44 protein-coding genes, 1 tRNA gene and 2 pseudogenes (1 of these 47 cut by a window edge) are annotated in these 57,671 nt (G+C 71.6%); 17 read left to right on the top strand and 30 right to left on the bottom strand.

The genetic code is table 11. The features are described 5' to 3' along the window. Window positions 1-2,347, top strand: partial view of a serine/threonine-protein kinase gene (locus AC07FT_RS14890; protein ID WP_479176568.1) — the 3' portion only. The gene continues 185 nt to the left of window position 1, outside the view; the window shows 2,347 of its 2,532 coding nt (coding positions 186-2,532); its start codon lies beyond the left edge, outside the window; its stop codon occupies window positions 2,345-2,347. 51 nt (window positions 2,348-2,398) lie between these two features. Next, window positions 2,399-4,255, top strand: coding sequence for a protein kinase domain-containing protein (locus tag AC07FT_RS14885; protein ID WP_479176567.1), 1,857 nt, complete (start codon window positions 2,399-2,401; stop codon window positions 4,253-4,255). 101 nt (window positions 4,256-4,356) lie between these two features. On the opposite strand, the gene AC07FT_RS14880 is transcribed toward AC07FT_RS14885, so the two are convergent. Continuing rightward, window positions 4,357-5,640 (bottom strand): adenylosuccinate synthase, encoded by a 1,284-nt coding sequence (locus AC07FT_RS14880; protein ID WP_479176566.1) that lies wholly within the window; start codon window positions 5,638-5,640, stop codon window positions 4,357-4,359. A gap of 155 nt (window positions 5,641-5,795) precedes the next feature. Between AC07FT_RS14880 and AC07FT_RS14875 the strand changes: the two genes are divergently transcribed. Further along, window positions 5,796-6,845, top strand: a complete 1,050-nt coding sequence (locus AC07FT_RS14875) for a diacylglycerol kinase family protein (protein WP_479176565.1) — start codon at window positions 5,796-5,798, stop codon at window positions 6,843-6,845. A gap of 333 nt (window positions 6,846-7,178) precedes the next feature. Here AC07FT_RS14875 and AC07FT_RS14870 read toward each other — a convergent pair whose 3' ends face one another. Further along, window positions 7,179-7,700 (bottom strand): GbsR/MarR family transcriptional regulator, encoded by a 522-nt coding sequence (locus AC07FT_RS14870; protein ID WP_479176564.1) that lies wholly within the window; start codon window positions 7,698-7,700, stop codon window positions 7,179-7,181. 92 nt (window positions 7,701-7,792) lie between these two features. Between AC07FT_RS14870 and AC07FT_RS14865 the strand changes: the two genes are divergently transcribed. Together AC07FT_RS14865 and AC07FT_RS14860 are read left to right on the top strand one after the other, a co-directional pair. Continuing rightward, a complete protein-coding gene (locus AC07FT_RS14865) occupies window positions 7,793-8,710 on the top strand; it encodes an ABC transporter ATP-binding protein (RefSeq protein ID WP_471192476.1) in 918 nt (305 codons plus the stop codon). Next, entirely contained in the window at window positions 8,707-10,356 is a 1,650-nt protein-coding gene (locus tag AC07FT_RS14860; protein ID WP_479176563.1) for an ABC transporter permease, read from the top strand. The genes AC07FT_RS14865 and AC07FT_RS14860 overlap by 4 nt, the downstream gene beginning before the upstream one ends. A 206-nt stretch (window positions 10,357-10,562) precedes the next feature. Here AC07FT_RS14860 and AC07FT_RS14855 read toward each other — a convergent pair whose 3' ends face one another. The 12 genes from AC07FT_RS14855 to AC07FT_RS14800 form a co-directional block, all read right to left on the bottom strand. Next, on the bottom strand, window positions 10,563-11,786 hold the full coding sequence (locus tag AC07FT_RS14855) for a cytochrome P450 (protein ID WP_479176562.1): 1,224 nt from the start codon (window positions 11,784-11,786) through the stop codon (window positions 10,563-10,565). Between the two features lie 70 nt (window positions 11,787-11,856). Then, window positions 11,857-12,777, bottom strand: coding sequence for an alpha/beta hydrolase family protein (locus tag AC07FT_RS14850; RefSeq protein WP_479176561.1), 921 nt, complete (start codon window positions 12,775-12,777; stop codon window positions 11,857-11,859). Beyond that, a complete protein-coding gene (gene kynU, locus AC07FT_RS14845) occupies window positions 12,774-14,021 on the bottom strand; it encodes a kynureninase (protein ID WP_479176560.1) in 1,248 nt (415 codons plus the stop codon). Before kynU ends, AC07FT_RS14850 begins: the two co-directional genes overlap by 4 nt. Next, a complete protein-coding gene (locus AC07FT_RS14840; protein ID WP_471192464.1) occupies window positions 14,014-14,907 on the bottom strand; it encodes a tryptophan 2,3-dioxygenase family protein in 894 nt (297 codons plus the stop codon). Before AC07FT_RS14840 ends, kynU begins: the two co-directional genes overlap by 8 nt. Window positions 14,908-15,145: 238 nt before the next feature. After that, on the bottom strand, window positions 15,146-15,559 hold the full coding sequence (locus AC07FT_RS14835) for a DUF3151 domain-containing protein (RefSeq protein WP_254744733.1): 414 nt from the start codon (window positions 15,557-15,559) through the stop codon (window positions 15,146-15,148). A gap of 189 nt (window positions 15,560-15,748) precedes the next feature. Then, window positions 15,749-17,365: an MFS transporter gene (locus AC07FT_RS14830; protein ID WP_479176559.1), complete on the bottom strand. Its 1,617-nt coding sequence runs from the start codon at window positions 17,363-17,365 to the stop codon at window positions 15,749-15,751. Between the two features lie 180 nt (window positions 17,366-17,545). Then, window positions 17,546-18,571 carry a class II fructose-bisphosphate aldolase gene (gene fbaA / locus AC07FT_RS14825; RefSeq protein ID WP_479176558.1) on the bottom strand — a complete coding sequence of 342 codons (1,026 nt, stop codon included), beginning with the start codon at window positions 18,569-18,571 and terminating at the stop codon, window positions 17,546-17,548. A 193-nt stretch (window positions 18,572-18,764) separates the two neighbouring features. After that, window positions 18,765-19,304, bottom strand: coding sequence for an orotate phosphoribosyltransferase (gene pyrE, locus AC07FT_RS14820; RefSeq protein WP_431772133.1), 540 nt, complete (start codon window positions 19,302-19,304; stop codon window positions 18,765-18,767). Between the two features lie 56 nt (window positions 19,305-19,360). Then, a complete protein-coding gene (locus tag AC07FT_RS14815; RefSeq protein ID WP_479176557.1) occupies window positions 19,361-20,173 on the bottom strand; it encodes an aldose epimerase family protein in 813 nt (270 codons plus the stop codon). A gap of 67 nt (window positions 20,174-20,240) precedes the next feature. Next, window positions 20,241-21,161 carry an SRPBCC family protein gene (locus AC07FT_RS14810; protein WP_479176556.1) on the bottom strand — a complete coding sequence of 307 codons (921 nt, stop codon included), beginning with the start codon at window positions 21,159-21,161 and terminating at the stop codon, window positions 20,241-20,243. 118 nt (window positions 21,162-21,279) lie between these two features. Then, window positions 21,280-22,878 (bottom strand): polyamine aminopropyltransferase, encoded by a 1,599-nt coding sequence (locus AC07FT_RS14805; RefSeq protein ID WP_471192452.1) that lies wholly within the window; start codon window positions 22,876-22,878, stop codon window positions 21,280-21,282. 107 nt (window positions 22,879-22,985) lie between these two features. Further along, window positions 22,986-23,576 (bottom strand): DUF2617 family protein, encoded by a 591-nt coding sequence (locus AC07FT_RS14800; RefSeq protein ID WP_479176555.1) that lies wholly within the window; start codon window positions 23,574-23,576, stop codon window positions 22,986-22,988. Between the two features lie 749 nt (window positions 23,577-24,325). On the opposite strand from AC07FT_RS14800, the gene AC07FT_RS14795 reads away from it, so the two are divergent. Next, window positions 24,326-25,495: a pyridoxal phosphate-dependent aminotransferase gene (locus tag AC07FT_RS14795; RefSeq protein WP_471192446.1), complete on the top strand. Its 1,170-nt coding sequence runs from the start codon at window positions 24,326-24,328 to the stop codon at window positions 25,493-25,495. 136 nt (window positions 25,496-25,631) lie between these two features. Here AC07FT_RS14795 and AC07FT_RS14790 read toward each other — a convergent pair whose 3' ends face one another. After that, on the bottom strand, window positions 25,632-26,162 hold the full coding sequence (locus tag AC07FT_RS14790; RefSeq protein WP_254744719.1) for a YbjN domain-containing protein: 531 nt from the start codon (window positions 26,160-26,162) through the stop codon (window positions 25,632-25,634). Between the two features lie 105 nt (window positions 26,163-26,267). Beyond that, window positions 26,268-28,865, bottom strand: a complete 2,598-nt coding sequence (clpB, locus tag AC07FT_RS14785; protein WP_479176554.1) for an ATP-dependent chaperone ClpB — start codon at window positions 28,863-28,865, stop codon at window positions 26,268-26,270. 134 nt (window positions 28,866-28,999) lie between these two features. Here clpB and AC07FT_RS14780 point away from each other — a divergent pair, with 134 nt between their 5' ends. After that, entirely contained in the window at window positions 29,000-29,404 is a 405-nt protein-coding gene (locus tag AC07FT_RS14780; RefSeq protein WP_479176553.1) for a pyridoxamine 5'-phosphate oxidase family protein, read from the top strand. Window positions 29,405-29,420: 16 nt separating this feature from the next. Here the strand turns inward: AC07FT_RS14780 and proP are convergent, their stop codons facing one another. From proP to dnaK, 7 genes are all read right to left on the bottom strand, one after another. Continuing rightward, the gene (gene proP / locus AC07FT_RS14775; protein WP_479176629.1) at window positions 29,421-30,944 is read right to left on the bottom strand and encodes a glycine betaine/L-proline transporter ProP; all 1,524 of its coding nucleotides are present in this window, start codon (window positions 30,942-30,944) and stop codon (window positions 29,421-29,423) included. Between the two features lie 133 nt (window positions 30,945-31,077). Then, entirely contained in the window at window positions 31,078-31,476 is a 399-nt protein-coding gene (locus AC07FT_RS14770) for a cupin domain-containing protein (RefSeq protein WP_479176552.1), read from the bottom strand. A gap of 90 nt (window positions 31,477-31,566) precedes the next feature. Next, window positions 31,567-32,118 carry a hypothetical protein gene (locus tag AC07FT_RS14765; protein WP_479176551.1) on the bottom strand — a complete coding sequence of 184 codons (552 nt, stop codon included), beginning with the start codon at window positions 32,116-32,118 and terminating at the stop codon, window positions 31,567-31,569. Between the two features lie 108 nt (window positions 32,119-32,226). Next, complete coding sequence (locus AC07FT_RS14760) at window positions 32,227-32,706, bottom strand: heat shock protein transcriptional repressor HspR (RefSeq protein WP_479176550.1); 480 nt, start codon at window positions 32,704-32,706, stop codon at window positions 32,227-32,229. Window positions 32,707-32,711: 5 nt separating this feature from the next. Continuing rightward, on the bottom strand, window positions 32,712-33,887 hold the full coding sequence (gene dnaJ, locus AC07FT_RS14755; protein ID WP_479176549.1) for a molecular chaperone DnaJ: 1,176 nt from the start codon (window positions 33,885-33,887) through the stop codon (window positions 32,712-32,714). Between the two features lie 45 nt (window positions 33,888-33,932). Then, the gene (grpE, locus tag AC07FT_RS14750; RefSeq protein WP_254744709.1) at window positions 33,933-34,589 is read right to left on the bottom strand and encodes a nucleotide exchange factor GrpE; all 657 of its coding nucleotides are present in this window, start codon (window positions 34,587-34,589) and stop codon (window positions 33,933-33,935) included. After that, the gene (dnaK, locus tag AC07FT_RS14745) at window positions 34,586-36,448 is read right to left on the bottom strand and encodes a molecular chaperone DnaK (protein WP_432038437.1); all 1,863 of its coding nucleotides are present in this window, start codon (window positions 36,446-36,448) and stop codon (window positions 34,586-34,588) included. Before dnaK ends, grpE begins: the two co-directional genes overlap by 4 nt. Window positions 36,449-36,775: 327 nt before the next feature. Between dnaK and AC07FT_RS14740 the strand changes: the two genes are divergently transcribed. Beyond that, a complete protein-coding gene (locus AC07FT_RS14740; RefSeq protein WP_479176548.1) occupies window positions 36,776-39,055 on the top strand; it encodes a (Fe-S)-binding protein in 2,280 nt (759 codons plus the stop codon). Window positions 39,056-39,151: 96 nt separating this feature from the next. Here AC07FT_RS14740 and AC07FT_RS14735 read toward each other — a convergent pair whose 3' ends face one another. Beyond that, window positions 39,152-42,157 (bottom strand): SpoIIE family protein phosphatase, encoded by a 3,006-nt coding sequence (locus tag AC07FT_RS14735; protein WP_479176547.1) that lies wholly within the window; start codon window positions 42,155-42,157, stop codon window positions 39,152-39,154. 1,012 nt (window positions 42,158-43,169) lie between these two features. Between AC07FT_RS14735 and AC07FT_RS14730 the strand changes: the two genes are divergently transcribed. The 3 genes from AC07FT_RS14730 (at window position 43,170) to AC07FT_RS14720 (ending at window position 47,982) form a co-directional block, all read left to right on the top strand. Continuing rightward, a complete protein-coding gene (locus AC07FT_RS14730) occupies window positions 43,170-44,696 on the top strand; it encodes an FG-GAP repeat protein (protein WP_479176546.1) in 1,527 nt (508 codons plus the stop codon). 656 nt (window positions 44,697-45,352) lie between these two features. Further along, window positions 45,353-46,861: an FG-GAP repeat protein gene (locus AC07FT_RS14725; RefSeq protein WP_479176545.1), complete on the top strand. Its 1,509-nt coding sequence runs from the start codon at window positions 45,353-45,355 to the stop codon at window positions 46,859-46,861. Between the two features lie 149 nt (window positions 46,862-47,010). After that, a complete protein-coding gene (locus AC07FT_RS14720) occupies window positions 47,011-47,982 on the top strand; it encodes a Yip1 family protein (RefSeq protein ID WP_479176544.1) in 972 nt (323 codons plus the stop codon). Window positions 47,983-48,068: 86 nt separating this feature from the next. On the opposite strand, the gene AC07FT_RS14715 is transcribed toward AC07FT_RS14720, so the two are convergent. Both AC07FT_RS14715 and dcd read right to left on the bottom strand, forming a co-directional pair. Continuing rightward, window positions 48,069-48,566: a phosphoribosyltransferase gene (locus AC07FT_RS14715; RefSeq protein ID WP_479176628.1), complete on the bottom strand. Its 498-nt coding sequence runs from the start codon at window positions 48,564-48,566 to the stop codon at window positions 48,069-48,071. A 17-nt stretch (window positions 48,567-48,583) separates the two neighbouring features. Next, on the bottom strand, window positions 48,584-49,159 hold the full coding sequence (gene dcd, locus AC07FT_RS14710; RefSeq protein WP_471192407.1) for a dCTP deaminase: 576 nt from the start codon (window positions 49,157-49,159) through the stop codon (window positions 48,584-48,586). Between the two features lie 554 nt (window positions 49,160-49,713). Here dcd and AC07FT_RS14705 point away from each other — a divergent pair. Continuing rightward, window positions 49,714-49,787, top strand: a tRNA-Gly gene (locus tag AC07FT_RS14705). A 184-nt stretch (window positions 49,788-49,971) separates the two neighbouring features. Here AC07FT_RS14705 and AC07FT_RS14700 read toward each other — a convergent pair. Further along, a pseudogene (locus AC07FT_RS14700) lies at window positions 49,972-50,193 on the bottom strand (tyrosine-type recombinase/integrase); the annotation flags it as partial. Between the two features lie 538 nt (window positions 50,194-50,731). Here AC07FT_RS14700 and AC07FT_RS14695 point away from each other — a divergent pair. Both AC07FT_RS14695 and AC07FT_RS14690 read left to right on the top strand, forming a co-directional pair. Further along, window positions 50,732-51,055, top strand: a complete 324-nt coding sequence (locus tag AC07FT_RS14695) for a hypothetical protein (protein WP_471192363.1) — start codon at window positions 50,732-50,734, stop codon at window positions 51,053-51,055. An 811-nt stretch (window positions 51,056-51,866) separates the two neighbouring features. Beyond that, entirely contained in the window at window positions 51,867-52,220 is a 354-nt protein-coding gene (locus tag AC07FT_RS14690; protein ID WP_479176543.1) for a hypothetical protein, read from the top strand. Window positions 52,221-52,528: 308 nt separating this feature from the next. Here AC07FT_RS14690 and AC07FT_RS14685 read toward each other — a convergent pair. Continuing rightward, window positions 52,529-53,062 (bottom strand): annotated as a pseudogene (locus AC07FT_RS14685) (flavoprotein). A gap of 122 nt (window positions 53,063-53,184) precedes the next feature. Continuing rightward, window positions 53,185-53,844, bottom strand: coding sequence for a TetR/AcrR family transcriptional regulator (locus AC07FT_RS14680; RefSeq protein WP_479176542.1), 660 nt, complete (start codon window positions 53,842-53,844; stop codon window positions 53,185-53,187). Window positions 53,845-54,008: 164 nt separating this feature from the next. Between AC07FT_RS14680 and AC07FT_RS14675 the strand changes: the two genes are divergently transcribed. The 3 genes from AC07FT_RS14675 (at window position 54,009) to AC07FT_RS14665 (ending at window position 56,510) form a co-directional block, all read left to right on the top strand. Further along, window positions 54,009-55,127: a serine hydrolase domain-containing protein gene (locus tag AC07FT_RS14675; RefSeq protein WP_479176541.1), complete on the top strand. Its 1,119-nt coding sequence runs from the start codon at window positions 54,009-54,011 to the stop codon at window positions 55,125-55,127. 289 nt (window positions 55,128-55,416) lie between these two features. Beyond that, on the top strand, window positions 55,417-56,166 hold the full coding sequence (locus tag AC07FT_RS14670; protein WP_479176540.1) for an FG-GAP repeat domain-containing protein: 750 nt from the start codon (window positions 55,417-55,419) through the stop codon (window positions 56,164-56,166). A gap of 167 nt (window positions 56,167-56,333) precedes the next feature. Next, a complete protein-coding gene (locus tag AC07FT_RS14665) occupies window positions 56,334-56,510 on the top strand; it encodes a hypothetical protein (RefSeq protein WP_479176539.1) in 177 nt (58 codons plus the stop codon). A gap of 15 nt (window positions 56,511-56,525) precedes the next feature. On the opposite strand, the gene AC07FT_RS14660 is transcribed toward AC07FT_RS14665, so the two are convergent. Continuing rightward, window positions 56,526-57,647, bottom strand: a complete 1,122-nt coding sequence (locus AC07FT_RS14660; protein ID WP_479176538.1) for a PP2C family protein-serine/threonine phosphatase — start codon at window positions 57,645-57,647, stop codon at window positions 56,526-56,528. Between the last annotated feature and the right edge of the window lie 24 nt (window positions 57,648-57,671).

Genomic DNA, 57,671 nt, shown 5'->3' with positions numbered 1-57,671 from the left:
GGTGCGGGCCGCCCAGCGGGTCGGCGGGGAGTGGACCGCGCCGGTCCTCGACGCCGACACCGAGGCCGCCACTCCCTGGGTCGCCACCGGCTATATCGCCGGACCCTCGCTGCACACGATCGTCGCCGAATCGGGGTCCCTGCCCGAACGGACGGTGCGTGTCCTCGGCAACGGACTCACCCGGGCGCTGCATGACATCCACACCGCCGGTCTGGTCCACCGCGATCTGAAGCCCTCCAACATCCTGGTCACCATCGATGGTCCGCGGGTCATCGACTTCGGTATCGCGCGGGCCCTGGAGACCGTGACGGACGGTCTGCTCACCCGCAGCGGCGCCGTGGTGGGCTCACCCGGCTTCATGTCGCCCGAGCAGGTGCGCGGTGAGCGGGTCACCCCGGCGAGCGATGTGTTCTGCCTGGGCTCGGTGCTGGCCTTCGCGGCCACCGGGCGCCAGCCGTTCGGCACCTCCGACAGCGGTGTGCACGCGGTGATGTACCGGATCGCGCAGGAGGAGCCGGACCTCGGTGGTCTGCCCGAGAACCTGCGCGAGCTGGTCACCGACTGTCTGAAGAAGACCCCGGAGGACCGGCCCGGCCTGGACGCCCTGCTGGAACGCACCGGCGGGGACGCGCCGGACGTGGACGAGGACGGCACCGGGGCCGGTGAACCCTGGCTGCCCGGCGCTCTCGTGGCACAGCTGGGCCGGCACGCGGTGCAGTTGCTCGAGGTCGAGACGCCCGCCGCGCCGCTGACCCCGGGGATGCCCGCCCCGCCGTCGGCGCCGCCGGTCGCCGGACCGGCGCGGCCCCCGCTCCCGGCACCGCCGTCGACCCCGCCGCCGCCCACCGCACCGCCGTCGGCCACCTCCTTCCCGCTGGCACCGGCGGAGCCGCCGAAGCCTCCGCAGCCCGCCACGCCACCCGTGCCCCCGGCCCCGGCCACTCCGCCGAAGCCCGCACCGGCACCGGCACCGGAGAGCGACGCTCAGAACGCCGAGACGCCGGACGCGGCGGTACCGAGCCCGGACGCACAAGCCACCGACGCCCGGAACGCCGACGCCCAGGACACCCCCGGCACCCCGGCCGCCGGCACACCGCCGGCTCAGCGATCCGTCCCGCGGGCCACCGACCCGCGCCGCCAGGACGGCGCCCCCGCGTCCGCCCCGGACGCACCGGACGCCCAGCGGGCGGAGCAGCCCGCGCCACGGCCGGAGGCGGCGGCCGCGCCCACTCCGCCGCAGGCCTTCGGGCCCCCGGCGGTCACCTCGTTCGGAACCGCGCCGCGGGGCGGCGGCTCCGGCGCCCCGCACCTCCACGGCTCCACCGGCTTCGGCCCCGGCGGTCCGGCGGGTCCGGGCGGGCCCCAGGGCCCGGGTGGCCCCGGCGGTCCGGCCGCGCCCCAGCCGCCCAAGCGCCGCCGCCGCAAGGCGCTCATCATCACCTCGGCCGCCGTGGCCACCGTGCTGATAGCCGGGGTGGCCGCCGTCGCCGTCCTCAAGGGCAACGACGGCAAGGACGACAAGGCCGGGCCCGACCGCGACAAGGCGACGCACACCGCCCCCGCCGATCCCGGGGGCGCCGACACCGGCGGTGAGCCCGGCGGTTCGGGCTCCCCCGGCCCGTCCTCCACCAAGCTGGGCTCCACCGGCGACGTGCCCAAGGAGTACCTGGGCGCCTGGGAGGGGGAGATCACGGAGAGCGGTGAGACCACCGGCAAGATCCGCCGGATCGTGCTCTCCCAGGGTCAGGTGGGCGCACCCGTCGCCGACACCCTGACCTCGACCGAGGACATGTTCTGCCAGACCTCGGCCACCCTGAAGTCCGCCGACAGCCTGCTGCTGATCGAGGACGAGGAGGTGGACACCAGCGTTCCCGACGACGCGTGCAGCGCGGTCGGCGAGCAGACCCTGCGGCTGGGCAACGACGGCTCGATCGCCTGGAGCACCACCGACGGTTCGTCCGAGGCCACGCTGCGCCCCGCGAAGTCCGGCGGCAAGCCCGTCCCGGCCACCTACGAGGGCACCTGGCTGGCCAAGAGCGCGTTCGGGAAGGACGACGCCACCCTCAAGATCACCATCCGCCAGGGCGCGGTCGGCACCGCGGTGGCCGAGGAGGTCGGCGACAGCAAGAAGTACCACTGCGAGGGCAAGCGGATGCTGGCCTCGGTCTCCAAGGGAGTGGTGCTCAGCCCGGCCAGGATCACCGACGGCAACCCCAAGGATCTGTGCACACCGGGCGATTCGCTGACATTCACCGCCTCCGGCAAGGACAAACTCCGAGTGGAGTACGACGACCCGGATGACTACAGCGATGAGACGATGACCCAGACATTCACCCGACTCAACTGATCGGCCGATCGGCAGACGGACCGTCGGCACACGGACAGGAGCCACACCGCGATGGAGAACCTCGGGGCCCAGGACCCGCGGTGGATCGGCGAGTACCGGCTGCTCGGCAAGCTGGGCGAGGGCGGGATGGGCAAGGTCTTCCTCGCCCGTTCCGCCCGCGGCCGTACCGTCGCCGTCAAACTGGTACAGGCCGAACTCGCCCGCCAGGCCGACTTCCGCGGCCGCTTCCAGCGGGAGGTGGAGGCGGCGAGACGGGTCGGCGGGCAGTGGACCGCGCCCGTCCTGGACGCCGACACCGACGCCGAGGTGCCGTGGGTGGCCACCGGCTACATCGGCGGGCCCTCGCTGCACGACGTGGTGGCCGAGGGCTTCGGGGCACTGCCCGAGCGTTCGGTGCGGGTGCTGGCCCATGGACTGTCCCTGGCGCTGCGCGACATCCACGGCGCCGGGCTGGTCCACCGGGACCTCAAACCGTCCAACATCCTCATCACCATCGACGGCCCGCGGGTCATCGACTTCGGGATCGCCCGCGCCCTGGACGCGGTGGACAGCACGGTGGGGGGCGGCAATCTGACGATGACCGGCGCGGTCGTCGGCTCCCCCGGTTTCATGTCGCCCGAGCAGGTGCGCGGCGAAGTGGTCACCGCGGCCAGCGATGTGTTCTGTCTGGGCTCGGTGCTGGCCTTCGCGGCCACCGGGCGCCAGCCGTTCGGCAGTGTGGCCAGCGGTATCCACGCCCTGATGTACCGGATAGCCCAGGAGGAGCCCGATCTGACCGGGCTGCCCGAGGGGCTGCACGGCATCGTCTCCGCCTGTCTCAACAAGGACGCGGCGCTGCGGCCCTCGGTCGCGGACCTCGTGGCGTACACCGAGCGGACCGGTCCGGAGTCCGAGACCTGGCTGCCCGGTGAACTGCTCGCACGGCTCGGCCGGGACGCGCTCCAACTGCTGGAGGTGGAGACGGAGAACGCCCAGCAGGGCCCGGTGGGCCCGCACGCCACCGCCTACGCCCACCCGGCCGCCCCCTCGACACCCACCCCTCCCACGCCCCACACCGGACACGCGCCCCACTCGGGGTACGCCACGCCCTCCGCCTACGGCTCACCCCCGCACGCCGGATCGCCCGGTTATCCGGTGACCGGGGTGGGCGCGCCCGCGCCGCAGTACGGTCAGCCCTGGCAGGGCGGCCATCAGACGCCGTTCCCGTACCAGGGGCGGACGGCCGCGGTGCTGCGGTCGGCGCGGGGGCTGTGCACCGGGGTGCTGACGGTGTTCGGCATCTGGATCGTGCTGACCGTCATCCACCTGTATCTGAACCTGTCGCTGTTCGGTGCCTACCGCGATCTGCTCGACGGCACCGGCACCAGGGCGGCGGTCGACCACCGCAGGGACGCGGTGGAACCGATGGACATGTTCCTGTTGTTCAGCGCGGTGGCGGTGATGGTGGTGTGGCTGGTCTGGTTCCGCCGCGCCTACCTCAACGCCACGGTGCTGACGCCGGGACGGCAGCGGTTCAGCAGCGGCTACGCCGTCGGCTCCTGGTTCATCCCGGTCGCCCAGCTGTGGCAGCCCAAGCAGATCGCCAATGACATCTGGAACTCCAGCGTGCCCCCGGGCCCCGGACGGGTCTCCCGGGCGGTGCTGCACTGGTGGTGGACGCTGTTCGTGGCGATGTTCTGGATCGAGCCGATCACCGGACTCGTCGAGCTCGGGAGCGACACCGACAAGGAGCGGCAGGTCGCCGCCGGCTTCCTCATCGTGGACGACATCGTCTCGCTGCTGTGCGCGGTGCTGGCGCTCACCGTGGTGGTGCGGATCACCAGGATGCAGGAGCAGCGGGTCCCGGGGCCGGCCGCGCGGCAGCCCGCGCCGCCCGCCGGGATGTTCGGCCCGCCCGCCGGGCACTGACCCGGGCGGTCATAGGCGAAGTCCCCGGCCGTATCGGCGATACGGCCGGGGACCTCGTCGTCCCGGGGACCCCGTGCGGAGAACCCTGGGCTCACGCCGGATCAGAGGAACGAGTTGATCTGGATCGTCTCGTCGCGGCCCGGGCCGACACCGATCGCCGAGATCGGCGCGCCCGACATGTCCTCCAGCGCCTGGACATAACGCTGCGCGTTCTTCGGGAGGTCGTCGAAGGTCTTCGCCTTGCTGATGTCCTCCGTCCACCCCGGCAGCGTCTCGTAGATCGGCTTGGCGTGGTGGAAGTCGGTCTGGCTGTACGGCAGCTCCTCGACCCGCTTGCCGTCGATCTCGTACGCCACGCAGACCGGGATCCGCTCCCAGCCGGTGAGCACGTCCAGCTTGGTCAGGAAGAAGTCGGTGAGCCCGTTGACCCGGGTCGCGTAGCGCGCGATCACCGCGTCGAACCAGCCGCAGCGGCGGTCACGGCCGGTGGTCACACCGCGCTCACCGCCGATGGTGCGCAGCTTCTCGCCGTCCTCGTCGAACAGCTCCGTCGGGAACGGACCCGCGCCGACGCGCGTGGTGTACGCCTTCAGGATGCCGATCACGCGGTTGATCTTCGTCGGGCCGACCCCCGCGCCGGTGCAGGCACCGCCGGCGGTCGGGTTGGAGGAGGTGACGAAGGGGTACGTGCCGTGGTCCACGTCGAGCAGGGTGCCCTGGCCGCCCTCGAAGAGCACGACCTTGCCCTCGTCGATGGCGTCGTTGAGCACCAGGGTGGTGTCCGCGACGAAGCCCCGGAGCTCGTCCGCGTAGCCGAGCAGCTCCTCGACCACCTGGTCGACGGAGATGGCGCGCCGGTTGTAGAGCTTGGCGAGGACCTGGTTCTTCATGTCCAGGGCGGCTTCGACCTTCTGCCGCAGGATGGACTCGTCGAAGATGTCCTGCACCCGGATGCCCACGCGGTTGATCTTGTCCGCGTAGGACGGTCCGATGCCCCGGCCGGTGGTGCCGATCTTGCGCTTCCCCAGGAAGCGCTCGGTCACCTTGTCGAGGGTGGTGTGGTACGGCGTGATCAGATGCGCGTTACCGCTGATCATCAGCTTGGACGTGTCGACGCCGCGTTCGTTCAGCCCGCTCAGCTCGGAGAGCAGGACCGCGGGGTCCACGACGACGCCGTTGCCGATGACCGGGGTGCATCCGGGCGAGAGGATGCCGGACGGGAGAAGGTGCAGCGCGTACTTCTGGTCGCCGACGACGACCGTGTGGCCTGCGTTGTTGCCGCCCTGGTAGCGCACCACATAATCAACCGAGCCGCCGAGCAGGTCGGTGGCCTTTCCCTTGCCCTCGTCACCCCACTGAGCACCGAGCAGCACAAGTGCGGGCACAGGCGTACACCCCTTCCGGGCGGGGCATGTCCAACGTGCGTGGGTGGCGCGCGCCACCACCAGAGCCGTCGAACCGGTGCCCCGGATAGACGAAGCCCCTGGCGCAACAGCGACAGGGGCTCTTGCACCGAGAGATTACCTGAGGAAGGACCGAGGTGTCGGCTCCAGACCCCTGGCACTCTCCGCCGGACACCGTCCGGGAGCGCCCCCTGCTTGTGGTCATCGACCCCGCTGCCCGGCGAACGGACGGGGAGTCGGTGCGCATCGCGAAGGATGTGCTGTGCGCGGGCGCACAGACGAAAATCTGTCTGCCGGACGGTCCGGACGAAGTCGAGCGGGCCCTCGCCCGCCGCGGCGCCCGCCGTCCGGTGGTGGTCGGTGACGACCGCGCGCTGCTGCGCGTGGTCGAGGTGCTCCACCGCCGCCGGGAGCTGGCGGACGCCACGCTGTCGGTGGTCCCGGTCGGCGGACCGGCCACGGTCGCCCTGGCCCGGTCGCTGGGGGTGCCGACCGATCCGGTCGCGGCCGCCCGTACCGTCCTCGACGGTGTCGCGCACCCGCGTGACCTGCTGGTGGACGACAGCGGCGGGGTGGTGCTCGGCGGACTGCGGATCCCGTCCGGACCGCGGACCGACCCGGCGGTGCGGCCCGCGGGCCAGGAGCCGTACGACGCGGACGGGGCGGCGCCGGGCCCGGCGTCCGAGCCCGGCCCACCGGCGGGACACGCATCCGGCGCGGACCGGCCAGGCGGCCACCGGAACCACCGCGAGAGCCCGGGCACGGGCCCGCCGGGCGGTGGCTCCCCGCCGTGGTGGACCCCGGCGGCGCGCACCGCGCGCACAGCGCTGACGCTGCTGTCGCTCCCGGTCATCGGCCTGACCGGGGGCACCCGCCGCCGTGTCCACCCGCCGCCCCCGCACCGACTGCGGGTCGAGGCGGACGGGGTACTGCTGACCGATCTGGACCGGCCGGTCACCCGGGTCTCGGTGGCCACCGCGGCCGGACCGGGCGCCGGCGGACTGGCCGAGGTCGTGGTCCATCCGCACGCGGCCGGTGGTCCGGTGCGCGCGCTGGCGCGCGCGGTGACCGTCTCCGGCCAGGACTTCCGCTACCGCGCGGACGCCCTGGTCCGCGGTCCGGTCCGCAGCCGCACCTGGACCGTCCTGACCGAGGCCTGGACCCTGATCCTCCCGCACCGCACCTGACCGGCACCGGAGCCCCGCTCGACCCCACCGGGCGGGTACTCCCGCGCGGCCCGGTACCGCGTCAGCCGGGGGTTCGCCCGGTAGCGAGGCGTCCTGGCGCGCACCTCCCGGCGGCAGTTGGGGCGCGGGCCCGGAGGGAGGGGGCCCAGTGCCCCATCAGCCAGGGTCTGCCCCGCTCGCCGCCCTGGCACGGCCGCCTCCGGCTACCGCTGGGAGGTGCCCCCTGCGGCGTGCCGAACCGGCCGAGCAGGCCCACTACGAGGCCGATCCGGCGCCTTGCAGCCGACCGCACCAGGACACCTCGCTACCGGGCGAACCTTGGCTGACGCGGCACTAGAGGCCGGCGGACTCCCGGCGGGCGGCCTGGTGGGCCCGCCAGCGGTCGAGCATCTTGGGCAGTTCCTTCTGCATGAAGTCGAAGAAGTCGGCGGTCTCGGTGACCCGCAGCCCGGCCGGGGTGTCGGGGCCGAGCACCTCCGCGCCGTCCCGCATGGTGCCCTCCCAGCGGGCGAGGAGCTGGTCGCGGCGGGTGAGCGTCTCGTACCAGACCTCGTTGTACAGCCGGTAGCGGTCGCGGCGTGAGCCGGGCTCCCGCTCCCGCGCGACCATGTCCACCTGGGTGAGGTAGCGCACCGCCCCCGAGACCGCGGCCGGGCTGATCTGGAGCCGCTCCGCGAGCTCCGCGGAGGTGAGCTGTCCGGAGTCGGAGACGAGCAGGGCCGCGAACACCCGGGCGCCCATCCGCTGCATCCCGGCCTCGGCCAGATCCGCCGCGAACCGCTCGACGAACCGCGACACCGCCTCTTGGTCCCGCGAGATGTCCGTCGCGCGCTCCGGTTGCGTCGTCTCCCTCACCAGCTCATCATCTCCTCTCTCCGTCACATCATCATAAGTTTATACGGTTCCTTAACTTCACAAATTTCTGAAACTAGCGTAGCTTCGGAAACATGAAGACGGCAATCTCCGCGTCCGGCCTGCACAAGTCGTTCGGCCGGACCCACGCGTTGGACGGCCTCGATCTCGAAGTCGAGGCAGGTGAGGTCCATGGCTTCCTCGGGCCGAACGGTGCCGGGAAGTCCACCACCATCCGGGTCCTGCTGGGGCTGCTGCGGGCCGATGCCGGTGCGGTCCAGCTGCTCGGCAAGGACCCCTGGCACGACGCGGTCGACCTCCATCGGCACATCGCGTACGTCCCCGGAGACGTGACCCTGTGGCGCAACCTCAGCGGTGGCGAGGTCATCGACCTGTACGGGCGGCTGCGCGGCGGACTGGACGCGGCTCGGCGCGCCGAGCTCCTGGACCGCTTCGAGCTCGACCCCACCAAGAAGGGGCGCACCTACTCCAAGGGCAACCGCCAGAAGGTCGCCCTGGTCGCCGCGTTCTCCTCGGATGTCGAGCTGCTGATCCTGGACGAGCCCACCTCCGGGCTCGACCCGCTGATGGAGGAGGTCTTCCGGGAGTGCGTGGCCGAGGAGCGCGACCGCGGCCGCACGGTGCTGCTCTCCAGCCACATCCTCAGCGAGGTCGAGGCGCTGTGTGACCGCGTCAGCATCATCCGCAAGGGCGCGCGGGTGGAGTCGGGTTCGCTCGCCCAGCTCCGCCATCTGACCCGTACCTCGGTCACGGCCGAGCTGGCCGGGCCGGTGAACGGTCTGTCAGAGCTCCCCGGCGTGCACAACCTGGACGTCCAGGACCGCCGGGTCAAGCTCCAGGTCGACAGCGACCATCTGGACGGGGTGCTGCGCCAGCTCACCCAGTCCGGGGTGCGCAGCCTCATCTCGACCCCGCCGACGCTGGAGGAGCTCTTCCTGCGGCACTACCAGGACGACGCGTCCCGCGCCGACGAAGGGGCGGTCGCCCGATGACCGCCGTCGCCGACGCGCGGGTCCCGGCCCGCACCCGCGGCTCGTCCAAGGACCTGGCCGGCACCGGCACCCTGCTGCGGCTCGCGCTGCGCCGCGACCGGATCATGATGCCGGTCTGGGTGCTGTGCCTGGGGCTGACCGCGAGCAGCACCGTGGGCCGTCTCAAGGGCGCGTACGACACCCCCGAGGCCCGCTCCGATCTCGTCGCCGACATGAATGGGAACGGCTCGACCCGGGCCCTGTTCGGTGCCGCCTTCGACGATTCGCTCGGGGCGCTCACCGTGTGGCGGGTGGGCGCGTTCCTCTCCGTGTTCGCCGCGATCATGAGCCTGCTCATCGTGATCCGGCACACCCGCGAGGAGGAGGAGACCGGCCGTCAGGAGGCGCTGTCCGCCTGTATGGTCGGCCGCCGCGCGGGGCTGACCTCGGCCCTGCTGGCCGTGGGCATCGCCAACGCCGCGGTCACCGTTCTGATCGCGGGCAGTCTCGCGGGCCAGGGCGGCACCGGCGCGCTCGCGCTGGGGCTGGCCGTCGGCCTGTCCGGGATGGCCTTCGGCGGGCTGGCCGCCGTCGCCGCCCAGCTCACCGAGAACGCACGGCTGGCCCGCGGGCTGACCTCCGCGGCCGTCGGTGTCGCCTTCGTGCTGCGGATGGCGGGCGACGCCGCCGAGGACGGTTCGCGGGGCTCCGGCCATGTGCTGGTGTGGCTCTCCCCGCTGGGCTGGGCCGAGTACGCCCGGCCGTTCGCGGACGAGCGCTGGTGGCCGCTGCTGCTGATCGCCGTGCTCGCCGCCGCCTCCATCGCCCTGGCCTACTCGCTGGCGGGCCGCCGCGACGTGGGCGCCAGCTTCTACGCCACCCGCCCCGGCCCCCCGGCCGCCGGACCGTCCCTCAACGGGGTCTATGGACTGGGCTGGCGGCTGCACCGCGGCGCGCTGCTCGGCTGGAGCGCGGGCTTCGTCTTCGCCGGTCTCATCTTCGGCGCCATCTCCGACGGGGCCGACGACTTCCTCGGCGACAGCGACCAGACCCGCGAGATCATCCAGCGGATGGGCGGCGCCCAGGGACTGAACGACGCCTTCCTCGCCTCCATGGTCGGCATCCTCGGCACCATCCTCACCGTCTACACGGCGAGCGCGGTGCTGCGGCTGCGCAGTGAGGAGACCGACCAGCGCGCCGAGCCCCTGCTGTCCAACGCGGTCAGCAGGCTGCGCTGGGCCGGGAGCCATCTGGTCATCGCCTATCTCGGCCCGGTCGTGGTGCTCGCCATCGGCGGACTCGCGCTGGGCGTGGGCTACGGCGTGGCCGCCGACGACATGGGCGGGATCCCGCGCGCCGTGGGCGCCACCCTCGCCCAGGCCCCCGCGCTCTGGGTGGTCACCAGCGCCGCCGTCTTCCTGGTCGGTGTGGTGCCGAAGTACACCTCCGCGGCCTGGGCCGTGGTCGGCTGGGTGGTGGCCCTGGGCTGGATGGGCCCGGCGCTGAAGGTGTCCCAGTCGGTGATGAACACCTCGCCGTTCAGCCATCTGCCGAAGCTGCCCGGTGACGATGTCACAGCCGCGCCCTTCCTGTGGTCGCTGCTGCTCTCTGTCGTTCTGACCGCCGGAGGTCTGGTGGGACTGCGCCGTCGCGACATCGGCGGCTGACCCCCGTCAGCCCACCGCCCCCGGCCCCTCGGCGCCGGCCCCGCGCTCCCCGCGGCGGTCGGCGCCGGGTGGCGTCCGGGGGCGTTCCGCCGCGTCAGATCATGTACGCGGGCTCGTTTCCGCCGGGACGTCTCCTCCGGTGCGCTATTCGCCGGGGGTTTTCGCCGGGGCTATCCACATGCTGTGGACGGAGACCGGGCGGCCGCTCAGACCTCGGCCAACAGCTCGGTGAGCCCCCGGATCACAAAGCCCGGCCGCCACCGCGGCTCCTTCACCAGCCGCAGCCGGGGCGCCTTGCGGAGCAGCGCGCCGAACGACGCCTGGAGTTCCAGCCGGGCCAGCGGGCCGCCCAGGCAGTAGTGGATGCCCGCGCCGAAGCTCAGATGCGGATTGTCCGTCCGCGCGAGGTCCAGGGTGTCGGGGTGGTCGAAGCGCGCCGGGTCGCGGTTGGCCGAGCCGAAGAGGATGGCCACCTCGCTGCCGCGCGGGATCACCGTGCCGTCCACCTCGATATCGTCCAGCACCCAGCGCTCGAAGAGCTGCAACGGGGTGTCGAACCGCAGCAGTTCGTCCACCGCTGTGGGCAGCAGCGCCTCCGGATCGGCCCGCAGCGCCGCCAGCTGGCCGGGGTGGCGGAAGAGGGTCCACCAGCCGTTGCCGGTGGAGTTGACCGTCGCCTCGTGGCCCGCGTTGAGCAGCAGCACACAGGTGGAGATCATCTCCTGCTCGGAGAGCCGGTCGCCCTCGTCATACGCCGCGATCAGCGCGCTGATCAGGTCCTCACCGGGATCCTTGCGACGGGCGGCGATCAACTCCCGAAGATAGGCGGAGAACTCCCGCGAGGCGCGCACCGCCCGGTCCGCGGTCTCCTCGTCCGGGTTGAGCTCGTACATCCCGCAGATGTCCGCCGACCACGGGCGCAGCGAGGACCTGTCGGCGGGCGGGATGCCGAGCATCTCCGCGATCACGGCCACCGGCAGCGGTTCGGCGACCGAGGCGATGAGGTCGCCGCCGCCCGCGGCGACGAAGGAGTCGACCAGCCCGTCCGCCAGCCGCCGGATCGTCGGGACGAGCGCCTCGACCGTCCGCGGGGTGAACGCCTTGGAGACCAGCCGCCGGATCCGGGTGTGGTCCGGTGCCTCCAGATCGAGCATCCCGTGGTCGTTGAGGGTGTGGAACGGCTCGTGCTCGGGCGGCGGCGCGGTACGCCCGAACTCCTCGTGGCTGAACCGGTGCAGATAGGTACGGCCGAGCCTGCGGTCGGCCAGCAGCGCGCGGGCGTCGTCGAAGTGCGGGATCAGCCACTGCCGGGACGGTGCGAACCAGTGCGCCCGCCCGCTCTCGCGCAGCTCGGCGTAGGCCGGGTACGGATCGGCGACGAACGAGGGCCGCCACGGGTCGAAGGCGGCGGGCGGCACGGTACTGGTCATGCCGGGACGCTACCCCTCGGCGGGCCCGGCCTCCAGGGGTCGTCGTCCGGCCCCGGGCGGGTTCATGCGGTCAGGCGGGGTCCCCGGACGCGACGCGGGCGATCTCGGCGACGACCGTGCGTACGGCCGCGGCCGTGGGGTCGATCAGCGGGAAGTGCCCGGCCGCGGCGGCGCGTACGGTGCGCACCGGCTGCCCGGCGGCGGCTGCGGCCGCCGCGAAGGAGTCCGCGACCTGCGGCGGGACATCGACGTCGGTACCGCCCTGGACGACCGTGGTGCGGACATCGGTGGGCAGCAGCGCGGCGGGATCGGCGCACGGCAGCCGGGCGGCCCCCTCGTCACCGGTGCCGAGCAGCTGGTCCACCGCGTCGGAACAGACGCGCAGCGCACGGGCGGTGGTGAGGTCCGCGATCGGGGCGAGGGCCACCACCCCGTGGACGCGGGGCGGCGCGGACAGCCGCCAGGGCGCGCCCGGCGGCAGCCGGTGGCGCGCCGCCGCCCAGAGCGCGGCGTGTCCGCCCGCGGAGTGCCCGGCGAGCACCAGCCGTCCGGTGTCGACGCGGCCACCGTGCCGCGACTCCCCCACGAGCCGGGGCACGGCGTCCATGACGGCGGCGATGTCGTCGAACGTCTCCGGCCACCGTCCCGCCAGGTGCCGCGCCCCTGGCGGGTGTTCCCGGTGAGCCTCACCGCCGGGCTCGGCGCCGCGGCGGTATTCGGCCGAGGCCACCGCGAAGCCCCGGGTCGCCAGGTGGGCGGCGAACGGGGACAGATGCTGCCGGTCGTGGGGGGCGCGCCAGGCGCCGCCGTGGAAGAGCAGCACCAGCGGGGCGGCACCACCCACCACCCCTCCGGGCGGCAGGTGGAAGTCCACGACCTGGTCCGGGTGTTCGCCGTACGCGACGGTGGCGTCCGGCGCCACCGGGGCGAGACCGAGGAGGGACGCCTCCTCGGCCGCCGCCACCCCGGCGGGGTCGCGGGGGCCGGTCACCCGGTCACGCCGCCCTCGCCCGGCTCCCCGGCCAGGACATCGGCCAGCACCCGCGCCGCGCGCTCCACGTCCGCGAACCCGGTGTACAACGGGGTGAAGCCGAAGCGCAGCACATCGGGGCGGCGGAAGTCACCGACCACACCGCGCCGCACCAGCTCCGCCATCACCGCGCCCGCGTCCGCGCAGCGCAGCGCGACCTGGCTGCCGCGCCGCCCGTGCTCGGCCGGGGTGATCGACTCGACCCGGCCCGCCGGGACGTACGCCCCCACGCAGCGCAGGAAGAAGTCGGTGAGGGCCAGGCTCTTGGTCCGCACCGCCTCGACCGTGACGTCGTCCCACACCTCCAGCGCGGTCTCCAGCGCCAGCATGGAGAGGATGTCCGGGGTGCCGACCCGGCCGCGGGCCACGCCGTCGGCCGGGGCGTAGGCGGGGTCCATGGCGAACGGGTCGGCGTGCGAGTTCCAGCCCGGGAGCGGGGAGTCGAACCGGGGCTGGTGCTCGTTCGCGACGTACAGATACGCGGGCGAACCCGGCCCGCCGTTGAGGTACTTGTACGTACAGCCCACGGCGAGGTCGACACCGTGCGCGTCCAGTCCGACCGGCAGCGCGCCCGCGCTGTGGCACAGGTCCCAGACGACCAGCGCGCCCGCGGAGTGCGCGGCGGCGGTGGTCCCGGGCAGGTCATGGAGCCGGCCGGTCCGGTAGTCGACATGGTTGACCAGCGCCACGGCGGTGCGCGGCCCGACCGCGGTGGGGACGTCGCCCGCCGCCACCGGCCGCAGGGTGCAGCCGGTCATCCGGGCGGCGGACTCGGCGATGTAGCCGTCGGTCGGGAAGGTGGACTCGTCGACGAGGATCTGGTCGCGGTGGGCACCGCGTTCCTGGGCGATCCGCACCGCGCCGACGACCGCCTTGAAGACGTTCACACTCGTCGAGTCGCCGACGACCACCTGGCCGGGGGCCGCCCCGATCAGCCGTCCCACCCGGTCGCCGATCCGCTCCGGCGCGGTCCACCAACCGCTCTCCCCCCAGGAGCGGATGCGCAGCGCGCCCCATTCCCGGTTGATGACGTCGGCCAGCCGCTCGGGGACGGCGGCCGGCAGCGCGCCCAGTGAATTGCCGTCGAGGTAGACGGCATCGTCCAGGGCGAAGGCGGCGCGCTTGGCGCGGAGTTCATCGGCCGCGTCGAGCCGCCCGGCCTCGTCGGCCAGTGCCCGCGCACCGGAGAGCGTGGTGTCAGACATGGCTGCGCGCCGTCCACAGCTCGGGGAAGACGTTCTTCGTGGCGCGCTTCTCCAGCCAGGCGACCCCGGCGGAACCGCCGGTGCCGGTCTTGGCACCCATCGCCCGCCGGGTGGCCACGAGATGGTCGTTGCGCCAGCGCCACACCAGCTCGGCGACCTCGGTGAGGGCTTCGCCGAGCCGGGTCAGCTCGTCCTCCCGCGGCACGGGGCCGGAGTAGATCTCCTGCCACACCCGCTCCACCTCCGGGTCCGGTGCGTAGCGCTGGGCGGGGTCGCGCTCCAGGACGGCGGCCGGGACGGCGAAGCCGCGGCGGGCCAGGAAGCGCAGCACCTCGTCGTAGAGGCTCGGTTCGGTGAGCGCCTTCTCCAGCTCGGCGTGGACGCGCGGCGCGCCCCGGTGCGGAACCAGCATCGACGCGGACTTCTCACCGAGCAGGAACTCCATCCGCCGGTACATCGCGGACTGGAAGCCGGAGCCGTCGCCGAGCGCGGAGCGGTAGGCGTTGAACTGGCCCGGGGTGAGATGGGCGAGCGGCTTCCAGGAGCTGTTCAGCGACTCCAGCTCGTAGGTGGAGCGCTTCAGCGCCGCCATCGCGGTGGGCAGGTCGTCCTCGCGCAGCGCCTGGGCCGCGGTGTGCCACTCATGGACGATGACGGTGAACCACAGCTCCATGACCTGGGTGGTGACCAGGAAGACCATCTCGCCGGGATCATCGGAGAGGGGGTGCTGGAGGTGGGTGAGGACCGACGCCTGGACGTAGTCCTCGTACGGAGTGGTGCCCTGGAAGTCGAGGTGGGGCGCCTCGGGCTCGGCGTCCGGGGTCACGGACTCCGGCGGCTGGCTTTCCTTCGGGGCGGTGGCGTTCGGGGCAGGCTGCTGCGACATCGCGTCTCCTGGTACTGCTCGCTACCGGGTAGCGGTCCGCCCCTTCCCTTCGGTCTCGGAGCCCCGGTCCCCTCAGGGCCCGCACATCAGCAGGCCCTCTCCGCATCATGCGTGTCACGCGGATGTTCGGCAAGTACGGATCACCACGCGGATCGGGGCCCGCCGGAACGGATCACCGCCGACGGGCCCCGGCCCCGTGTCTCGTGCCCCGGCAAGGGGGCGGCTGAGCGGGTTCGGCTCAGGAGAGCGTGTCCGCCGCGGTCGGGGAGCTCTCCCGGAGGAAGGTCGAGCAGCGCTCGTACTCCTCCTGCTCACCGATGGACTGGGCGGCGCGGGCGAGCGCGTGCAGGGCGCGCAGGAAGCCCCGGTTGGGCTCGTGCTCGAACGGCACCGGGCCGTGGCCCTTCCAGCCGCTGCGGCGCAGGGCGTCGAGCCCGCGGTGGTAGCCGGTGCGGGCGTACGCGTAGGACTCGACCACCCGGCCGGCCTCGAACGCCTCGTCGGCGAGCTGCGCCCAGGCGAGACAGGAGGCCGGGTACTTCGCGGCGACCTCGGAGGGGGCCGCGCCGGAGGCGAGCAGCTCCCGGGGCTCCGGGTCGTCGGGCAGATGGGTCGGGGGCGGTCCCCCGAGCAGGTTCTCGTGAATGGCCATGGGTTCCAGTCTGCCTGGTCCGCGGCCACCGCCGATACGCGGCGCGAAGGCTCCCCGGCGCCCGCACCGCACCCGCACGCCCCCGCCCGCACCCGGTTCGTGCCCGGCACGCCCGCGCACCCGGGGCCGCCCGTCGCCGCGGCCCCGGCGGCCGCGGCGTCGGTCTGTCCGGCGGCGGGCGCCCGGCGGTCAGTCCTGGCGTTCACCTGGGTCGAGGGGCGGAGCGACGACACCGCAGTGGTAGGCGCACTGGGGGCGGCACGGGGCACACGGGCCCTCCTCGCGCCCTGCGGCGGCCGCCGCCTCCGCGGGCACCCCGGCGCCCTCCCGCGGCGCCTGCGGCGCCTTCAGCACATCCGACCGCACCATGGTCCAGGCGAGGAGGGCGCCCAGGACCAGCACCACCGCACAGATCGGCATCGCCCGCCGGAACGCCTCCGAGAACCGGTCCGCGGACCGGTACGCCTCCTCGCTCATCCCCGCCAGCAGCGGCAGCGCCGCCACCGCGACCAGCCCCGCCGCCCGCGCCGCGGCGTTGTTGATCCCGCTGGCCAGTCCCGCCCGCGCGACGTCCACCGAGGCCAGGACGGTCGCGGTCAGCGGGGCGACCAGCACCACCATGCCCAGGCCCATCACCAGCAGCGCGGGCAGGATGTCCCGCCAGTAGACCGCGCCCACCCCCGCCCGGGTCATCAGCAGCATCCCGGCCGCGCACAGCAGCGGGCCGACGGTCAGCGGGATCCGCGGACCGATCCGCTTGCCGAGCTCGCCCGAGCGGGCCGAGAGCAGCAGCATCAGCACGGTGGTCGGCAGCAGCGCGGTGCCCGCCCCCAGGGCGGAGTAGCCCACGACCACCTGGAGGTTCAGCACGGACAGGAAGAAGAAGCCGCCGAAGGCCGCGTACACACACAGCGTCACCGCGTTCACCGCGCTGAACTGGCGCGAGGAGAAGAGCGACAGCGGCAGCATCGGATCGGGACGACGGCGCTCCACGGCGATGAAGGCCACCCCCATCAGCACCCCGAGCACCGCCGGAACCACCACGGCGGGCGATCCGCCACCGCCCGGCGCGGCGATCAGCGCATAGGTCACCAGGGCCAGCGAGAGCGCGCCCAAGGCAGCGCCGAGTACATCGAACCGGCCGTGCGCGGCCGGATCGCGGGTCTCGGGCACATGGCGCAGCGCGACCGGCACACACACCGCCGCCAGCGGCACATTGAGGAAGAACACCCAGCGCCAGCCCGGTCCGTCGACCAGCCAGCCGCCGAGGAACGGTCCGATCGCCGCGCCGACCCCGCCGAACCCGGACCACAGCCCGACCGCCCGCGCCCGGTCGTCGGGGTGGATCACGGACTGGATCAGGGCGAGCGAACCGGGGGTGAGCAGCGCCCCGCCGATGCCCTGGAGGGCGCGGGCGACGATCAGCACCCCGGCGTTCGGCGCCAGCCCGCACAGCAGGGACGCGAGGGCGAACCACACCACACCGAGCACGAAGATCCGCCGCCGTCCGAACCGGTCGCCGAGCGCCCCGCCGAGCAGGATCAGCCCGGCGAGGGTGAGCATGTAGGCGTTGACGGTCCACTGGAGGACGGCCAGATCGGCATCGAGGTCGAGGCCGATCCGGGGCAGCGCCACATTGACCACGGTGCTGTCGAGCAGCGCCATCGCGGACCCGAGCACGGTGGTGAGCACCACCCAGCGTCCGGCGGGTTCGGAGAGGCGCAGCATCGGCTCCCGCCCGCCGGGCGGACCGCCGTCCGCCGCCTCCCCGCGCGCCGCCGGGGGCCGGGGCGAGGATTCGCTCATACCTGGATCATCCTCGCGCCGCCCGGCCGGAGCCAGCCCACGGACGGGCACGGTGGCACACCGGGCGCCGGAACGCGGGCCATGGAGACGGGCCGGGCCCGGGACTCCGCCACGACGGCGGGGCCCCGGGCCCGGACGGCACACGGTGCGCCGGAGCGCGACCGTGTCCTGTGCTGAGCGTTACTTGCTGAGGCTGGTACCCGTGGAGCGCAGGTTGCCGCACGCCTGGGTGACGCGCTCGGCCATGCCCTTCTCGGCCAGCTTGCCCCAGCTGCGCGGGTCGTAGGTCTTCTTGTCGCCGACCTCGCCGTCGACCTTGAGCACACCGTCGTAGTTGCGGAACATGTGGTCCGCGACCGGGCGGGTGAAGGCGTACTGGGTGTCGGTGTCGAGGTTCATCTTCACGACGCCGTTCTCCAGCGCGGTGAGGATCTCCTGCTCGGTGGAGCCGGAGCCGCCGTGGAAGACGAAGTCGAACGGGTCCTGCTGACCGGTCTTCGCGGCGATGCCGTCCTGGAGCTGGCGCAGCAGCTCCGGGCGGAGGACCACATTGCCCGGCTTGTAGACGCCGTGGACGTTGCCGAAGGACGCGGCCAGCAGGTAGCGGCCCTTCTCCCCCAGGCCCAGGGCCTCGGCGGTGCGCTCGACATCGGCGACGGTGGTGTACAGCTCGTCGTTGATCTCGTGCGTGACACCGTCCTCCTCGCCACCGGTCGGGGTGATCTCGACCTCGAGGATGATCTTGGCCTTGACGGCCTCGGCGAGTAGCTCCTGCGCGATGGAGAGGTTGTCGTCCAGCTTCTCCGCGGAGCCGTCCCACATGTGGGACTGGAACAGCGGGCTCTGCCCGTTGGCCACCCGCTCCTGGGAGATCTTGAGCAGCGGACGGACATAGCCGTCCAGCTTGTCCTTGGGGCAGTGGTCGGTGTGCAGCGCGATGTTCACCGGGTACTTCTTGGCGACGACGTGCGCGAACTCGGCGAGCGCGACCGCGCCCGTGACCATGTCCTTGCTGTACTGGCCGCCCAGGAACTCCGCACCACCGGTGGAGATCTGGACGATGCCGTCGCTTTCCGCCTCGGCGAAACCACGCAGGGCGGCGTGCAGGGTCTGGGTCGAGGTCACGTTGATCGCCGGGTAGGCGAACTTGCCTGCCTTCGCCCGGTCGAGCATCTCGTTGTAGATCTCAGGGGATGCGATGGGCATCTGTCCGCTCCTTGTGATGTGCGGGTGAGGTTCTGGGCCCTGACCTAGAGGGGCGACGTCATCGTCGTGGCCATCCTTCCAGACTCCGCCGATTGCTCCACCCGGCGCACTCGGGGATGACACGGAAGGGGGCGGGTGGTTTCACGTGAAACCACCCATGTCGGCGAGTGTGCGACCGCTCGCGACGGCCCTCTCAGCTGAGGCCGAGATCGGCCAGCGAGTAGGCGGGGAGGTAGCGGAACCCGGCGTCGGCGATGGCCGGGGCGGCCCCGCGCTCGACGATCGTGGCGACCGCGACGACCTCGGCGCCCGCCTCACGCGCCGCCTCGACGGCGGTCAGCGGGGAGCCACCGGTGGTGGAGGTGTCCTCGACGATCAGCACCCGGCGGCCCGCGATGTCCGGGCCCTCGATCCGCCGCTGCAGACCGTGGGTCTTCTGCGCCTTGCGGACCACGAACGCGTCGAGGCGGCGGCCCCGGGCCGCGGCCGCGTGCAGCATGGACGTGGCCACCGGGTCGGCGCCCAGGGTGAGCCCGCCCACCGCGTCGTACTCCAGGTCGGCCGTGGCATCGAGCATGACCTGCCCGACCAGCGGCGCGGCCTCGGCGTCCAGGGTGATCCGGCGCAGGTCGATGTAGTAGTCGGCCTCCCGCCCGGAGGAGAGGGTCACCTTGCCGTGGACCACGGCCTTGTCCTTGATCTGCCGCAGCAGGGCGTCACGCGCATCGCTCATGCCGTCGAGCTTATGCGGTGTGCCGCGACGCCCCGCGACACCCTCCTGAGGGCCGGCTAGGCCAGGCTCCGCCAGCTCCAGACCATGGCCATCTCCAGCGGGTCGATGGGCGTGACCAGGCGCGGCAGGGTGTTGAGGCCGTTGGGCGGACCGGACTGCGGCTCGACGCACACCGCCTCGGCCTGCTCGTCGTAGATCACCACCCACTCGCTGCGGCTGGTGACCTTCAGCTCCAGCCGCCCGGGCCAGGTGAGGGTGACGTCCACTCCGGCGGGCATGCCGAAGCAGTCGTCCCACGGACCGGGCCGAGGCGGGATCCGGTTGCCGTTCGGGAGGTGGTCCTCGCCGCGCTCCTCCTGCCACTCGGCGTCGAAGTCGAGCCGGACCTCGTCACCGCCGTCCTCCAGGGTGCGCCGGAACCACGGGTGCCAGCCCGCCTGGGCCGGGAAGGAGTCCCCCTCGGTCTCCACGCTCATCGTCGCGGTCAGCCCGTCCGGGGTCAGCTCGAAGGTCTGGGTGACCCGGCCCCGGTACGGCCACGGGTCCGCGAGGTCGTAGGTGAAGGCGGCGGAGGAGGGACCGGTGGCGACCGTGCGCCAGACCGTGTCCCGGCCGGTGCCGTGGATCGCGTGCGGCGGCGCGTTCACGGGCAGTTGATGCATCCGGTCACCGTTGCGGAACCGTCCGAGGCCGACCCGGCCGCACCACGGCACCATCGGGAAGGCGCCGTATCGCGGGCCCTGGCGCAGCAGTTCGGTACCGCCGACGCGCAACGAGGCCACGCGGCAGCCGTGGTCGGGCGAAACGGTCAGCTCGGCGTCACCGGCGGTCAGCCGGACGCCCTTGGTCTCCGTGGTCTCTTCGGTCACGCCCACGACCCTATGCGCAGCGGCTCGTCCGGCGGTCGCTCACCGGCCACGGCTCACCGGCGGCAGCTCAGCGGCGGCGGCGGAGCACCCGGCGGCCGACGACGACGGCGGAGGCGAGCACCACGGCCGCGGCGGGCGCGGCCCAGCGCAGCGCGGCGCTGGTGGACACCGTCTCCGGCGCGGGAACCGGGGCGTAGCGGCCGCGGGGCGGGGCGTGGTCGACCTCCTCGGTGGAGCGGCCGATCATCGTCCGGCGGGCGTGGGCCGCCTCGGCCGGGGGCTCGTCCTCGGCCTCGCCCAGACCGCTGGCCTCGTCCATCGAGCCGACGCCGTTCACCCCGTCCACGTCGTCGAGGTCACCGACGTCGTCCAGCTCACCGAATCCTGCCTCGGCCGCCTCACGGGCCGCCTCGTCGTCGTCGAGGTCCGCGTGCGGGTCGAGGGAGGAGGGCGGGATGTCGGTGTCGAAGACCGACCGCGGCCCGTCGCCGGCGGCCTCCGGTGTCTCCGGCGCGTCCTTGGCGTCGGACGCGTCCGGGGCGGCAGGGGTGATCGGGTGCGTCTCCAGCCCGGAGGCCAGCGCCGCGGCGAAGCGGTCCAGCAGCCGTCGGGCGGCCGTCTCCACGGCCTCGTCGTCGAACTCCGCGAGCCGGCCCTCGCTGTGCACCGTTCCGGAACAGACCAGGGTGGTGCCACCCTCGGCGGCCCCCGGGGTGACGGTCAGCGTGACCTTGACCGAGCCGCTGCCGCGGGCCTCGGTCCCCTCGCCCTCGGCCTCGAAGACGCCCTCGCGCTCACCGACGCGCAGGGCGCCGCGGTAGGTGATGGTGGATCCGCCGATGCGCAGCCGCAGCCGACCCGCGAGCGGTCCCGCCGCCTCGTCGGCGTCCTGCTGGAGCCCGGGGACACAGCGGGCGATGCGATCGGGTTCCGCGAGTGCCAGCCGGACGGTGTCGACGGGAAACGGAACGAACACCTCATGCTCCATGACTCCAGACACTACCCACCGCGCGAGCCGTGAGACCCGTTCCGGCGCAACTTTCGGTCCCGGCTCCCGCGAATTGCCGACCCGCCCCCGGTCCATGCGCTAGGCCGTGTCGCCCCCGTCAGTACCGCGGTCGCATCAGTGTGGACGCGGGCAGTCCGGGCTGTCGGTGGCGCTCGGCGTCGCGGGCGGCGGCCCGGAGTCCGCCGGGGGTCAGGAAGTGCGGACGCGGACCGCCCGGGGACAGCCGCAGCGGCACCGGGGCACGGGCCGCGAGCAGGAAGCCCCAGTCGCGCGGCGCCTCGTCGGTCCCCGGCACCGAGAACAGCGGCCGCCGGGCGCCGATCACATACGGCTCGGTCCGCAGCCCGGCGGACCGGATCGTGGCGTCGACCGTCCAGTAGGTGTGCGACCGGGGGCGCAGCGCGCCCGCGTGGACGACCAGCCGCCCACCGGGCGCCAGCACCCGCTCGGCCAGTCCGTAGAACTCCTGGGAGTAGAACTTGGTGCTGGGGGTGAGCCGCGGATCCGGCAGATCGCTGACCACCACGTCGTACGCGGCACGCCGCCGCAGCCAGTCGAAGGCATCGGCGGTGACCACCCGCACCCGGGGGTCGCGGTAGGCGCGGCCGTTGAGCGCCGAGAGCTCGGGGTCGCGGCGGGCCAGCCGCACCACCGCCGGATCGCGCTCCACGACGGTGACCGACCGGACGCCGGCGTACCGCAGCACCTCACGGGCCGCGAGCCCGTCGCCGCCGCCCAGCACCAGGACGCGGCCGTGCCGTCCGGCGGCCATGGCCGGGTGGATCAGCGCGTCGTGGTAGCGGACCTCGTCGCGTCCGGAGACCGCCAGCCGTCCGTCCAGGAAGAGCGTCAGCGGCCGGCCGCTGGTCCGGCCGCCCGCGAGCACCACCTCCTGGACACCGCTGCGCAGTGCCACGCGGACCCCGGGGCCGTAGACCGCCTGCCGGGCGGCCCGCTCGAAGGAGGGGGTGAACGCGACGCCCCCGGCCAGCAGGGACAGCACCGTCACATTGGTGACGATCAGCGTCCAGAGCGCCCGGCGGCTCAGATCGCGGCGGAACAGCCACAGCACCAGCGCCGCGCCCGCCACCACGTTGACCGCGCCGGTGACCAGCGCGCCGGTCAACTGCCCGAAGGCGGGCAGCAGCAGAAAGGGGAAGGCGAGCCCGCCGACCAGCGCACCCACGTAGTCCGCCGCGAACAGATCGGCGACCGCACCGCCCGCGTCCTGCCGCCGCACCCGCTGGATGAGGGTCATCAGCAGCGGCACCTCGGCACCGATGAGGACACCGATGGCCAGGGAGAAACCGACCAGCGCGGAGCGGGAGTGGCCACACCACGCGAAACTCGCGTACAGCGCCATCGCGGAGCAGCCGCCGACCAGCGCGAGCATCGCCTCGACCGCGCCGAAGCCGACGGCCGCCCGGCAGCGCAGCCGCTTGGCCAGCAGGGAGCCCAGGCCCATGGCGAACACCATCACCGACAGCACCACGGATGCCTGGGTGACCGAATCGCCGGACAAGTACGAGGCCAGAGCGACGAGTTCGAGCTCATAGACCAGACCGCAGGCGGCGCAGACGAAGACGGTGAGCAGGACGACGAAGCGGCCGAATCCGGCCCGGACGGGCAGTCGCACCGGAGGCTCGGACTCCGGCGACGGCACATCCGAGACGGCGGACGTCGGCGCATCGATCACAAAGGGAACGTTACGTCACATAATGCTTACCGTTCGTCACCCACACGGGTGCATTGACGGCCATACATCCGTACGCCGCACGGACTCGCCTACGAGCCCATCCCCCGTCAGAAGCAGTGGACTTGGGCCGGAAGGCCGCCCTCCGGCGCCTGGCCCGACAGCGCCTCCGCGGCCGGTGGCCGCAGCCCGGCCGGACGCCGGGCCCCCACGAAGGTGCGGGTGGTCACCAGCCGACCCTCCTGGGGATAGGCGTGCCAGGTCCGCCAGCCCACCGTGCCCTCGTGCCACTGTGCGAGCAGTGCGGTGAACGCGTGCGGGCTGCCCGGAAACGTGCCCGCCAGACCGTGCGGATGGTCGGCGACCAGGGCCAGCAGCTCCTGGGCGCGCCCGGCGAAGGACCCCTCCGACAACTCCTCGACCCGCGCCGCGAATTCGTACTCGCGGCCCTCGACGAGGGTGGAGACGCCCAGGGGGAGCGGGGTGCTGCTGCCGGACATACAGGCGACGGTCTCCGAGCAGTGGCCGTCCGCACCGTCGAGCAGGACCTGGTGGGAGGCGCCGAGCAGCCTCAACTGCATCGAGTAGCCGTGGAGTTGGAGATCGAGTACGGCCAGGGCGGGGAGCGGCTCGCGCCCCAGGCACCAGGCGAGATCAGCGGCGCGGGTATCGGTGTAAGCAGTCTTGAGGGTCGTGAGCATGGGTCGGCTCCGCAAGCACGCAGTGGAAAAGGTGGGCCGGCTCGCCCCGCGGTGGACCAGGGGTATACGCATACGCCGGCTCGTGCCCACGTGGGGTCCGTTGGGTCGGTGGTGGTATACGGAATCATGAAATGCTCGGCGCCACATCGTTTTTACCCACCTTCACCAGGTTTCCACCCTCTAGGGCGCCCACCAGATCAAGTGTTCAACAACCGCGCGCCCGGCGCACGATGGCACGCCGGGCACGAGATATGAATTCTATGGGCCGTCAGTTCATCATCAGAGCAGGGAAATCGGTGTATTTCCGGAGGATGCGGGACCGTACGGACCCCCCTCCGGCGCGGCCGTCAGCTGCCGCCGCCACCACCGCCACCGCAGCCACCCCCGCCTCCGCCGCCACCGCACGACGAGCCACCGCCACAGGAGGAACCCCCTCCGCAGGATGAGCCCCCTCCGCACGAGGAACCGCCAGCGCTTCCGCCACCGGCCCACCAGCTACCGGAGGACCCGCCGTAGCCCCGCCGGGGCCGTGCCGAGGACCCCCTGGCGCGGCCCGCCCCCAGCGCGGCCAGCGCCACGACCGTGAAGGCCACCACGACGAAGACAATGACAGAAACCATGCGTCCTCACTCTCCTTCCACGCCCCCGTACAGCGAGGTACCGCGTCGTACCTGACCCGCTCATGCCCGTCGGCGCCACGACCGAAAGCGGAGTTGAGGAAGTCCAGAGGTTCGACGGAGGATGGCGCCATGGGACGACCGCTGCTCAACCGCCGACTGGCCGCATTCGGCACCACGATCTTCGCGGAGATGTCCGCGCTCGCCGTCAGCACCGGCGCGATCAACCTGGGCCAGGGATTTCCCGACACCGACGGTCCGGAGGAGGTGCGGGAGGCCGCCGTGCGCGCACTGCGCGACGGCCGCGGCAACCAGTACCCGCCCGGCCCCGGTGTGCCCGAACTGCGCACCGCCATCGCCGAGCACCAGCTCCGCTGGTACGGGCTGACCTTCGACCCGGACCGTGAGGTGCTGGTCACCGCGGGTGCCACCGAGGCGATCGCGGCCTCGCTGCTGGCACTGGTGGAGCCGGGCGACGAGGTGATCGCACTGGAGCCGTACTACGACTCCTACGCCGCCAGCATCGCCATGGCGGGCGGGACCCGGGTCCCGGTCACCCTCCGGCCGCGGGGTGACGGCTTCGGGCTGGACCTGGACGAGCTGCGGGCCGCCGTCACCGACCGCACCCGCCTCATCCTGCTCAACACCCCGCACAACCCCACCGGCACCGTGCTGACCACCGCCGAGCTCGCCGCCGTCGCCGAGCTGGCCGTGGAGCGCGATCTGCTGGTGGTGACCGACGAGGTCTATGAGCACCTGGTCTTCGACACCGGCCACACCCCGCTGGTCTCCTTCCCCGGGATGCGCGAGCGCACGGTGACCATCGGCAGCGCGGGCAAGACCTTCTCCTTCACCGGCTGGAAGGTCGGCTGGGTGACCGGCTCCCCCGAGCTGGTCACGGCGGTGCGCTCGGCCAAGCAGTATCTGACCTTCGTCTCCGCGGGGCCCTTCCAGTACGCGGTCGCCGAGGCGCTGCGGCTCCCGGACGAGTACTTCCACGGCATCCGCGAGGATCTGCGCGCCAAGCGCGATCTGCTGGCCGACGGGCTGGCCGACGCGGGCTTCCGGGTCTACCGCCCTTCGGGCACGTACTTCATCACCACCGACATCCGCCCGCTCGGTGAGAGCGACGGCTTCGCGTTCTGCCGCTCACTGCCCGAGCGCTGCGGTGTGGTGGCCGTGCCGAACGCGGTCTTCTACGACCACCAGGACCAGGGCGCGCCCTTCGTGCGGTTCGCCTTCTGCAAGCGCGCCGGTGTGCTCACCGAGGCGGTCGGACGGCTCAAGGGCCTGTCGGGCTGAGCCCCGGGAGCCCGCACCCGGCCGAGCCTCCGGAGCCCGGAAAAACGTGAGCCCGGCCGTGCACCGCCGCCTCAAGGGGGCGGTGCCGCGACCGGGCTCCGCTGTGTCCTGCGGACCGGGGCCCCGGAGGGGTCCCTCAGCTCTCGTCGTCCGGCTTCTCGCCGTCGGACTCGATGTCGGCCTCCAGGCCCAGCTGCTCGACCAGCCACTTGTCGAACTCGATGGAAGCCCGCACCCAGCTGACCGTGCTGGACACGAAGTGCTCCAGGCTGACGCCGGTGCCCGTGAGCATCTGCGCCTCACCGATCAGCCGGACCGCGCCGTCGTCGTTGGTGTGGGTGTAGACCTTCGGCCACAACGTACGGCGGTTCCAGTCGTCGATCGCCTCGAGCAGCCGCGGCTTCTCGTCGATGCCGTGCGGCCGGTCGTAGAACGTCCGGACGGAGAAGACCTGCTGCTCCTCCTCACCACGGAACATGAAGTACGTGCGGAACTGCTCCCACGGCGCGGCGAGGTCCCCCTCCTCGTCGACGACGTACTTCAGCTCCATCTGCTCCAGCAGCTGCTTGACCAGGTCCTGGTCGGGCAGCACGGGGCCACTCGGACCCGCCGGTTCGGGCTCGGGCTGGCCCCCGAAATTCGGAATCGAGGACGGGTCGATGCTCACCGTGGTTTCCCTTCGTATGGATACCGCCATCCTCCCTCACACCCGCCCCCGCATCGCAACTCCGGCCGTATTTTGCGTGATCTCCGTGCCGTGGGGTGCGCGTGATCACCCGCGCGCCGGGCCGACCAGGAGGCCGTCGCCGGCCCGGTCCACCCGGACCGTGTCACCGTCCCTGACCTCGCCGGACAGGATCTCCTTGGCCAGCCGGTCGCCGATCGCGGTCTGCACCAGACGGCGCAGCGGGCGGGCCCCGTACGCCGGGTCATTGCCCTCCTCGGCCAGCCAGGCCAGGGCCGCGGGGGTGACTTCGAGGGTGAGCCGCCGCTCGGCGAGCCGCCGGGCCAGCGCGCCGATCTGGAGCTCGGCGATCCGGGCCAGCTCCTCCTGGCTGAGCGCGGAGAACACCACCAGATCGTCCAGGCGGTTGAGGAACTCGGGTTTGAAGGAGGTCCGCACGGTCTCCAGGACCCGTCGCTTCTTCTCCTCCTCGCCCAGCAGCGGATCCACCAGGTACTGGCTGCCGAGGTTGGAGGTCAGTACGAGAATGGTGTTGCGGAAGTCCACCGTGCGGCCCTGGCCGTCGGTGAGCCGTCCGTCGTCGAGGACCTGGAGCAGGATGTCGAAGACCTCCGGGTGGGCCTTCTCCACCTCGTCCAGCAGCACCACGCTGTACGGACGGCGGCGCACGGCCTCGGTGAGCTGGCCGCCCTCCTCGTAGCCGACGTAGCCGGGCGGGGCGCCGACCAGCCGGGCCACGCTGTGCTTCTCGCCGTACTCGCTCATGTCGATGCGGACCATGGCCCGCTCGTCGTCGAAGAGGAAGTCCGCGAGCGCCTTGGCCAGCTCGGTCTTGCCGACACCGGTGGGGCCGAGGAAGAGGAACGAGCCGGTGGGACGGTCGGGGTCGGCGATCCCGGCGCGGGTCCTGCGCACCGCGTCCGAGACGGCGCGGACGGCCTCGGTCTGGCCGATCAGCCGCCTGCCGAGCTCGTCCTCCATGCGCAGCAGCTTCCGGGACTCGCCCTCCAGCAGGCGTCCGGCCGGGATACCGGTCCAGGAGGCGACCACATCGGCCACGTCATCCGGGCCGACCTCCTCCTTGACCATGGTGCCGCGGTCCTCCCGCTGCACCTCCTCCTCGGCCGCGGACGCCTCGGCGAGCTCGCGCTCGACGGCCGGGATCTCCCCGTACAGCAGCTTGGAGGCGGTGTCGAAGTCGCCGTCCCGCTGGGCGCGCTCGGCCTGGCCGCGCAGCTCGTCGATCCGCTCCTTGAGCTCACCGACGCGGTTGAGGCCCTGCTTCTCCTTCTCCCAGCGCGCGGTCAGCCCGCGCAGCTCCTCCTCCTTGTCGGCGAGGTCACGGCGGAGCTTGTCCAGACGCTGCTTGCTGGCCTCGTCGGTCTCCCGGGCGAGCGCCATCTCCTCCATCTTCATCCGGTCCACCGAGCGCTGGAGTTCATCGATCTCCACGGGTGAGGAGTCGATCTCCATCCGGAGCCGGGAGGCGGCCTCGTCGACCAGGTCGATCGCCTTGTCGGGCAGGAAACGGGAGGTGATGTACCGGTCGGAGAGGGCGGCGGCGGCCACCAGCGCGCCGTCCGCGATCTGCACCTTGTGGTGGGCCTCGTAGCGGCCCTTGAGCCCGCGCAGGATGGCGACGGTGTCCTCGACGGTCGGCTCGGAGACCAGCACCTGCTGGAAGCGGCGCTCCAGCGCGGCGTCCTTCTCGATCCGCTCGCGGTACTCGTCGAGGGTGGTGGCGCCGACCATGCGCAGCTCACCGCGGGCCAGCATGGGCTTGAGCATATTGCCCGCGTCCATGGAGGAGTCGCCGCCGGCGCCCGCGCCGACGACGGTGTGCAGCTCGTCGATGAAGGTGATGATCTGGCCGTCGCTGGACTTGATCTCGGCGAGGACGGTCTTCAGCCGCTCCTCGAACTCACCGCGGTACTTGGCGCCCGCGACCATCGCCCCGAGGTCCAGCGCCACCAGCCGCTTGTTCCGCAGGCTCTCGGGGACGTCGCCCTTGACGATCCGCTGGGCGAGTCCTTCCACGACGGCGGTCTTGCCGACGCCCGGCTCACCGATCAGCACCGGGTTGTTCTTGGTGCGGCGGGAGAGCACCTGCACCACCCGCCGGATCTCCTGGTCCCGGCCGATGACCGGGTCGAGCCGGCCCTCGCGCGCGGCGGCGGTGAAATCGGTGCCGAACTTCTCCAGGGCCTTGTAGGTGCCCTCCGGATCGGGCGTCGTCACCCGCTGTCCACCCCTGACGGTCTCGAATGCGGCGAGCAGCTTCTTGGCGCTCGCCCCCTGCTGGTCGAGCAGCTCCCCGGCCTGGCCGCCCTTGGCGGCGATACCGATGAGGAGGTGCTCGGTGGAGACGTAGTCGTCCCCGAGCTCCCTGGCGCGCCGCGAGGCGTCCGCGACGACGGCCAGCAGCTCCCGGCTCGCCTGCGGCGGGGCCACGGTGGAGCCCTGGACGCTGGGCAGCGCGGCGAGCAGCCGCTCGGCGCCGCCGCGCACCTGGACCGCGTCCGCCTCGACGGCGGCCAGCAGGTCCAGCACGTTCTCGTTCTCCTGCCCCTGGAGCAGGGCGAGCAGCAGATGCGCGGGGGTCATGTCCGCGTGTCCGGCGGTCACCGCACGGTCATTCGCGGCGCTCAGCGCCGCCCGGCTCTTGTTGGTCAGCTCGGCATCCACGTCCCTGTGCTCCTCCTCGCTTCCATGACCCTACTCCTGAGGGTATTCAGCCCTGCTCTACCTAACCTCCGTAAACTTGAGTCTATTGCACTCAACTGTGCTGCGCCACCCATCCCGGCCATAGGTTTTGCGCCATGGCCATCGATCCTCGCAATCCGGACCCCGGCTATCTCGCCTTCTGGCGGGAACGCCATGTGTGCACCCTGACCACCCCGCGCCCGGACGGCACCCCGCACGTCGTCCCGGTCGGGGTCACCTACGACCCCGAGGGCGGGCTCGCCCGCGTCATCGCCAGCGGCCACAGCCGCAAGGTCGCCCACGTCCGGGCGGCGGGCGAGGCCGGTGCACCGGTCGCCGTCTGCCAGATGGCGGGCAGGCGCTGGGCGACCCTGGAGGGGCTCGCGGTGATCCGCGAGGAGCCCGAGCTGATCGCGGACGCGGAGGCCCGCTACACCGAGCGCTACCAGCGCACCCCGCGCCCCAACCCCGAGCGGGTACTGATCGAGATCACCCTCACCCGTGCCATGGGCCGCCCCTAGGCGGCCTTCACCGGGCTCACTCGCCCGTGTGATGGCGCGTCCAGGGGTGGCGGACCCGGATCCACACGTCGCGGGCCCGGCGGCCCGCCTCCGTACGGCTCTCGGCCACCACGCCACGGGCCTGCTCCTCGGTCTCCACCATCGGCCCCGAGCCACGCAGCGGCCTGCCCGCCGTCTCATGCAGGAACAGCGTGGCGATCAGCCCCACGGCGCCCGCCGCCATCAGGTAGTACGCGGGCACCAGCGTGTCGTGGGTAGTGGCCACCAGCCAGGAGGCCAGCAGCGGGGTGGTACCGCCGAACAGCGAGACGGAGATGTTGTACGAGATCGACAGCGCCCCGTAGCGCAGCCGGGTCGGGAACAGGGCGGGCAGCGTGGCCGCGCTGTTCCCGGCGAAGGTCACCAGCAGCAGCCCCAGCACCAGACAGCCCAGCGCGGGCAGCACGATCCCGCCCTCCTTGATCAGCAGCAGCGACGGCACGGCGAGCACGATCATCGCCACGCTCCCGGCCAGGAACAGCGGCCGTCGCCCCCAGCGGTCCGAACCGCGCCCCACCACGGTGATCGCCAGCGCGACGACCACCATGGTGCCCAGGACGAGCACCTGCGCGGTGGTGGCGTCCTGGCCGAGCGTGGAGGTCATGTACGTCGGGAGGTACGACGTGACCATGTAATTGGTGACGTTGTAGAGCAGCACCAGGCCCATACAGATCAGCACCGCCTGCCAGTGCCGGGTGAAGATCTCCTTCAGCCGCCCCCGGCCGGACTGGCGCGCCTCCTCCACCGGCCGCGGCTCACCGTGCGCCTCCGCCACCGCGGCGGCCTCGGCCGCCCGCTCGGCCTCCTGCCGGAACGCCGGGGTCTCCTCCAGCCGCAGCCGCATGTACAGGCCGATCAGCCCCATCGGCCCGGCCACCAGGAACGGCACCCGCCAGCCCCAGTCCACCATCCCCTGCTCACCGAGGGCGGCGGTGAGCACCGTGACCAGCCCCGAGCCCAGCGCGTAGCCGATGAAGGTGCCGAAGTCGAGCCAGCTGCCGAGGAATCCACGGCGGGTGTCCGGCGCGAACTCGGCGATGTACGTGGTGGCCCCGGCGTACTCACCGCCGGTGGAGAAGCCCTGCACCACCCGGCACAGCAGGAGCAGCAGCGGGGCGGTGAACCCGATGGTGTCGTACGACGGCAGCACCCCCACCGCGAAGGTGCCGATCGCCATCATGATCATGGTGGTGGACAGCACCCGCCGCCGTCCGATCCGGTCCCCCAGCGGCCCGAAGACCAGCCCGCCCAGTGGACGCACCAAGAACGCCACCGCGAAGGTGGCGAAGGTGGCGACCACCTGGGTGGCCGGTTCATCGGCCGGGAAGAACACCTTGCCCAGGGTGACCGCGACATAGGCGTAGACGCCGAAGTCGAACCACTCCATGGTGTTGCCGACCGCCGTGGCCGCCACCGCCCGGCGCATCCGCGGCCGGTCGACCACCGTCACGTCCTCCCGGGACAGCGACTGCTTGCGGCGGCGCAGCAGCGTCCGCACCATCCGTTCGGTGTGCTCGCTGCCGCCGCCCCGGGGCGGGCCGCCCCGGCCCGGCCGCCCCCGGCGGTTCGGGCGGCGCGGCGGTCTCCGTCCGGGGCCGGTGCTCATCGCTCAGCCGCTCACCGGGCCGGCGCCCTCAGTCCTCGGCCCGCTCAGCCTGTTCGGCCTGTTCGGTCTGTTCGGCCCGGGCGTAGGTCTCGGCCATCCCACCGGCGAAGTCGTACACCACGACCTGCTCGTCGCCGACCACCCACGCGTCATGCCCCGGCGGACAGACGAAGACGTCCCCCGGCCCCAGTTCGGCCTCCGCACCGTCCTCCATCCGCAGCCGCATCCGCCCCTGGACCACGAACCCCGTGTGGTGGACCTCGCACAGATGCGTACCGGCGATCGGCCGCAGCGACTCCTTCCACCGCCAGCCCGGCTCGAAGACGCCCACGGCGAAGTCCAGTCCCGTCAGATGCACGGTGTCGAGGTGGCCCCCGGGAAAGTCACGCCGCTCATCGGGCTTGTCGATCGTCTTGACTTCCAACATGGCGGTACCTCCTGCCGTACCTCCATGGTGCGCCTCCCCCGCCACGCCGTCGCGCCCACCGGGAGCGCCCCGGGACGGGGGTGAGCGGCTCTACTCGGGGCGTCCGGACCGGGGGCGGCCGGGCTGGAGGGTCCAGCGGCCGGAGTGACCCGGCGGGAGGGCCAAGTCACGGCGGACGGCCGCGTAATACGCCTCGCGCGCGGTGCGCTGGCGGGTGAGCAACGCGGACCAGGTCTCCGGGGTACGGACCGGCTCCCGCAGGAACCGCTCCATCTCGATGACCACGACGACCCAGGCCCGGCCCTGCTCCACCACCTCGGGGGTGCCCAGCATCAGCAGCGCCTCCCCCGCCGGGTCCCGGGCGTCGGTGGCCTCGGCCAGCTCGACCGCCGCGCCCTCGGGGGACAGCGGATGCGGATGGGGGTCCACCCCGAGGTGGGAGGCGATCCGGTAGGTCAGGGTGACGGTGCGCTTCAGCGCCGTGGCGTAGTCGGCGTAGACCACCAGCCGGCGTTCTTCCCAGCGGGCTCGCTGTTCCCTGCGGAAACGGGCCTGATCGCCCTTGGCGATCGCCAGATAGGAGCCGAGGGCACCGATGACCACACCGAGCAGGGCGGGAAGCTGTTGTATGAACGCGGACATGGCGGCACGGTATAGCGACAGGGCGACCCGTCCATGGGCCTCGGCAAACGGCAGGCCCGGCGGCCGAAGAACGCCCCCCGGGCCTGTGAAGCCGGAGATCGCGAGGACCTAGTCCTTGGGCTTGGGCCGCCAGACGACCAGTGCGCTGGTCTGCTGGACGTCCTGGTAGCGGACCAGGTCACGCCGGTAGGAGGCGTGGACCTGGGCCTCGCGCTGCTGCATGGCCGCCGCGGCGCCCTCGACCGCGGACTGGAGCTCGGCCACCCGGGACTGAAGGGCCGCGACCTGGTTCTCCAGTTCGATGATGCGCTTGATCCCGGCGAGGTTGATCCCCTCGTCCTGGGACAGCTGCTGCACCTGGCGGAGCAGCTCGATATCGCGCGCGGAGTACCGACGGCCGCGGCCGGGGGTGCGGTCGGGCGAGACCAGGCCGAGGCGGTCGTACTGACGAAGGGTCTGCGGGTGCAGACCGGAGAGCTGAGCTGCCACCGAGATGACGTACACCGGCGACTCGTCGGTCAGCTCATAGGGATTGCGGGCCCGGCCCGCGCCCCTGCCTCCGATTCCTCCCCGGCCGTGCGGCTCCATGGGGGTCACGCTCCCTTCGCGGCCTTGAACAGCTCCGCCCGCGGGTCCTCGTCCGCGGTCGCCTCGCGATACGACTCCAGCGCCTCACGCGCCGCGTCGCTGAGGTCCTTCGGCACCGTGACCTCGACGGTGACCAGCAGATCGCCCCGGGTGCCGTCCTTGCGCACCGCGCCCTTGCCGCGGGCCCGCATGGTCCGGCCGCCCGGCGTACCGGCCGGCAGCTTCAGGGTGACCGGCGGGCCGCCCAGCGTCGGGACCTTGATCTCGCCGCCGAGCGCCGCCTCCGGGAGGGAGACGGGCACGGTGACGGTCAGGTTGTCCCCCTTGCGGCCGAAGACCGGATGCGCGTCCACATGGACGATGACGTAGAGGTCACCGGCCGGACCGCCGGTCTCGCCGGGGGCGCCCTTGCCGCGCAGCCGGATCCGCTGGCCGTCAGTGACGCCCGCTGGGATCCGGACCTGCATGGTGCGGGCGGAACGAGCTCGTCCGCTGCCCTTGCAGGTCTCGCACGGATTCTGCGCGATCAGCCCGCGGCCCCGGCACTCCACGCACGGATCGGTGAGCGAGAAACCGCCCCCGCCACCGCGGCTGACCTGTCCGGTGCCGACGCAGGTCGGGCAGACCCTGGGGGTGCCGTTCTGGTCGCCGGTGCCGGAACACGCCTTGCACGGGGCCTGGCTGGACATCCGCAGGGGGACCGTGGCCCCCTCCACCGCCTCGGTGAAGCTCAGCGTCACCTCGGACTCGACGTCCTGACCGCGTCTGGGCTGGGTACGCGAGCCGCCGCCGCGGTTGAAGAGGCCGCCGAAGACGTCCCCCAGACCGCCGCCGAAACCACCCGCGCTTCCGCCGCCCTGGCCACCGCCGAAGAGGTCGCCCAGGTCGAAGTTGAAGCTGCCGGTGCCGCCCGGACCGCCGGGACCGGGGCGGAAGCCGCCGTTCCCGAACAGTGACCGGGCCTCGTCGTACTCCTTGCGCCGCTTGGGATCGCCGAGGATGTCATTGGCCTCGGAGATCTCCTTGAAGCGCTCCTCCGCCTTGGCATCGCCCTTGTTGGCGTCCGGGTGGAACTCGCGCGCGAGCTTCCGGTACGCCTTCTTGATCTCCGCCTCGGTCGCGTCCTTGGGGACGCCGAGAACCTTGTAATAGTCCTTCTCGACGAAGTCCTTGGTGCTCATCCCCGACGTCCCTCCTCTCCTGCGCTGTCCGTCGTCACCGTCGCGTCAGCCCTCGTCCGGGCCACCGCTCTCCTCGTCCGCGGCCGGAGCCTCGCCCTCGCCGCCCTTGGCGGAGCCGGCACCCGGCTGGGGCTCGGCGACCGCGACCCGGGCCGGTCGGATCGTACGCTCGCCGATTCGATACCCCGGCTGGAGAATCTGCACGCACGTCGTCTCGGTGACATCCGGTGCGTACGAGTGCATCAACGCCTCGTGCACCAGCGGGTCGAAGGGCTCGCCCTCCTTGCCGAACTGCTGGAGGCCCAGCTTCGCCGCCACCGTCTCCAGCGATTCGGCGACGGACTTGAAGCCGCCGACCAGCTCGCCGTGTTCACGGGCGCGGCCGACGTCGTCGAGCACGGGCAGCAGTTCGGACAGGAGGTTCGCCACGGCGACCTCCTTGACCGTGACCCGGTCCCGCTCGACCCGGCGCCGGTAGTTCTGGTACTCCGCCTGGAGCCGCTGGAGGTCGGCCGTCCGCTCGTTGAGCGCGGTACGGACCTGGTCCAGCTGCGCCTGAATGGCCACCTGTTCGATGTCCCCTGCGGGGGCCGGACCCGCCTTGTCGGCGGACCCGGCGCCCTTCGCCGCGTCGTCAGGGGTCTGCGCGGCTTCGGAGGGGACGTCGGGCTGCTCCTCGAAGCCCGGGGTCTCCTCCGTCACGCGGCACCACCCTGGCCCTTGTCGGCCTTCTCGTCGTCGACGATCTCGGCGTCCACCACGTCGTCGTCGGCCTTGGCCTGGCCCTCGGCGCCCGGCTCACCGGCGGCGGCACCGGCGGCCGCGCCCTCGCCCTGCGCGTACATGGCCTGGCCCAGCTTCTGGCTGACGGCGGCGACCTTCTCGGTGGCGGTGCGGATCTCGGCCGTGTCGTCGCCCTTGAGCTTCTCCTTGAGCTCGGTGAGCGCCTCCTCGACCTCGGTCTTGACGTCGCCGGGGACCTTGTCCTCGTTGTCCTTGAGGAACTTGTCCGTCTGGTAGACGAGCTGCTCGGCCTGGTTGCGGGTCTCGGCGGCCTCGCGGCGCTTGTGGTCCTCCTCCGCGTACTGCTCGGCCTCGCGCATCATGCGGTCGATGTCGTCCTTCGGCAGCGCGGAGCCACCGGTGACGGTCATCTTCTGCTCCTTGCCGGTGCCCAGGTCCTTCGCGCCGACGTGCATGATGCCGTTGGCGTCGATGTCGAAGGTGACCTCGATCTGCGGGACGCCGCGGGGGGCCGGGGGCAGACCGGTGAGCTCGAACATCCCGAGCTTCTTGTTGTACGCCGCGATCTCGCGCTCGCCCTGGTAGACCTGGATCTGCACGGACGGCTGGTTGTCCTCGGCCGTGGTGAAGATCTCCGAGCGCTTGGTCGGGATCGTGGTGTTGCGCTCGATCAGCTTGGTCATGATGCCGCCCTTGGTCTCGATACCGAGGGACAGCGGGGTGACGTCCAGCAGCAGGACGTCCTTGACCTCACCCTTGAGCACACCGGCCTGGAGGGACGCGCCGATGGCGACGACCTCGTCCGGGTTCACACCCTTGTTGGCCTCCTTGCCGCCGGTCAGCTCCTTGACGAGCTCGGCGACGGCGGGCATACGGGTGGAACCGCCGACCAGGACCACGTGGTCGATCTCGGACAGCGCGATGCCGGCGTCCTTGATGACGTTGTGGAACGGGGTCTTGCAGCGCTCCAGCAGGTCGGAGGTGAGCTGCTGGAACTGGGCGCGGGTGAGCTTCTCGTCCAGGTGCAGCGGGCCCTCGGCGGAGGCCGTGATGTAGGGCAGGTTGATGGTGGTCTCGGACGAGCTGGAGAGCTCGATCTTCGCCTTCTCGGCGGCCTCGCGGAGGCGCTGGAGCGCCATCTTGTCCTTGGACAGGTCCACGCCGTGGCCGTTGTTGAACTGCTTGACCAGGTAGTCGACGACGCGCTGGTCCCAGTCGTCACCACCGAGGTGGTTGTCACCGTTGGTGGCCTTGACCTCCACCACGCCGTCGCCGATCTCCAGCAGCGAGACGTCGAAGGTGCCGCCGCCGAGGTCGAAGACCAGGATGGTCTGGTCGTCCTTCTCCAGGCCGTACGCGAGCGCGGCGGCGGTAGGCTCGTTGACGATACGCAGGACGTTGAGGCCCGCGATCTCACCGGCTTCCTTGGTCGCCTGGCGCTCGGCGTCGTTGAAATACGCCGGGACGGTGATGACCGCGTCAGCGACCTTCTCACCGAGGTACGACTCCGCATCCCGCTTGAGCTTCTGCAGGATGAAGGCGCTCATCTGCTGCGGGTTGAAGTCCTTGCCATCCAGGTTGACCTTCCAGTCGGTGCCCATGTGGCGCTTGACCGAGCGGATGGTCCGATCCACGTTGGTGACCGCCTGGCGCTTGGCCACCTCACCGACCAGCACCTCGCCGTTCTTCGCGAACGCGACGACGGACGGCGTGGTCCTGGCGCCCTCGGCGTTGGTGATGACGGTGGGCTCACCGCCTTCGAGAACACTGACGACGGAGTTCGTCGTACCCAGGTCGATGCCGACCGCACGAGCCATTTCGCAATCCTCCAGCTACCGCTTCGAGTACAGCATTGAGTGCAACAGACTCAAGCGTGCATGATCCGCTGCACCCTGTCAACAGACCTGAGTCGCACCGGCTCAACTTTTATATGACCCTTATGACCAAGGGGGCGCACACCCGGACGCCGGCCCGGGAACAGCGCCCGGAAACAGCGCTCCGGGGCACCAGGAGAGGGCACCCTGAGCGACACAGATCACCGGCCGGTCGGCTACATGAGGTAGCACCCAGACGGGTAATGTCGGTCAGGACGAATTAAGTTACTGCTTAGTAAGTACCGCTCTCGCAGGTTCGAGGAGCCCCACATGCAACTCGCCGCGATCATCGTGTCGCTGGTCCTCATCGCGGTCGGCGTTGCCCTGCTAGGCCGCGCCGTCGTGCAGTTCGTGCGTTTCTTCATGCTCGGCGCGCCGGTCCCGGCGGGGCTGCGGACCGACAATCCCTGGCAGCGCTCGGTGACCCTGGTCCGGGAGTTCGTCGGGCACACCCGGATGAACAAGTGGGGCGTCGTCGGCGTCGCCCACTGGTTCGTCGCGGTCGGCTTCCTCAGCCTGCTCCTCACCATCGCCAACGCCTTCGGCCAGCTCTTCCAGGCCGACTGGCTGCTCCCGGTCATCGGCGAGTGGCTGCCGTGGGAGCTGCTGGTCGAGGTGATGGGGACCGGGACCACCCTGGGCATCCTCACCCTGATCGTCATCCGCCAGCTGAACCTGCCGTCGCGGGCCGGCCGCAAGTCCCGTTTCGCGGGCTCGACGAGCTGGCAGGCGTACTTCGTCGAGTACGTCATCCTCATCGTCGGCGTGTGCATCATGACGCTGCGCGGCCTCGAGGGCGCCCTGCACCACGTGGAGAGCTACGAGCCGGGGTACCTGTTCTCGTACCCGCTGGTCCTGGCCTTCAAGGGGCTGAGCCTGACCACGCTGCAGAACCTCACCTACTTCGTCGCCATGGTGAAGATCGCCACGTCGTTCATCTGGATGATCACGGTCTCCCTGAACATCGACATGAGCATCGCCTGGCACCGCTTCCTCGCCTTCCCCAACATCTGGTTCAAGCGGAACGCGGACGGCGAGGTCGCCCTCGGCGCGCTGCTGCCGATGACCAGCGAGGGCAAGCCGATCGACTTCGAGGACCCGGGCGAGGACGACCAGTTCGGCGTCTCCCAGATCGAGCACTTCTCCTGGAAGGGCATCCTCGACTTCTCCACCTGCACCGAGTGCGGCCGCTGCCAGTCGCAGTGCCCGGCCTGGAACACCGGTAAGCCGCTCTCCCCCAAGCTGCTGATCATGGCGCTGCGGGACCACTCGCACGCCAAGGCCCCGTATCTGCTCGCGGGCGGCGGCAAGTCCATGGAGGGTGAGGAGAAGGCCACCGAGGAGCAGCTGAAGGACGTGCCCGCGGCCGCCCTCGCGGAGGCCGAGCGCCCGCTGATCGGGACGCTGGAGGAGAACGGCGTCATCGACCCCGATGTGCTGTGGTCCTGCACCACCTGCGGCGCCTGTGTCGAGCAGTGCCCGGTGGACATCGAGCATGTCGACCACATCGTCGACATGCGCCGCTACCAGGTGATGATCGAGTCCAGCTTCCCCAGCGAGGCGGGCACGATGCTCAAGAACCTGGAGAAGAAGGGCAACCCCTGGGGCCTGGCCAAGAAGCAGCGGCTGGCATGGACCAAGGAAGTCGACTTCGAGGTGCCGGTCGTCGGCACGGACATCGAGGACCTCACCGAGGTCGAGTACCTCTACTGGGTCGGCTGTGCCGGCGCCCTGGAGGACCGCGCCAAGAAGACCACCAAGGCCTTCGCGGAGCTGCTGCACATCGCGGGCGTCAAGTTCGCGATCATGGGCGGCGACGAGGCGTGCACCGGTGACTCGGCCCGCCGCCTCGGCAACGAGTTCCTCTTCCAGCAGCTCGGTCAGCAGAACGTCGAGATGCTGAACATGGCCTTCGGCGAGTCCGCCGAAGGTGAGGACGGGGCCGAGGGCGTCGTCGTCGAGAAGTCCAAGAAGAAGATCGTCGCGACCTGCCCGCACTGCTTCAACACCATCGCGAACGAGTACCCGCAGCTCGGTGGTGACTTCGAGGTCATCCACCACACCCAGCTGCTCCAGCACCTCATCGACGAGGGCAAGCTGGTCCCGGTCACCCCGGTCGAGGGTCTGATCACGTATCACGACCCCTGCTACCTGGGCCGCCACAACAAGATCTACACCCCGCCGCGCGAGATCATCGCCAAGGTGCCCGGCCTCCGCAACGAGGAGATGCACCGCCACAAGGAGCGCGGCTTCTGCTGTGGCGCGGGCGGCGCCCGGATGTGGATGGAGGAGCGGATCGGCAAGCGCATCAACAACGAGCGCGTGGACGAGGCGCTGTCGCTCAACCCCGACATCGTCTCCACCGCCTGCCCGTTCTGTCTGGTGATGCTGACGGACTCGGTCAACGGCAAGAAGAACGAGGGCAAGGCCAACGAGGCGATCCAGGTCGTGGACGTGGCGCAGCTGCTGCTCGACTCGGTGAAGACGCCCGCCGACCCCGGGGGCGACGGCGAGACGGCCGAGGAGCCGGAGCCCGAGCCGGTGAAGTAGGGCCGGGAGCACTCCCGACATCGGACGGGGCCCGTCCGCGCGGTGCGCGGGCGGGCCCCGCCCGTCGTGTCCGGCGGCCCCCGGGGCCGCTCGCCGTCAGTTCCGCTTGCCGTTCTTCTGCTGGGGCAGCGTCAGTTCGGCCCAGATGACCTTGCCGTCCGGTGTGTAGCGGGTGCCCCAGCGGTCCGCGAACTGCGAGACCAGGAACAGCCCCCGGCCGCCCTCGTCCGTCGTGGCGGCGTACCGCAGATGCGGTGAGGTACTGCTGGTGTCCGAGACCTCGCAGATCAGACTGCGGTCACAGAGCAGCCGCACCCGGATCGGACCGGTGGCGTAGCGGATCGCGTTGGTGATCAGCTCGCTGAGGATCAGCTCGGTGGTGAACGCGACGTCGCCCAGGTCCCATTCGGCCAGCTTCCGCGCCACCGCCGCCCGTACCTCGGCGACGTGCGCCGGGTCGGAGGGCACCTCGCAGTCCGCGATCCGGCCCGGCTCCAGCACCCGGGTGCGCGCCACGATCAGCGCGATGTCATCGCTGGGGCGGTCGGGCAGCAGTGCGTCCAGCACCGCCGTACAGGACTCCTCGGGGGTCCGGCCGGGGTGGGAGAGGGCCTCGCTCAGCAGCTCCAGGCCGATGTCGATGTCCCGGTCGCGCTTCTCGATCAACCCGTCGGTGTAGAGCACCAGATGGCTGCCCTCCGCCAGTTCCAGCTCGGCGGTCTCGAACGGCAGCCCGCCCAGGCCCAGCGGCGGTCCCGCGGGCAGATCGGGGAACTCCACCGAACCGTCCGGGCTCACCACGGCGGGCGGCGGATGGCCGGCCCGCGCCATCGTGCAGCGGCGGGTCACCGGGTCGTAGATCGCGTACAGACAGGTGGCACCGGTGATCACTTCGGTCCCGGCGTCGGCGCTCTCGTCGCCCGCGCCCCGCTCGTCCTGGTCGATACGGGCGATCAGGTCGTCCAGATGCGACAGGATCTCGTCCGGCGGCAGATCCAGCGTCGAGAAGTTGTGCACCGCGGTCCGCAGCCGCCCCATCGTCGCCGCCGCGTGCAGACCATGACCCACCACATCCCCCACCACCAGCGCCACCCGCGCGCCCGGCAGCGGGATGACGTCGAACCAGTCGCCGCCGACGCCCGATTCGGCGGGCAGATAACGGTACGCCACGTCCAGGGCGTCCTGTTCGGGCAGCACCCGGGGCAGCAGACTGCGCTGGAGCGTGACCGCCATGGTGTGCTCGCGGGTGTACCGGCGGGCGTTGTCGATGCTGACGGCGGCGCGGGTGACCAGCTCCTCGGCGAGGGACACATCGTCCTCCTCGAACGGCTCGGGCTTCTCCGCCCGCATGAAGCTGGCCACGCCCAGCACCACGCCCCGGGCCCGCAGCGGGACCGTGATCATCGAGTGGATACCGAAGTCCACGATCTCCTGGGCGTGCTCGGGATCCTGCGCCTGCCACCCCCCGAAGTCGCCCAGCACCGGTTCGACCGTCACCGCGCCGGTGCGGAACCCCCTGGCCTGCGGGGCACTGGCACCGAACGGGATCAGCATCCCGACGGGGTAGAGCGGCACATCGTCGCGGATACCGCTGAGGGCCGTGCGCCGCAGGGCGGTGGGCTGCCCCTCCTCGTTCGCCGGGAACGCGTCCGGCGCGGCGTCCGCCGGTACGGTACCGGCGTCCGACGGCACCGACTGGTGCGGTACGACCACGCCCTGGATCACACCGGTGCCCCGGGTGGTGCCCGCCGCGTAGGCCGTCCCCGCCCCGGCCGTCTCCCCGCCCGGGATCGTTCCTGCGCGGTGGGACGTGCCGTCGGGGACCGCGCCCGGGACGGGCAGCCCCAGGGCGGGGCCCGTGGCGGTGCTGGTGCCCGTGCTGGTGCCCATGTCGCCGTCCTGCGGCTCCTCGCCGCGCAGCACCGAGTCCGCCAGGTCCACCGAGACATAGTCGGCGAACCGCGCGACCGCGTACTCCGCCAGCTCCTGGGCGGTGCGCACCACGTCCAGGGTGGTGCCGATGGACACGCCCGCGTCGTACAGCAGCTTCAGCCGCTTGCGCGCGAGGTCGACCTTGCCGGACAGGGCGCGCAGCTCGGTGGTGTCCCGCAGGGTCGCGACGCTGCCGGGCGGGCCGCCGTTGCGGTCGGTGGGCCGGTGGCTGACGGACAGCAGCCGCTCACCGGCGGTGTGCACCTCGTCGGTGGCCGGGCGGCCGGAGGTCAGCAGCGCGGCCGTGTGCGGATCGAAGCCCAGCTCGGCCACCGGACGCCCCTCGGCGTCCGGCGGCAGGTCGAACAGCCGCCGCGCCTCGTCGTTGGCCAGCACCAGACGGCCGTCGCCGCCGACGATCAGCACCCCCTCGCGCACCGCGTGCAGCACCGCGTCATGGTGCTCGTACATCCGCGTCATCTCGGCCGGGTCCAGCCCATGGGTCTGACGCCGCAGCCGCCTGCTGACCAGCGCGGTACCGGCCGTGGCCAGCGCGAGCGCGGCCGCGGCGGCGCCGAAGAGCAGCGGCAGCTGGTGGTCGGCCGCCCCGCTGACCTTCTTGATCGTGATCCCGGCCGAGACCAGGCCGACGACCCTGCCCCGGTCGTCGAAGACGGGCACCACGGACCGCACGGAGAGGCCGAGGGTGCCGGTGAAGGTCTCGGTGACCGTCCGGCCCTCCACCGCGGGCCCGATGCTGCCCATGAAGTGCTTCCCGATCCGGTGCGGATTGGGGTGGGTGTAGCGGATGCCGTCCGGCGACATGGCGACGATGAAGTCGACCCCGGAGCCCTCACGGGCCCGCTCGGCGAGCGGCTGGAGCTCACGGGTGGGGTCGGGGCCGCGCATCGCGGCGACGATGCCCGGGGCGCTGGCGAAGCTCTCGGCCACGGCCATCGAGCGATTGCGCGCCTCGCGCTCGCTGTCGTAGCGGGCCTGGAGGACGAGCGCGACCACGGCGGCGACGACGAGCAGCAGCACGACGCCCACCTGGAGGACGAACACCTGGCCCGCGACCGTGCGCACAGCGCCGAGCGGGCCGCGGCGACGACGCCGAGGCCCTCCTGGACCGCGCGGCACGACGGGGGCGTGCGGGAGCGCCGCTCCCATCCGCCGCTCACCGGGATCGCGCGGATCCCGGTCCCGGGGATCGAGCCGATCCGGCTGATCCCGATGGATCCGGCGCTCGGGCCGTACCTGCTCCGAGCGCGGCCCCTCACGCCGACCCCGTGGGCGCCAGTCGGTCATCGTGCGGGCCAACGGAACCCGTGATCGACCGAAAAGTCCGGCCATGTCGTTATTTCTAACACCCTCGCCTCGTGGCGGGCGAGCGGCATCCGCCGCCGCCGGCCGGCCACTCCCGTCCGACATCGCGACTACACCCCGCCCGCTCCCTCCATCACCACTCTCGCCGCCTCACCGCTCACCCGTGCTCCGTGCGATACGCACATGGCTGCCCCCGCTCGCCCGCTTCCAACATGTACCGATCCTGGCCGTGAAGTATCCCTTCTCACAACAACGTTGCGAATCTCTACAGGATCATGCCCCAACCACCCATTGGTAAATGTCCTGGACAGACCTTGTGCTCCAAAGGTCATCTTTACTGCCAAGCGGATGGATCGGTCCGTGATCCGCCGGAAACAGCCCAACTGCCACGTTGGCGTGCTGTAGTTGATGGTTCTACCAGTCCTCGATCCAGGCCCCGACGGGGCCCGATCGAGCGATGACCGGCGGTCGACCCGCGGTCGACCGGAGCGCGCGGCGACCGATGGCCCGGCGGGCGCGAGCGGACAGCCGGAGCAGGTCAGCGCGGCGCCGCACGGCCCGTGACGGGTGCGCGACCCCGCGTCGCGGGGCCGGAGCCGCACAGGGCCCCTGCCGGCGGCCACGGCGGTCCGTGGTGCGTTCACCTTCACGCCACCGGCACAGCACCCGCACACCCCCTGGGGGCAACCATCCGCGCCCCCAGGGGGTCACACCGGGCGCCGACGCGCCCGGCCCCGCGCCCACACCCCTTTCGCGTGTCATATATCTGCCAATTCCAGACCCTCCATCCGCCAGGTTCCAGACCCCTTACGCCCCAGCCCCTCCGGGCCCTCCCCGCCGACCTCCGGGAGCTCCTGTGCGCATACGGAACGCCGCCATCGCCACCGCCGTCACGGCCGCGGCGGCCGGAGCCATCGGTATCCCGGTGGTCCACGCCGCCCTCAGCGACGACAGGCGACCGGTGGCGAGCCCGTCCGCACAGCGCCCCACTCCCGAGACCCTGCGCGACGACTTCAACGGCGACGGCTACGCGGACCTGGTCACCACCACCCCCAAGGCCCCCGTCGGCGGCGCGGCGGGAGCGGGCCAGGTCGTGGTGGTCTACGGCTCCGCGAACGGCGTCTCCCCCTCCCGCTCCACCACGCTCACCCAGGGCGCGGGCGGCGTCCCCGGCACCGCCGAGGCCGGTGACGGCTTCGGCGCCCGGGTCACCGGCGGCGACCTCGACGGCGACGGCTACGACGACCTCGTCGTCGCCGCGACGGGTGAGAAGGCGGACGACGGCGGCAACGGCCCGGATTCCGTCACGGGCTCCGTCACGGTGGTCTGGGGCGGTGCGCACGGCCTCACCGGCGGCGGCACCGGCGTACCCACGAGGGCGGTGCCCGGCGGACACCCCTTCGGCAGGGACGTCGCCGTGGCCGACCTCGACGGCGACGGGGGCGAGAACCTGGTGGTGCTCGGCGGCGCCGGCCTGTGGACGTACGCCGACGGATTCACCCGCGCCCGCCCCGCCGCCGCCACGCTCGTCACCGACGGTCTCGCCGAGGAGCCCGCCGGTCTGGCCACCGGCGACTTCACCGGCTCGGGCAGCAGCGGCGTCGTCGTCTACGGCGAACAGGACACGGACGAGTCCAGCCCCGCCTGGGCGGCCGTCTACACCGGCGGCCCGGACGGCGTCGCCTACCAGCGCCGGCTCACCGACGGCACCTCGGCCGTCCCGGAGACGGCCGGGGTCGGCGACCTCGACAAGGACGGCTTCGCCGACCTGGTCACCGGGGCGGGCACCACCTGCTGTCCGGACTCCGTGGACGACCCGTCCGCCTCCGGGGGGCAGATCACCGTCTACTACGGCACCGAGGACGGGCTGGGCACCGGACGCCGCCGTGAACTCCTCCACCAGGACACCCCGGGCGTGCCCGGGGCGAGCGAGTGGGTGGACCACTTCGGCGCCGCCGTCTCCGTCGGCGACGCGGACGCCGACGGCTACGCGGACGTGGCCGTCGGCGTCCCCGGCGAGGAGATCGGCGGCCGGGCCGCCACCGGCTCCGTCGTCCTCCTCAAGGGCAGCGCGAAGGGCCTGACCGGCACCGACGCCCAGACCCTCCACCAGGACACGGCGGGTGTCCCGGGCGTCGGCGAGCGCAAGGACCACTTCGGCTCCGCCGTCCGCCTCGCCGACACCGACGCGGACGGCCGCTCGGACCTCGCCGCGAGCGCCGCCGGCGAGGACGTCACGGCCCACGCCACCGCCGACGGCGCCGCCTGGGTCCTCCGAGGCTCCGCCTCGGGCCTCACCGCCAAGGCGGTTACCTCCTTCAGCGCCCCGAAACTCGGCCTCACCTACCGCGACGCGGCATTCGCCTCGGTCCTCGACCACTGAGCCACGGCGGCGGCGCCCCGGCGGGTTCGCACCCCGGCGCGGGGCGCGGATCAAGGCACGACGGCCGGAACCCAGGCCCTGGATGGTCAGGCCCACTGGCGGATGGCCGGTCAGGGCCCCGGCGGGGCCACACGCCCGGCGCGGGACACGGACCAGGCGTGGCCTCGCGGCGGCGCGGCCCAGCGAGGGCCGCTGCCGACGGTGCCACCGGGGGCGGCCCCGGCAGGGGCCCTCGGTGCGGATGCCCGTGCGTGACCGCCGCACGCCTGCGGATACCGCACGCCCACGGGCCGTCCGCCGCCCGCGCAAGGCGTCACGGCGACGCGCGGACGGGGTACTCCGGTGCGGTGACACCGCGCCGCGCCGAGTCCCGGGGAGGACGGCCCCGGCTCGCGGTGAGCCCCGGGGCGACGGGCACGGCCCGCAGCGGCGGGGGCGCCCGCCGGGGCTGTGCCGCAGTCAGGCCGTACGGAGCGGTGAGGGGCTCGGCGAGCCCCCTCGGCACGAGGAGGCCCGGCGGCTCCCCGCACCGGCGGCGCCGGGCCTCGGCCGCGTCGGTGTGGGCGGGTCTGCCGGGTGCCGTCCCGGTATCGCACGGGTAACGAATCGACCCGGTCCATTGGACAGGCCACCACCCGATGGGTTGAGGTGGCTCGATGACGCCTGCGCCTCCCCCCACCGCACCACCGCCAGGACGCGTCCCGGGATCCCCGTATCGCACCTCCGCCGCAGCCGCCTGCGCGGCCGCGCTCGCGCTGCTGCTGACCGCCTGCGGGCTCGGCGGCGGCGACGAGGACTCCCCGGCCCCCTCCGACGCCGCGGCGGGAGGCGTCATCACCCCCAGCGCCTCCGCCCCCGCCCCCCACGGCAAGGGCAGCCGGCTGCCGGACGACCTCAACGGCGACGGCTATCCGGACCTCCAGCTCCCCGTCCCCTCCCGCAAGGAGGGCCTGCCGACCCGTACCGGCTTCGTCTACGGCTCCGCGAAGGGGCTGAACCCCGCCACCCGCACCGTCCTGCGGCGCCAGGACCTCGGGCTGCCGGCCGCCGACGTCACTGTCGCGGGCGCGAGCGAGGTCACCACGGCCGACTTCGACGGCGACGGCTACGCGGACGTGACCACGGCCGCGGGCGAACGGCTCAGCAAGCGCGAGGCCGAGCGCACCGGCGCCACCGTCCGGATCGTCCCCTACATCTCCTGGGGCTCGGCGGGCGGACCGCGCAAGACCCGGGCCGCCGCCCGCGTCCAGCTGACCGGTCCCGAGGACGGTGTGGACACCCAGCGCCCGACCGTGGGCGACTTCAACGGCGACGGCCACCACGACCTGGCGCTGATCCGCGCCGACCGCCGCTCCCTGCTGGTGATGTACGGGCCGTTCAGCAGGGCGGGCAAGGCCGCGAAGACCGTGCCGTACGCCAGCCCCCTGGACGACGACCACGGCCGGCGCGGCGAGATCGGCGAGCTCATCGCCGACGACATCGACGGCGACCGGCCCACCGACCTGGTCGTGCACACGCTCAACGACGAGGAGCAGTCCGGCTCCACCCTCATGGCCGCGGGCCCCCGCGGCCTGCGCCCCACCGGGCTCGCGCTGCGCGAGGGCAACTCCGTGACCTTCGGCGACTTCGACGGTGACGGCAAGCGGGACGTCGCCGTCGGCGACAGCGGCAGCCGCAACGACGAACCCGGCAACGAGACCGAACGGCCGGACGTCGGCGAGATGGTCAGCGTCTATCCGCACGCGGCGAGCCGGACCGGGAACCACACCCCGCACTCGATCAAGGTGCCGAAGATGTCCGGCGTCCTGGCGTCCGCCGACACCAACGGCGACAAGATCGACGAGCTGGCCGTGTCGCTCGGCGCGGGCGGCGTGGAGCTGTTGACCCTGCGCCGCGAGTCCCCGGGCACGGTCACCGACCGCCGCACACTGACCCGCGCCGCCCCGGCCCGGCTGGACGGCAAGAAGGTCCGCAAGGGCGAGCGCGCGGCCCGGCTCTACCGGGTCACCGACTTCGACCACGACGGGAAGGACGAGGTGGTCCTCGCCTGGGGCCGCGGCATCACCTTCTCGCTCTACGGCGAGCACCCCGAACGCTGGTGGATCACGGACGGCCGGAAGGACCTGACGGCGTTCACCAGCGATCCGTACGCGGACGACGACTGACGCCGTTGCCACCACCGGTGGCGGCAACTCCACCGCCGGGCAGGGGGACAGCCCCTCCGGGACCCCCTAAGGGATGTCACAGGTCGGCCGCAATGCCCCGGCTGTCCCACCACTCCGGCACTGTGCCCCGAACGACCGGGTACGTTCGAATGGTGGCTGGATTCAGGATCGGACGCGGACGGGACTCCCACTCCGCGCGACAAGGGCAGCAGCAGCGACCGCAGCAGCCGCCGTACGGGCACCAGGACCCGTACGGCCAGCGGCAGCCGCAGTGGCAGCAGCCCTCTTCACAGGGAGAGCCGGAGTACTTCGGCGGCGACCAGGACCCGTACTACGGCCCCGGCGCCGGACACGGGCCGGACCACGACCCCAGAGGCTACGGCCCGGGGCCGGGCGGCCAGGGGCCGTACGGACCGGGGCAGGGGCACGGTTCCGCGCCCGGCGGCTCGTACGCCGACGACAACTCGGGCCATACACAGGCGTTCAGCGTGGGCGAGGCACCCGATGCCTATGACCCGTCGTACGACGACGGGTACGCCAACACCTACCGCGCCGGCTCCTCCACCGTGCCGCCCGCGGGCCCCCGTCTGCACTGGAAGGAACTGCTGAGCGGCATCGTGCTGCGTCCGGCGGCCACCTTCTACCAGATGCGTGACTACACGGTCTGGGGCCCGGCGCTCGTCGTGACCTTCGTCTACGGCATGCTGGCGGTGTTCGGCTTCGGAAAGGCCCGCGAGGACGTCCTCAACGCCTCGGTGTCCAACAGCATCCCGTGGGTGTTGTGCACGGGCGTCGCGATGGTGCTCAGCGGTCTGGTGCTGGGCGCGGTGACGCACACCCTCGCCCGGCAGCTGGGCGGCGACGGAGCCTGGGCGCCCACCATCGGCCTGTCGATGCTGATCATGTCGCTCACGGACGCGCCGCGGCTGCTGTTCGCGCTCTTCCTGGGCGGTGACAGCTCGCTGGTGAAGCTGCTGGGCTGGGCGACCTGCCTGGCGGCGGGCGCGCTCTTCACCTCGATGGTGAGCAAGTCGCACGACCTGCCGTGGCCGAAGGCGCTGGGCGCGTCGGCGATCCAGCTGATCGCGCTGCTGAGCCTGCTGAAGCTGGGCACGCTGTAGCCGTCACGCGGCGGCGGGAACAGCGGAAACAAGGGAGGGGCCCGCACCAGCGGGCCCCGCACTCCTCACGTCCACGCCTACGCCGCTCAGGCGTCGAGCACCTGTCCCGCGCGCCGCACGACCGGCGGTTCGACCGACCACGGGAAGTTGATCCACTCGTCGGTGCGCTTCCAGACGTACTCGCACTTCACCAGGGACTGCGACTTCTCGTAGATCACGGCACTGCGCACCTCGGCGACCGTGCCGAGGCAGAAGTCCCGCACCAGCTTCAGCGTCTTGCCGGTGTCCGCGACATCGTCCGCGATCAGCACCTTCTTGTCGGAGAAGTCGATCACGTTGGGGACCGGGGCCAGCATGACCGGCATCTCGAGCGTGGTGCCGACGCCGGTGTAGAACTCCACATTGACCAGGTGGATGTTCTTGCAGTCCAGCGCGTACGCCAGCCCGCCCGCGACGAAGACGCCGCCCCGGGCTATGGAGAGCACGACGTCCGGCTCATAGCCGTCGTCCGCGATCGTCTGCGCCAGCTCGCGGACGGCGGCGCCGAACCGCTCGTAGGTGAGGTTCTCCCGCTTCCCGCTCACGCTCTCACTCACCCCGCTCACACCTGCGTCCTGTGGAAGTTCTGGAACGACCGCGAAGGGGTCGGGCCGCGCTGCCCCTGGTAGCGGGAGCCGTAACGCGCCGAGCCGTAGGGGTGCTCGGCGGGCGAGGTCAGCCGGAACATGCACAGCTGCCCGATCTTCATCCCCGGCCACAGCATGATCGGCAGCGTCGCGACGTTCGACAGCTCGAGCGTCACATGTCCCGAGAAGCCCGGGTCGATGAACCCGGCCGTGGAGTGCGTCAGCAGCCCCAGCCGCCCCAGGCTCGATTTTCCCTCCAGCCGGGAGGCGATGTCATCCGGAAGGCTGATGACCTCCAGGGTCGAGGCCAGGACGAACTCCCCGGGGTGCAGGATGAACGCGTCGTCGCCCTCAGGCTCCACCAGCCGCGTCAGATCGGGCTGCTCCACCGCCGGGTCGATATGCGGGTAGCGGTGGTTCTCGAACACCCGGAAGAACCGGTCCAGCCTCACGTCAATGCTCGAGGGCTGCACCATCGTCGGGTCATACGGATCGATCCGCACCCGCCCGGCGTCGATCTCGGTCCGGATGTCCTTGTCTGAGAGAAGCACGCAATGAGGATACGCAAAACGGAATGACCTCTCATGGCCAGCCCCCGCCCCCGGACCAGCCGCGACGACGGACGGTCCGCCCCGCCGCCGGGTACGGGGAAGGGCCCGGCCCCAGTGGACCGGGCCCTCGCCCCTGAGCTCATCGGTTACCGCTTCTGGTGCCCCACGGGCACCGCATGCCGCAGCCGCGCACAACGCGGACACCGCAGCAGCCGGCCGGGTCCGAGCCGGTCGGCGGTGAGGTGCTGCATCGGGAACGAGGCGGTGCTGAACACATGTCCTTCAGCACAACGGACGACGGTGCGCTCCATTGAGTCCCTTCCCCAAGAACGTGGACGACGTGGACGACAAAAGCCACATTAGGGGATCAACCGCATGCCGCTCCACGCGGCACTCCGCGCCCCCACCGTACGCCCCAACTCCCGCACCCCGACAGCCGCTTCTCCCCCACCCAAACCACCCCGAACAGCAAGAAGACCCGACGACAAATGCGCCGGGGGTCAGCCATGGGGTACAGTGAGCGACGATGCGGCGCCAGCCAATCGGGCGCCCTCGCGGGTGTAGTTTAATGGTAGAACATGAGCTTCCCAAGCTCAGAGCGCGGGTTCGATTCCCGTCACCCGCTCCATAGAGAAGCCCCAGGCCAGCGGCCCGGGGCTTTGTTGTTGCCTAGACCGCGCTAAGCGTCTCGTGCCAGATCCGCACCAGAAGCCTCCTCGTCGCCCTTGGCTGCACCCTTCTGTCGGTCAGCCCGTACGCGGGCATCGATCCCGGCGCGCACCATCGTGTTGGCCCGACGCACCCAGACAACCGACCGCTTCAAGGTCCACGTCCGGTCGACGCAACTCCGCTTGTTCCTCCAGGCGAGCAGGGCCGTACGCGGCGGTGTAGACCATGAGCCGCCACCGAGACCCCATGGCGTCGGCGAGTGCGTCCACCTGCTCCACGGTGGCGATCGGACGCTCGCCTGCCGACTCCTTGCCCGCGCCGCGAATCCGGCAGGGGTTCCGCCGAATCAGCTCGTCCTCAACGGCCATCGTGCAGCCGCAGAATCCGCCAACACAATTCGTCGGCGGTCGAAGAAACCCGCACTGTTCCACGGTTCAACACAATGATCAGCCTTAATCACCCCGTGATCCCCAAGCCCAGGGCGCGGGTTTGCGCCTAGACGTACCCAAAACCGGCCACAAGTGGCCGCCGCTTCGTACCGACAGCGGCAACACAGACTCCCGCGCTGCCCCAACTCCCGTTCGGACTGCGGCCGTCGATGTGCGGCGTGGCAGGAGTCGACCGCGCCGTCCCGCGGCGCGGCGCCCGTCGCGTACTAGGGCCGACGGTGACGACGCGATCAGCGGGCAGAAGCCCCTTCGGCGCCACTGCCGCTTTCTGCTGTGTCTGTGAGTTCACTTTCACGACCACCTCCATTGGGAGTGAGGAATTAATCCGGGACAACACGGATGCGTTGCGGACTAATTGACCATCTGCTTGGCTTCCGACAACTCGATTCGAGTTCCTGGGCAAATACGCCACGCAGAACAATTTCGATCCTCAACGAGAAAGCGGCATCGATACATGCGCACTACCATCAAGACAGCACTGGGCGTCAGCGCCGCGGGCCTGCTCGCGTCCGTGGCCTTTCCCGCGGTGGCGAACGCCGACACCGCCGGCACGGTGACCCTCAAGTCGTGCAACCACACCTCGAAGCAGGAGTACATCGGGTTCCCGTACCGCAACGGGCTCACGTCGACCATCATCTTCCCCGGCGATTGCTGGAAGGGGTCGCTCCGCAGCCGGACCCCCGATGAGGCAGTGGGCTACCAGAAGGTCAACGGGCACTGGCTGGCCGTCGCGACCAAGCCCCTCGGTCAGTCCGGCACGATCCAGTTCAACTTCTGATATCCGGCCCGCCTGACCGGCTTCGCCGCGATGTCCCCATCGCGCGCCGGAGCGGGGCGGTGCCAGGGCCTGGCCTCGTGGGATGGATCCATCGCACGAGGACAGGCCCTGGTGTGCCCTCTTGGCCAGCGATCAGGCAGGCGTAGGGGCGTGAGCAGAACCTGCCAGCGACCGTAGTGTCGTGGACTGTGCCTACACATGGCGGATGCACCATGGCGGTCGGTCGCCAGCCAGGCACGATCCAACCCGGGCCCGAGTCCGGCGTCGAGCTTGTAAGGCAAGGACCAGCGAGCGCCGTACTGCACCGGAGTACAGCGGCCAGCGCGACCCTGCTGACGGCCAAGCATCTCCAGGCGGTCAGCCAACCAGGCGAGGAGACCTCAGTGACCGTTCTGCTGGTGGTTCGGGACGAAGCGCAGCCGCACAGAGCGATGGACAGCGGTCAATCACGGATGCTGCGGCGGGCACACCAGCCCACCGTCAGCGTTCGTTTACTCAGGTCAGCGGCATGATCAGCACCAACCACCCGGTGATTCCCAAGCGCAGAGCGCGGGTTCGATTCCCGTCACCCGCTCCATAGAGAAGCCCCAGGCCGGCGGCCTGGGGCTTTGTTGTTGTCCGGGTGTGATCGTGCGTTCGCCGTCACCGAGATTCGATCTTGCTCAGCTTTGATCAGGCGGAGACTCCGAACGATCGGGACGTGCCAGACGTGGTGTGACGGACGGGACGCAGGCGTAGGCTCGGGCCCAGCGTCCACACCACCGGCCAGGCCATGACGACAGGCGCAGACCGCCGCCCAGGAGACGTTCCGATGACTGAGCAGCCCACCACCCCGGACGGGCCTGTGATTCCGATGCCGACCCTGACTCCGGCGGCCCTCCGTGCGGCCGTCGCCGACATCGCCCCGGCCCAGCTGCCATCCTTCGTCGAGCATCTCGACCGGGCCGTCGAGCAGGCCGCCGCCCAGAGCACCATCGCCCCGCTCCGCGCGTTCCTCCTGTGGTGGGGGGAGTTCGTCGCCATCCAGCGCTATCCCTCCCGCGCGGCGCGCCTGAGCGAGCTGGAGGCCCTGGCAGAAGAGGCCACCGACCGGGAGACCGTCCGCACCGCTCTCGCTGAGATCCGCAAGATCACGGACCTCGCGCACACCGAGATCACCGCGTGACCGACGGCTGGACCTGGGAGTACGACCCCGACGCGGACCATGTCGTGGGCGGCCTCCCGCACGATGTCGTGGCCGAGGTGAGCGCCTGGCCGGTCAACTCACCATCCTGGGCCGTGATGCCGCCGGCGTCGGACGCGGCAAGCCGCACGGCGGAGGGCTCAGAACCCAGGACATCTTCGGCGGGCGGGGCTTCTTCCTGTTCTTGGCCCTCGACCGACTTCAGCTCGTGGTGATCACGCGGGTCACCTGGCTCGGCTGAACAGCGAGGCCGCAATGTCGGCAGCGGTCGGGGGGTCATATACCGCGGTTCATCGCAGTGCGGGGCCCAGCAACTTCACTGCCGTTTCCCAACGGAACGCCTGGCGCCCCCACCCGCCTTGGGCCGGTGCGGCTCGTAGTCGCTGATCAGCACACCCATCCCGCGCAGTCGCTCCAGGCTCTGCCAGTAGGCGGGGTGCGCTGCCTGGGCGGCGTTCAAGTACGGCAGGACCACCGTCGGGACACCCAGGCCATACGCCTCGTTCAGGATCCCCAGGGCCAGGGTGTCCGAGATCCCTGCCGCCCACTTGTTGATGGCGTCGAAGGTGGCCGGGGCGACCGCGATGGCGTCCGGCGCTGGCAGGGGGCGTGTTTCTGGCGGGGGACCGCCAGGCCGAGCGGATCGGGTAGCCGGTCTGATCCTCCACTGCCTGTGTGTCGATAAAGCCCAAGCCATGCGGGGTGGCGATGACCCCGACATCTTAGTGTCGCTGCTGGGCCAAGACGATCAGCTTGCCGGCATCGTCGGCGACCCCGGCCGCGCAGACGACGACGTACAGAAACGGCTTCTTCCGCTCGCTCACGCAGGAACTCCCGGTTGTCTGCTGACGTCGTGCAGTCCGGGCAGCGCGCCACACCGGCCGCGGGCTGCCGTCGCCCGACCACCCGGCCTGCCTCGCGTGCCCACACCGCCGGGCCGACGGCGCTAGCTCGGGCGGATCGCGGCCTCGATGTGGGCGAGTTGGGCGGCGAGGATCTCTTCGAACGCGGCGCGGCGGTCCGCTCCGAGGGGGCGGACGTCGCGGGCGAAGTGGGCCAGGGCCGGGAAGCGTTCGGGGTCGGCGCCGAGTACCGCGACGCGGAACAGCTCCATGCCCTGTTCGTGGTCTTCGGGGGTGACGGTGCTGACCCCGGCCTCGGAGGCGATCAGCGCGGCGATGAGGACCGCGATCCGGTGGTAGCGCGCCGGGATCTCCTCGTCGGGCAGTCCCGACGCGCGCAGGGCCTGCAGTACCTCTTCCATGACCAGCCGGGAACCGGTGCCGGATGACGCGTAGCGCCCCCAGACCGCGGCGAGCTGGGGCTGCTGGCCGAAGGCCCCTCTCAGGCGCAGGGCCAGGGCGGTGATGCGCTGCTTCCAGTCGCCCTCGGGACGGTAGTCGTCCATGGCGGCCAGGAGGATCCGGTCGGCGACCGCGCGCAGGAGTTCGGTCTTGCTGCGGAAGTGCCGGTAGAGGCTGGAGGAGTCGGTCCCGAGCACCACGGCGAGCTTGCGCACGCTGAACGACTCGGCGTCGCCCGCGCGCAGCAGCTCCGCCGCCGCGTCCAGGATCTCCTCGGTCGACCAGCGCCTTCGCCCTGCCATCCCACTCCTCTCGCCGGATCTCAGCCTAACTTATGCACTTGGTGTTGCACGCACCGCGTGCATAATGAGGACATGAGCGGGACGACGTGTCGGCTCATGCCTTGTCACCCGTGTCAGGCGGCCGACGGCACGCTCGGCCCGGGGCATACGAAAGGACTCGTGTCGTGAGGAACTCACTGGATCCCGCGGCGTTGAACGCCGCTCTGGAGAACGTCCACCGCGCCGGGATACCGGGTCTGTTCGCCGAGGTGCGTGACGGCGACCAGGTCTGGCGCGGCGCCGCCGGGGTCGCCGATGTCGCCACCGGCCGCCCCGTCACCGCCGATATGCGGCACCGCGTCGGCAGCATCACCAAGACCTTCACGGCCGCCGCGGTTCTGCAACAGGTCGAGGCTGGTCGGATCGGTCTCGACGCACCGATCGGCCGTTACCTTCCGAGGCTGGTTCCCGGGGAACGCGGTGACGCGATCACGGTCCGGATGCTGATCAACCACACCAGCGGCCTCGCCGAGTACCTCCCCTGTGCCTACCCCTCCCTCAAGGCGTTCCCGGCCCTCGCGGACACCGGGCCCCAGAGTCTGGACGACAGCCGGTTCACTCGCTTTCACCCCACCGAACTGATCGAGATGGGGGTCACCGCCCCTGCCGTCGGCGCTCCGGGCGGCACTCCGGGGGTGTACTCCAACACCAACTACCTGCTCCTCGGCGAACTCCTGGAACAGGTGACGGGCACGACGGCCGAGCGGTACATCACCCGGAACGTGATCGAGCGCGCCGGGCTCCGGGACACCGAGCTCCCCGTGGAGCCGTACGTCGACGGGGAGCACTCGCAGGTCTACGAGGCGTGGTTCGGCATGATCGACCCGCCGCGCGACTACAGCGTCTACGACATGTCCTGGGTGGGGGTGGCGGGCTCGCTGATATCGACCGTCTCGGACCTCAACCGTTTCTTCGGCATGCTGCTCGCCGGCGAGATCGTCAGCCCGTCGTCACTGGCGCGGATGCGGCGCACCGTCCCGGTCGTCTCCCAAGAGGGGAAGACGATCGACTACGGCCTCGGCCTGCACCCGACGGAGACTTCCGGTCAGGACACGTTCTGGGGCCATGGCGGCACGGTCTGGGGCTCTGGAGCGCTGGCCATGACCCGTGCCGACGGTGAGCGGCAGATGTGCGTCGCGGTGAACCTGCAGCGGTGGAACAGGCTCGACTCCTCGGGCAAGCCGCAGCCCCACCCCATCGACGACGCACTTGCCGCCTTCCACCGCGCGGCGATGTACGGCTGACCGGACTTCCGGTGCCGCCGGCGGACCGAGGGTGACCCATTGCCGGCGTCGTCGCTGTCCGGCACCGGTGGTGATGGAGCGTCAGCGCAGCGTTAGTGGCGCGCTAATGGGGCGGTAGCGCCCACCGGCAAGGTGGTTGACGCACCGAGTGGGACATCGACGGGCGCACACCTCGACTCACGGCCATGCGCCAGAGCAATTTCGCCATGACAGTAGAGCAATTTCCGCATGAACCCGCAGTGCGGCGCCACTCATCTCACGTCGCAGCTACAACGTTAGGAGTTTGCAGATGCTTCGCAAGAGGTCACGTCTGATCGCCGCGCCGATCGCGGCTGTCGCCCTGAGTCTGACGATCGCCGGTTACCAGGCCAGTGCCGCCGGGTCGTCGTCGGACGGCGCGCAGCGGTCCGGCAAGGTCACCCGGGCGGCGGACGCGGGCCCGTGCCTGGCCGACGCCACGACGCTGGTGGGCGACCTCGACGGGGACGGCCAGGCTGACAAGATCAGGAATCCTGGGCACACCGGGACCAAGATGACCATCCAGTGGGGGGCCGAGGACGGCACGTTCGGTGCGAAGCAGTCCGTCAGCAAGCTGCTCGGCGCGAAGAGGGGCGAGGTCGCGACCGCCGCGGTCGCCGACTTCCAGAACGACGGCACCCTGGGCATGGTCGTGAACATCGTCAAGCCGTCCGGCATGGACGATCCCGCGAAGGCGCGCCTCGCGGAGTACCGTCATGGCCCGCTCTCGCGGTCGGACCTGAGCTCCGCCGACTCCCGGCACTCCGACATCGGCGACAGCGGCGAGGCCCAGCAGCTGCGGGTCGCCAACTACGGCGACGACCCGTACCCGGACCTCGCGATCCTCAACAACGCCGGTGACGGGCAGCTGGACCGGGAGGTGCGGCTGTCGACGGCGGGCAGCGGACCGGGCGACTACGACGACGCGATGATGGAGAAGTACGGGGAGTACGCGACCACGGGTGAGCCGCCGGCCATGCCGGGCGACGGCTGGACCCACTTCTACCAGCCCTGCTCCTGACCACGATCCGGCGCCGCCGGTCCTTCGGGGACCGGCGGCGCCGGGCCGCACGGATGCGGATCCCCGACCCCGTCCGGATGGCGCTTCCAAGGTTTCCCTACACCGTTGATCCCTCGTCCGGCCCGCCCGTGGAATGGAAGGAGGTGTTCGGGCGGTTCGGGGTCTCCATGACGAACGAGTGCGCCACCGAGCAGCGGGTGCTGCCCACCTTCAAGACCGTCTGGTCGTCGGGGCCGCAGCCGGAGTGCCATGTCCTCCGGCCGGGGCAGGAGTCCACCCAGTGGGTGACGCCGGCGGCCCTCCCCTTCATGGACCAGGCATTCCTCGGCCTGGTGCGCTGCTGAACCGGCCGAACCGCGTCATGTGAACGTGGTGGGACGTGCGCCGTGGTCGTCGCCCAGGCGGTCCGCGACGACCATGGCCACGTCGTCCGCCAGAACCCCCTCCGTGTGGCGCAGCAGACGGCCGTGCAGGTCCTCCAGGAACGCCGTCGGGGTGCACGGGCGCACCGCTTCCATCGCGTCCGCCAGCGGGAAGAAGGCCCGGTCGGGGTCACGGGCCTCGATGACGCCGTCGGTGTAGAGCAGCAACCGGTCACCGGGGGCGAAGGGGTAGGTCTCGGCCGTCGAGGGCGGGCCGGAGAAGAAGCCCTCCAGGCCCAGGGGCGGCAGGGGTGTGGTGGGCGTCAGCGGCCGCACCTTGCCCTCCCTGAGGACCATCGGGGGCGGGTGGCCCCGGTTGACCAGCTGGATCACGAAGGAGTCCGGGATCTGGGCGACCAGGACGGTGACGAACTCCTCCGCCTGGTCGTCCAGGTCGGCCGCGCTCCCGGCGGCGGTCTCGCGGTGCAGGGCCGCCGCGCAGTGGTTGACGACCTCGGTGAGGTCGTCCTCGTAGTGCACCGCTTCCCGGAAGGCGCTGAGTACGGCCGCGGCCGCGCGGACGGCGTGGAGGCCCTTGCCGCGGACGTCGCCGACGATCAGGCGGACGCCGTAGTGGGTGTGCACGGCCTCGTAGAGGTCCCCGCCGATCTGGGCGCCGGTCTCGGCCGCGAGATAGGTGCTGGCGGCCCGCACGGGCCCCAGCCGGGCGGGGACGGGGCGCAGGATGACGTCCTGGGCCGCGGAGGCGATACGGCGGATCTGGTCGAGCTCGCTCTGTCTGCGCGTACGCACGGCGCTACTCATGGTGATGCTGGCCGAGGACACCAGCAGCAGCCCCAGGAGGTTGCTGTAGACCTGGTCGCTGCCCCACGCCTCGTTGTAGGTCGCGGTGGTCACGCTGACGGCCAGTGCGACGCCCGCGGCCGCCATCGTGCCCCGGGGACCCATCGTCAGCGCGGCGAGCGCCGGGGTCGCCGTGAGGAACGGGCCGGTGTACAGGAACTCGAGGGGTGACAGCTCGATGCACAGCGCGATCAGCGCGATCACGAACGGCACGGCCCGTTCGAGCACGATGACGAGCTGACCGTGATCACCCACCCACGGACGGTTTCGGGGTGGTGA

This window comes from Streptomyces sp. NPDC045899 (genome assembly GCF_056431485.1).
This window is presented reverse-complemented; position numbering and strand designations above follow the sequence as displayed.

Coding starts and splice junctions, on each gene's coding strand:
- AC07FT_RS14830 (WP_479176559.1), bottom strand. CDS start 17,365: ATGAGCGAATCCTCGCCCCGGCCCCCGGCGGCGCGCGGGGAGGCGGCG.
- AC07FT_RS14795 (WP_471192446.1), top strand. CDS start 24,326: ATGGGACGACCGCTGCTCAACCGCCGACTGGCCGCATTCGGCACCACG.
- AC07FT_RS14690 (WP_479176543.1), top strand. CDS start 51,867: ATGACTGAGCAGCCCACCACCCCGGACGGGCCTGTGATTCCGATGCCG.
- AC07FT_RS14860 (WP_479176563.1), top strand. CDS start 8,707: ATGACCGCCGTCGCCGACGCGCGGGTCCCGGCCCGCACCCGCGGCTCG.
- fbaA (WP_479176558.1), bottom strand. CDS start 18,571: ATGCCCATCGCATCCCCTGAGATCTACAACGAGATGCTCGACCGGGCG.
- AC07FT_RS14735 (WP_479176547.1), bottom strand. CDS start 42,157: ATGGGAGCGGCGCTCCCGCACGCCCCCGTCGTGCCGCGCGGTCCAGGA.
- AC07FT_RS14680 (WP_479176542.1), bottom strand. CDS start 53,844: ATGGCAGGGCGAAGGCGCTGGTCGACCGAGGAGATCCTGGACGCGGCG.
- AC07FT_RS14665 (WP_479176539.1), top strand. CDS start 56,334: ATGACGAACGAGTGCGCCACCGAGCAGCGGGTGCTGCCCACCTTCAAG.
- AC07FT_RS14670 (WP_479176540.1), top strand. CDS start 55,417: ATGCTTCGCAAGAGGTCACGTCTGATCGCCGCGCCGATCGCGGCTGTC.
- AC07FT_RS14835 (WP_254744733.1), bottom strand. CDS start 15,559: ATGGCCATTCACGAGAACCTGCTCGGGGGACCGCCCCCGACCCATCTG.
- dnaK (WP_432038437.1), bottom strand. CDS start 36,448: ATGGCTCGTGCGGTCGGCATCGACCTGGGTACGACGAACTCCGTCGTC.
- kynU (WP_479176560.1), bottom strand. CDS start 14,021: ATGTCTGACACCACGCTCTCCGGTGCGCGGGCACTGGCCGACGAGGCC.
- AC07FT_RS14725 (WP_479176545.1), top strand. CDS start 45,353: ATGACGCCTGCGCCTCCCCCCACCGCACCACCGCCAGGACGCGTCCCG.
- AC07FT_RS14810 (WP_479176556.1), bottom strand. CDS start 21,161: ATGGAGCATGAGGTGTTCGTTCCGTTTCCCGTCGACACCGTCCGGCTG.
- AC07FT_RS14800 (WP_479176555.1), bottom strand. CDS start 23,576: ATGCTCACGACCCTCAAGACTGCTTACACCGATACCCGCGCCGCTGAT.
- AC07FT_RS14780 (WP_479176553.1), top strand. CDS start 29,000: ATGGCCATCGATCCTCGCAATCCGGACCCCGGCTATCTCGCCTTCTGG.
- AC07FT_RS14885 (WP_479176567.1), top strand. CDS start 2,399: ATGGAGAACCTCGGGGCCCAGGACCCGCGGTGGATCGGCGAGTACCGG.
- AC07FT_RS14765 (WP_479176551.1), bottom strand. CDS start 32,118: ATGTCCGCGTTCATACAACAGCTTCCCGCCCTGCTCGGTGTGGTCATC.
- AC07FT_RS14740 (WP_479176548.1), top strand. CDS start 36,776: ATGCAACTCGCCGCGATCATCGTGTCGCTGGTCCTCATCGCGGTCGGC.
- dnaJ (WP_479176549.1), bottom strand. CDS start 33,887: ATGAGCACCAAGGACTTCGTCGAGAAGGACTATTACAAGGTTCTCGGC.
- AC07FT_RS14770 (WP_479176552.1), bottom strand. CDS start 31,476: ATGTTGGAAGTCAAGACGATCGACAAGCCCGATGAGCGGCGTGACTTT.
- AC07FT_RS14855 (WP_479176562.1), bottom strand. CDS start 11,786: ATGACCAGTACCGTGCCGCCCGCCGCCTTCGACCCGTGGCGGCCCTCG.
- AC07FT_RS14760 (WP_479176550.1), bottom strand. CDS start 32,706: ATGGAGCCGCACGGCCGGGGAGGAATCGGAGGCAGGGGCGCGGGCCGG.
- proP (WP_479176629.1), bottom strand. CDS start 30,944: ATGGTGCGGACGCTGCTGCGCCGCCGCAAGCAGTCGCTGTCCCGGGAG.
- AC07FT_RS14865 (WP_471192476.1), top strand. CDS start 7,793: ATGAAGACGGCAATCTCCGCGTCCGGCCTGCACAAGTCGTTCGGCCGG.
- pyrE (WP_431772133.1), bottom strand. CDS start 19,304: ATGAGCGATGCGCGTGACGCCCTGCTGCGGCAGATCAAGGACAAGGCC.
- AC07FT_RS14720 (WP_479176544.1), top strand. CDS start 47,011: ATGGTGGCTGGATTCAGGATCGGACGCGGACGGGACTCCCACTCCGCG.
- AC07FT_RS14695 (WP_471192363.1), top strand. CDS start 50,732: ATGCGCACTACCATCAAGACAGCACTGGGCGTCAGCGCCGCGGGCCTG.
- AC07FT_RS14840 (WP_471192464.1), bottom strand. CDS start 14,907: ATGTCGCAGCAGCCTGCCCCGAACGCCACCGCCCCGAAGGAAAGCCAG.